48 protein-coding genes, 3 tRNA genes and 1 pseudogene (2 of these 52 running past the window's edge) are annotated in these 57,671 nt (G+C 38.2%); 23 read left to right on the forward strand and 29 right to left on the reverse strand.

Going from position 1 to position 57,671, the window contains the following annotated elements:
- A protein-coding gene (locus tag DD649_RS13050) for a PLP-dependent aminotransferase family protein (protein WP_336430833.1) crosses the window boundary here: on the reverse strand, nucleotides 1-1,207 show its 5' portion. Its footprint begins 260 nt before the window's first position; the window shows 1,207 of its 1,467 coding nt (coding positions 1-1,207); it begins with the start codon at nucleotides 1,205-1,207; its stop codon lies off the left edge, out of view.
- Between the two features lie 196 nt (nucleotides 1,208-1,403).
- On the opposite strand from DD649_RS13050, the gene DD649_RS13055 reads away from it, so the two are divergent.
- The 5 genes from DD649_RS13055 to fhuB all read left to right on the forward strand — a co-directional run bounded on the left by DD649_RS13055 (nucleotide 1,404) and on the right by fhuB (nucleotide 7,909).
- Nucleotides 1,404-1,835: a carboxymuconolactone decarboxylase family protein gene (locus DD649_RS13055; protein WP_294107563.1), complete on the forward strand. Its 432-nt coding sequence runs from the start codon at nucleotides 1,404-1,406 to the stop codon at nucleotides 1,833-1,835.
- Nucleotides 1,836-2,105: 270 nt separating this feature from the next.
- Nucleotides 2,106-4,190: a TonB-dependent siderophore receptor gene (locus DD649_RS13060; protein ID WP_294107873.1), complete on the forward strand. Its 2,085-nt coding sequence runs from the start codon at nucleotides 2,106-2,108 to the stop codon at nucleotides 4,188-4,190.
- 61 nt (nucleotides 4,191-4,251) lie between these two features.
- Nucleotides 4,252-5,028 carry an ABC transporter ATP-binding protein gene (locus tag DD649_RS13065; RefSeq protein WP_294107565.1) on the forward strand — a complete coding sequence of 259 codons (777 nt, stop codon included), beginning with the start codon at nucleotides 4,252-4,254 and terminating at the stop codon, nucleotides 5,026-5,028.
- Nucleotides 5,019-5,942, forward strand: coding sequence for an iron-siderophore ABC transporter substrate-binding protein (locus DD649_RS13070; protein ID WP_336430834.1), 924 nt, complete (start codon nucleotides 5,019-5,021; stop codon nucleotides 5,940-5,942). The genes DD649_RS13065 and DD649_RS13070 overlap by 10 nt, the downstream gene beginning before the upstream one ends.
- Nucleotides 5,939-7,909, forward strand: a complete 1,971-nt coding sequence (gene fhuB, locus DD649_RS13075) for a Fe(3+)-hydroxamate ABC transporter permease FhuB (RefSeq protein WP_294107570.1) — start codon at nucleotides 5,939-5,941, stop codon at nucleotides 7,907-7,909. The genes DD649_RS13070 and fhuB overlap by 4 nt, the downstream gene beginning before the upstream one ends.
- Nucleotides 7,910-7,973: 64 nt before the next feature.
- Here fhuB and map read toward each other — a convergent pair whose 3' ends face one another.
- Nucleotides 7,974-8,744, reverse strand: coding sequence for a type I methionyl aminopeptidase (gene map, locus DD649_RS13080; RefSeq protein ID WP_294107572.1), 771 nt, complete (start codon nucleotides 8,742-8,744; stop codon nucleotides 7,974-7,976).
- On the reverse strand, nucleotides 8,737-8,943 hold the full coding sequence (locus tag DD649_RS13085; RefSeq protein ID WP_294107574.1) for a ParD-like family protein: 207 nt from the start codon (nucleotides 8,941-8,943) through the stop codon (nucleotides 8,737-8,739). Before DD649_RS13085 ends, map begins: the two co-directional genes overlap by 8 nt.
- Nucleotides 8,944-9,270: 327 nt before the next feature.
- Between DD649_RS13085 and DD649_RS13090 the strand changes: the two genes are divergently transcribed.
- The gene (locus DD649_RS13090; RefSeq protein ID WP_294107576.1) at nucleotides 9,271-9,696 is read left to right on the forward strand and encodes a universal stress protein; all 426 of its coding nucleotides are present in this window, start codon (nucleotides 9,271-9,273) and stop codon (nucleotides 9,694-9,696) included.
- A gap of 180 nt (nucleotides 9,697-9,876) precedes the next feature.
- A complete protein-coding gene (locus tag DD649_RS13095; RefSeq protein WP_294107578.1) occupies nucleotides 9,877-10,305 on the forward strand; it encodes a hypothetical protein in 429 nt (142 codons plus the stop codon).
- Between the two features lie 43 nt (nucleotides 10,306-10,348).
- Here DD649_RS13095 and DD649_RS13100 read toward each other — a convergent pair whose 3' ends face one another.
- The 3 genes from DD649_RS13100 to malP all read right to left on the reverse strand — a co-directional run bounded on the left by DD649_RS13100 (nucleotide 10,349) and on the right by malP (nucleotide 15,407).
- Nucleotides 10,349-10,744: a GFA family protein gene (locus tag DD649_RS13100; protein ID WP_294107581.1), complete on the reverse strand. Its 396-nt coding sequence runs from the start codon at nucleotides 10,742-10,744 to the stop codon at nucleotides 10,349-10,351.
- A 143-nt stretch (nucleotides 10,745-10,887) separates the two neighbouring features.
- Nucleotides 10,888-12,990 (reverse strand): 4-alpha-glucanotransferase, encoded by a 2,103-nt coding sequence (gene malQ, locus DD649_RS13105; RefSeq protein ID WP_294107584.1) that lies wholly within the window; start codon nucleotides 12,988-12,990, stop codon nucleotides 10,888-10,890.
- 14 nt (nucleotides 12,991-13,004) lie between these two features.
- Entirely contained in the window at nucleotides 13,005-15,407 is a 2,403-nt protein-coding gene (gene malP / locus DD649_RS13110) for a maltodextrin phosphorylase (RefSeq protein WP_294107586.1), read from the reverse strand.
- Between the two features lie 581 nt (nucleotides 15,408-15,988).
- Here malP and malT point away from each other — a divergent pair.
- A complete protein-coding gene (gene malT / locus DD649_RS13115) occupies nucleotides 15,989-18,697 on the forward strand; it encodes an HTH-type transcriptional regulator MalT (protein WP_294107874.1) in 2,709 nt (902 codons plus the stop codon).
- A gap of 250 nt (nucleotides 18,698-18,947) precedes the next feature.
- On the opposite strand, the gene malM is transcribed toward malT, so the two are convergent.
- From malM to malK, 3 genes are all read right to left on the reverse strand, one after another.
- Entirely contained in the window at nucleotides 18,948-19,859 is a 912-nt protein-coding gene (malM, locus tag DD649_RS13120; protein WP_336430858.1) for a maltose operon protein MalM, read from the reverse strand.
- Between the two features lie 103 nt (nucleotides 19,860-19,962).
- Nucleotides 19,963-21,264 carry a maltoporin gene (locus tag DD649_RS13125; protein WP_294107588.1) on the reverse strand — a complete coding sequence of 434 codons (1,302 nt, stop codon included), beginning with the start codon at nucleotides 21,262-21,264 and terminating at the stop codon, nucleotides 19,963-19,965.
- Between the two features lie 43 nt (nucleotides 21,265-21,307).
- On the reverse strand, nucleotides 21,308-22,417 hold the full coding sequence (malK, locus tag DD649_RS13130) for a maltose/maltodextrin ABC transporter ATP-binding protein MalK (RefSeq protein WP_294107590.1): 1,110 nt from the start codon (nucleotides 22,415-22,417) through the stop codon (nucleotides 21,308-21,310).
- A 369-nt stretch (nucleotides 22,418-22,786) separates the two neighbouring features.
- Here malK and malE point away from each other — a divergent pair, with 369 nt between their 5' ends.
- The 3 genes from malE (at nucleotide 22,787) to malG (ending at nucleotide 26,489) form a co-directional block, all read left to right on the forward strand.
- Nucleotides 22,787-23,977 carry a maltose/maltodextrin ABC transporter substrate-binding protein MalE gene (gene malE, locus DD649_RS13135; RefSeq protein WP_294107592.1) on the forward strand — a complete coding sequence of 397 codons (1,191 nt, stop codon included), beginning with the start codon at nucleotides 22,787-22,789 and terminating at the stop codon, nucleotides 23,975-23,977.
- Between the two features lie 70 nt (nucleotides 23,978-24,047).
- On the forward strand, nucleotides 24,048-25,586 hold the full coding sequence (malF, locus tag DD649_RS13140; protein WP_294107594.1) for a maltose ABC transporter permease MalF: 1,539 nt from the start codon (nucleotides 24,048-24,050) through the stop codon (nucleotides 25,584-25,586).
- A gap of 12 nt (nucleotides 25,587-25,598) precedes the next feature.
- Entirely contained in the window at nucleotides 25,599-26,489 is an 891-nt protein-coding gene (gene malG / locus DD649_RS13145; RefSeq protein ID WP_294107596.1) for a maltose ABC transporter permease MalG, read from the forward strand.
- Between the two features lie 48 nt (nucleotides 26,490-26,537).
- Here the strand turns inward: malG and DD649_RS13150 are convergent, their stop codons facing one another.
- Complete coding sequence (locus DD649_RS13150; RefSeq protein ID WP_294107597.1) at nucleotides 26,538-27,740, reverse strand: nicotinamide mononucleotide deamidase-related protein YfaY; 1,203 nt, start codon at nucleotides 27,738-27,740, stop codon at nucleotides 26,538-26,540.
- Between the two features lie 380 nt (nucleotides 27,741-28,120).
- Here DD649_RS13150 and DD649_RS13155 point away from each other — a divergent pair, with 380 nt between their 5' ends.
- The 5 genes from DD649_RS13155 to DD649_RS13175 all read left to right on the forward strand — a co-directional run bounded on the left by DD649_RS13155 (nucleotide 28,121) and on the right by DD649_RS13175 (nucleotide 33,435).
- Nucleotides 28,121-28,834, forward strand: coding sequence for an IclR family transcriptional regulator C-terminal domain-containing protein (locus tag DD649_RS13155; protein WP_294107598.1), 714 nt, complete (start codon nucleotides 28,121-28,123; stop codon nucleotides 28,832-28,834).
- 76 nt (nucleotides 28,835-28,910) lie between these two features.
- Nucleotides 28,911-30,539: an OPT/YSL family transporter gene (locus DD649_RS13160; protein ID WP_294107600.1), complete on the forward strand. Its 1,629-nt coding sequence runs from the start codon at nucleotides 28,911-28,913 to the stop codon at nucleotides 30,537-30,539.
- Between the two features lie 24 nt (nucleotides 30,540-30,563).
- On the forward strand, nucleotides 30,564-31,763 hold the full coding sequence (locus tag DD649_RS13165; RefSeq protein WP_336430835.1) for an aminotransferase class V-fold PLP-dependent enzyme: 1,200 nt from the start codon (nucleotides 30,564-30,566) through the stop codon (nucleotides 31,761-31,763).
- A complete protein-coding gene (gene pepE / locus DD649_RS13170; RefSeq protein WP_294107604.1) occupies nucleotides 31,760-32,485 on the forward strand; it encodes a dipeptidase PepE in 726 nt (241 codons plus the stop codon). The genes DD649_RS13165 and pepE overlap by 4 nt, the downstream gene beginning before the upstream one ends.
- The gene (locus DD649_RS13175) at nucleotides 32,485-33,435 is read left to right on the forward strand and encodes a DUF1177 domain-containing protein (RefSeq protein WP_294107607.1); all 951 of its coding nucleotides are present in this window, start codon (nucleotides 32,485-32,487) and stop codon (nucleotides 33,433-33,435) included. Before pepE ends, DD649_RS13175 begins: the two co-directional genes overlap by 1 nt.
- A gap of 149 nt (nucleotides 33,436-33,584) precedes the next feature.
- On the opposite strand, the gene DD649_RS13180 is transcribed toward DD649_RS13175, so the two are convergent.
- The 5 genes from DD649_RS13180 to DD649_RS13200 form a co-directional block, all read right to left on the reverse strand.
- Entirely contained in the window at nucleotides 33,585-34,604 is a 1,020-nt protein-coding gene (locus tag DD649_RS13180) for an ABC transporter permease (protein WP_294107609.1), read from the reverse strand.
- Between the two features lie 11 nt (nucleotides 34,605-34,615).
- Nucleotides 34,616-36,172: a sugar ABC transporter ATP-binding protein gene (locus DD649_RS13185; protein ID WP_294107611.1), complete on the reverse strand. Its 1,557-nt coding sequence runs from the start codon at nucleotides 36,170-36,172 to the stop codon at nucleotides 34,616-34,618.
- Nucleotides 36,173-36,228: 56 nt separating this feature from the next.
- On the reverse strand, nucleotides 36,229-37,164 hold the full coding sequence (locus DD649_RS13190) for a substrate-binding domain-containing protein (protein WP_294107613.1): 936 nt from the start codon (nucleotides 37,162-37,164) through the stop codon (nucleotides 36,229-36,231).
- A gap of 429 nt (nucleotides 37,165-37,593) precedes the next feature.
- On the reverse strand, nucleotides 37,594-38,793 hold the full coding sequence (fabV, locus tag DD649_RS13195) for an enoyl-ACP reductase FabV (protein WP_294107616.1): 1,200 nt from the start codon (nucleotides 38,791-38,793) through the stop codon (nucleotides 37,594-37,596).
- A 126-nt stretch (nucleotides 38,794-38,919) separates the two neighbouring features.
- Nucleotides 38,920-39,252, reverse strand: coding sequence for a DUF1090 family protein (locus tag DD649_RS13200; protein ID WP_294107618.1), 333 nt, complete (start codon nucleotides 39,250-39,252; stop codon nucleotides 38,920-38,922).
- Nucleotides 39,253-39,566: 314 nt separating this feature from the next.
- Between DD649_RS13200 and aes the strand changes: the two genes are divergently transcribed.
- A complete protein-coding gene (aes, locus tag DD649_RS13205; RefSeq protein ID WP_294107620.1) occupies nucleotides 39,567-40,535 on the forward strand; it encodes an acetyl esterase in 969 nt (322 codons plus the stop codon).
- A 68-nt stretch (nucleotides 40,536-40,603) separates the two neighbouring features.
- On the opposite strand, the gene DD649_RS13210 is transcribed toward aes, so the two are convergent.
- From DD649_RS13210 to DD649_RS13225, 4 genes are all read right to left on the reverse strand, one after another.
- Complete coding sequence (locus DD649_RS13210) at nucleotides 40,604-41,701, reverse strand: alkene reductase (RefSeq protein ID WP_294107621.1); 1,098 nt, start codon at nucleotides 41,699-41,701, stop codon at nucleotides 40,604-40,606.
- Between the two features lie 53 nt (nucleotides 41,702-41,754).
- Complete coding sequence (locus tag DD649_RS13215) at nucleotides 41,755-42,354, reverse strand: TetR/AcrR family transcriptional regulator (RefSeq protein ID WP_294107623.1); 600 nt, start codon at nucleotides 42,352-42,354, stop codon at nucleotides 41,755-41,757.
- 178 nt (nucleotides 42,355-42,532) lie between these two features.
- Nucleotides 42,533-42,748 (reverse strand): YccJ family protein, encoded by a 216-nt coding sequence (locus DD649_RS13220; RefSeq protein WP_294107625.1) that lies wholly within the window; start codon nucleotides 42,746-42,748, stop codon nucleotides 42,533-42,535.
- A gap of 454 nt (nucleotides 42,749-43,202) precedes the next feature.
- On the reverse strand, nucleotides 43,203-43,355 hold the full coding sequence (locus DD649_RS13225) for a hypothetical protein (RefSeq protein ID WP_294107627.1): 153 nt from the start codon (nucleotides 43,353-43,355) through the stop codon (nucleotides 43,203-43,205).
- A gap of 721 nt (nucleotides 43,356-44,076) precedes the next feature.
- Between DD649_RS13225 and tsgA the strand changes: the two genes are divergently transcribed.
- The 6 genes and pseudogenes from tsgA to DD649_RS13255 all read left to right on the forward strand — a co-directional run.
- On the forward strand, nucleotides 44,077-45,270 hold the full coding sequence (gene tsgA / locus DD649_RS13230; protein ID WP_294107629.1) for an MFS transporter TsgA: 1,194 nt from the start codon (nucleotides 44,077-44,079) through the stop codon (nucleotides 45,268-45,270).
- Nucleotides 45,271-45,536: 266 nt separating this feature from the next.
- On the forward strand, nucleotides 45,537-45,839 hold the full coding sequence (locus tag DD649_RS13235) for a hypothetical protein (protein ID WP_294107633.1): 303 nt from the start codon (nucleotides 45,537-45,539) through the stop codon (nucleotides 45,837-45,839).
- Nucleotides 45,840-45,940: 101 nt separating this feature from the next.
- Nucleotides 45,941-46,306, forward strand: a complete 366-nt coding sequence (locus DD649_RS13240) for a GtrA family protein (RefSeq protein WP_336430836.1) — start codon at nucleotides 45,941-45,943, stop codon at nucleotides 46,304-46,306.
- Nucleotides 46,303-47,241, forward strand: coding sequence for a glycosyltransferase family 2 protein (locus tag DD649_RS13245; RefSeq protein WP_294107637.1), 939 nt, complete (start codon nucleotides 46,303-46,305; stop codon nucleotides 47,239-47,241). Before DD649_RS13240 ends, DD649_RS13245 begins: the two co-directional genes overlap by 4 nt.
- Nucleotides 47,234-48,856 carry a DUF6056 family protein gene (locus tag DD649_RS13250; RefSeq protein WP_294107639.1) on the forward strand — a complete coding sequence of 541 codons (1,623 nt, stop codon included), beginning with the start codon at nucleotides 47,234-47,236 and terminating at the stop codon, nucleotides 48,854-48,856. The genes DD649_RS13245 and DD649_RS13250 overlap by 8 nt, the downstream gene beginning before the upstream one ends.
- Nucleotides 48,857-48,947: 91 nt before the next feature.
- Nucleotides 48,948-49,013 (forward strand): annotated as a pseudogene (locus tag DD649_RS13255) (tail fiber assembly protein); the annotation flags it as partial.
- 45 nt (nucleotides 49,014-49,058) lie between these two features.
- Here DD649_RS13255 and DD649_RS13260 read toward each other — a convergent pair.
- The 10 genes from DD649_RS13260 to DD649_RS13305 form a co-directional block, all read right to left on the reverse strand.
- Nucleotides 49,059-50,567, reverse strand: coding sequence for a phosphoethanolamine transferase (locus DD649_RS13260; RefSeq protein ID WP_294107641.1), 1,509 nt, complete (start codon nucleotides 50,565-50,567; stop codon nucleotides 49,059-49,061).
- Nucleotides 50,568-50,941: 374 nt separating this feature from the next.
- Nucleotides 50,942-51,559, reverse strand: coding sequence for a hypothetical protein (locus tag DD649_RS13265; protein WP_294107643.1), 618 nt, complete (start codon nucleotides 51,557-51,559; stop codon nucleotides 50,942-50,944).
- 230 nt (nucleotides 51,560-51,789) lie between these two features.
- Nucleotides 51,790-51,876, reverse strand: a tRNA-Leu gene (locus DD649_RS13270).
- An 8-nt stretch (nucleotides 51,877-51,884) separates the two neighbouring features.
- A tRNA-Cys gene (locus DD649_RS13275) sits at nucleotides 51,885-51,958 on the reverse strand.
- 25 nt (nucleotides 51,959-51,983) lie between these two features.
- A tRNA-Gly gene (locus DD649_RS13280) sits at nucleotides 51,984-52,059 on the reverse strand.
- A 165-nt stretch (nucleotides 52,060-52,224) separates the two neighbouring features.
- Nucleotides 52,225-52,773, reverse strand: coding sequence for a CDP-diacylglycerol--glycerol-3-phosphate 3-phosphatidyltransferase (gene pgsA, locus DD649_RS13285; protein ID WP_336430837.1), 549 nt, complete (start codon nucleotides 52,771-52,773; stop codon nucleotides 52,225-52,227).
- A 57-nt stretch (nucleotides 52,774-52,830) separates the two neighbouring features.
- Complete coding sequence (gene uvrC, locus DD649_RS13290) at nucleotides 52,831-54,663, reverse strand: excinuclease ABC subunit UvrC (RefSeq protein WP_294107647.1); 1,833 nt, start codon at nucleotides 54,661-54,663, stop codon at nucleotides 52,831-52,833.
- Nucleotides 54,630-55,316 (reverse strand): LuxR C-terminal-related transcriptional regulator, encoded by a 687-nt coding sequence (locus DD649_RS13295; protein ID WP_294107649.1) that lies wholly within the window; start codon nucleotides 55,314-55,316, stop codon nucleotides 54,630-54,632. The genes uvrC and DD649_RS13295 overlap by 34 nt, the downstream gene beginning before the upstream one ends.
- A gap of 218 nt (nucleotides 55,317-55,534) precedes the next feature.
- Nucleotides 55,535-56,767 carry a peptidase T gene (gene pepT / locus DD649_RS13300; RefSeq protein ID WP_294107651.1) on the reverse strand — a complete coding sequence of 411 codons (1,233 nt, stop codon included), beginning with the start codon at nucleotides 56,765-56,767 and terminating at the stop codon, nucleotides 55,535-55,537.
- 32 nt (nucleotides 56,768-56,799) lie between these two features.
- Nucleotides 56,800-57,671 carry the 3' portion of an AbgT family transporter gene (locus DD649_RS13305; RefSeq protein WP_294107653.1) on the reverse strand. Its footprint extends 679 nt past the window's final position, so only the last 872 of its 1,551 coding nucleotides appear in the window; its start codon lies off the right edge, out of view; it ends in the stop codon at nucleotides 56,800-56,802.

A 57,671-nucleotide genomic window follows, 5' to 3' on the forward strand; every position in this document is an offset into this window, starting at 1 on the left:
CTGATAGATTATGTACTATTGCATCAATCAAATATTGTCTTCTTTGACGATATAAATTTCGCATTTTACGTAAATGCCGAGCAAAATGCCCATCATGAATAAATCGATGTGTAATTTCTTGCTGCCAAATAGAACTTTGATTACTTATAATTTTAGCAACCGAATAAAACTGAGCTATCTGTGATTTAGGAACAACAATATAAGATAATCGTAATGCAGGAAATAGCGCTTTACTCATCGTACCGCAGTAAATAACTCGCTCATGTTTATCTAAACTTTTCAATGCCGGTAATGGACGACCTTGATAACGAAATTCACCATCATAATCATCTTCGATGATCCAGCTTTGGTTACTATCAGCCCAATCAAGTAATTCTATTCTTCGAGCTAACGTTAACGAAACATTTGTCGGACTTTGATGGGTCGGTGTAACTAAAGCAAATCTTGCTTTTGGCGCTACTTTTTCGCCCTGTTTAACAACTATACCGTGACTATCAACCTCGATTGGTGTCAATTTCATGCCAATATGCTGTAAATATGAACGCGCAATATGATAGCCCGGTTCTTCAAACCAACCTATGTCCCCGATTTTAAATAAACTTTGCATAATTAGCGTTAAGCTGGCGCAATAACCCGCACTAATAAATATTTGGTCCGGTGTACAATTGATCCCCCGAGACATAACTAAATAGCGAGCTAGATCTTCACGTAAACTGAATAAGCCTTGAGGGTCTGGGTAACTTAGCTGTGTTGTACTCGCTTCTCGTAAAATACTTGCTGATAGCCTTGACCATAATTTGACAGGAAATACATCTAATGCAGGAATTCCTAATTTAAATGGAGCAATATTTTGTGGATACTCGGTTATATTATACTGTTGCTTATTCTCCTGCTTTTGATCTTTTTTTTCTGATACGACAGCATCTGCAACATGATATTTATTAGTCTGGTGGTCTTGTATATTTTTCACCGACTGAGCAATAAAGGTTCCCTTAGCACCTTTAGCCACCAGCAATCCTTCACTAATCAGCAACTGATATGCGAGTTCTATCGTTCCTCGAGCCACATTTAATTCACTCGCAAGAGCTCGTATTGAAGGAATACGCTGGAAAGCCTGTAGCTGCCCATTATTTATTCCTTCATGAAAACGTTGATAAACTTGCAAATAAAGTGGTGTATTAGCTGCTGTATCAATTTGTAGAAACATTTTTAACACATCTTGTCCTAGTAATATTTTTTATTCTTGCCCCTTTATTATAGGCCAAGATGCTTTAATATGCGCTACAGTTATTTAAATGTGCTAAAACAGATAAAACAAGAATGTGTAGTATATAAACACCCACACCAATGAAGACAATAAGCTGCATATTATCTTGATGCTTTAATTATATGAGGAATTAGTTATGAGTACGTTACGTCTAGCCTACAACATACTGTCACCAGAAGCCTACAAAGGTTTAATTGATTGCAAAAATGCACTAGAAAAAAGTGGATTAGGTAAAGAACTCATCGAGTTAGTTTATCTTAGAATTTCTCAAATTAACGGCTGTGCTTTTTGCCTTGATATGCATGCCACCTCATTGCGCGCTGCGGGTGTTAGCAATAAGAAAATTGATACCTTAGCGGGTTGGCAAGTCAGCCATCATTTTACTGAAAAAGAACGAGCTGCATTAGCCTGGACGGAATCTGTCGCAAATATTGCACAAACAGTGGCTCCTGACTCACTGTTTAATCATGTAAAACTTCACTTTAGTGACGTACAAATTTCTGATTTAACCCTTGCGATAGGCTTAATGAGTGCATTCAATCGTGTCGCAATTGCATTAAGACAGTAGCCGCCTTACGTTAAATTAACGGCAATCACTAAAAATAAAAAGGAGGTCAAATTCATGGCCTCCTTTTTGATATAGACGTTAATCAACTGATTAGTTTTAATTTTTTTACTCGTCATACCATCTGTTACTTTTCAAATTCATGATTTTATATCCTGCAAAACTCTCTATTTCTCATCATTTACATAATAATTATGTCACTTAATACAATTATTAGTAATAATAGTCATTACTATTATCATTCTCTATTCGGATTTATACACTGTGAATAACATGACGCCTTTCAAACAACACCCGCTAACACCCGTTTTATTAAGTGCCATTGCCGCATCATTTTCAATTTCCAGTGCTTTTGCAGAAACGCCGAATAGTGAGAAATCTGACACCTTAGTCGTCAGTGCTCAAGCTCTTAAAGTGAATACATCACTACAAGAAACCCCTAAATCCGTTTCAGTGATCACCCAAGAAGAGCTAGAAACACGCGCACCACAAAAGCTTGATGAGGCGTTACGTTATACTTCTGGCGTAGTTTCACAACCTTACGGCGCCGATAACGATACCGACTGGTTTAAAGTACGCGGGTTTGATGCTGCAACTTATTTAGATAACAGCCGCCTATTTCGCGATGGTTATTACACTTGGCTATTAGAGCCTTATGGCTTCGAACGTATTGAAGTGGTTAAAGGGGCTTCTGCCGTTTTATTCGGTGAATCAACACCCGGTGGCGCAGTAAACGTCGTGACTAAAAAACCGTTATTTACCCCCAAAGGCGAAGTTTTCCTTGAGACGGGAAATAATGACCAACGAGGATTCGGTTTGGATGTCGCTGGTAATGCCAATGAAGAAGGTAATGTACGCTACCGTCTCGTTGGAACAATGAAAAAAAGTGATGGTGAACTAAAAGGCACAGATAATGAACGTGTTTATATTGCGCCGAGCTTAGCTATTGATATCTCTGACGATACGATGCTGACATTAATGGGTACCTATTTACATGATGATGGTACTCCCACGAATCCATTCTTCCCTGCCGCAGGCACAACTATCAAATCACCTTTTGGTAAAATTAAGCCATCCACTAATTTAGGTGAGCCCGATTACGATAAATATAAACGTAGTCAATTATCCGCAGGCTATCTACTTGAACACAGTATTAATGATTCATGGCGCTTTTCTCAACGTTTAAATTATGGTTATAACAAATTAACCTTGCGCAGTGTTTATGCATTACCGAATGCAGAGACCTCCATCAGTAAAATAACCCGTGGCATTGTATTTCGTGATGGCACAAATCAAAGTATTACATTTGATAATAATGTTGTCGGTGAATGGGATTCTGAACGTTTCGAACATACCCTGTTGACTGGTGTTGAACTGCAATATCACCAAACCAAAGGGGATGAACAAGATAAATATGACTTTGACAAAATCAATCCTTGGAACCCTATTTATGGCAAATACACCCCAATTGACCCTGCAAATAACATTAATCGCACCATTGATAAAACACAATCGAGCCTCTACTCACAGTACCAAGTGAAATTCGATAGTCAGTGGATAGGTGTTGCCGGCCTTCGCTATGATTGGGTCAAAACTGAAAATAAAAATAAAACTAAACAAGTTAATAAATCACGTAATGATGGTGAGTTTAGCTTGAATACCGGAGTGATGTATTTAGCCGATAATGGGCTTTCTCCTTATGCAAATTACGCGCAATCCTTTGAAGTACTCAGTACCCTAAACTTAGATACAGGTGATATTTATGAGCCATTAAAAGGTGAGCAAGTTGAAGTGGGTGTGAAATATACTCCAGACTATTTTGATGGATATATCAATGTTGCGTGGTTTGATATTGAACAAAAAAATGCATTGGTGACCAACCCTAAAACTCCAGCGGCAAAGCAAGCAGGAAAAGTCACTTCAACAGGTATTGAAACTGAAGCTATGGTGCAGCTAACAGATAATTTCAACATTCAAGCCGCCTATACCTATACCAATTCAAAAACCACCGATACCGTTGATCACAGCAAAAAACAAGCAGGACTAATCCCTAAACATATGGCCTCGGCTTGGGCAAATTACACTATTCCATTGACAGATACCCAAGAAATCACATTAGGATCAGGTGTCCGATATTTAGGTCAGTCAAAAGATAATCCAGCTAATTCAGCCAGCAATATTACGGTACCGAGTGCTACACTTTGGGATGCTGCTGCGACCTATAAACTCAATAAACAATGGCAATTACAGGTGAATATCAATAATCTACTCAATAAAGAATATGTCTCTGCCTGTGATTATTACTGCTATTACGGTCAGTCTCGTTCCGTTCTTATCCAAACAAAATACAACTGGTAATCTGCTTCGCTCACGCCCTATCATTTAATAGGGCGTAGTTTTTTTATTTGAGAAAATTTTTATGTTTGAACTTCGTGATATTCACATTGTACGAGATGGACGCCCGATTTTATCGATTCCATCACTAACGCTACCGACGACTGAATTAACCGTTGTATTGGGGCACAATGGCTCAGGCAAATCGACACTCGTTAATTTACTTGCAGGTCAAGCGGTACCAGACCAAGGCACCGTTCATCTTGATGGCAAAAACCTTGCACACTACAATAAAAAAATGCTCGCAAGGCAACTGGCTTTTTTGCCACAAAAATTACCTGCATCCGCAGGTTTATCAGTACGCGAACTTGTACGCTTAGGCCGATTTCCTTGGCGTGGCGCCTTCGGTCGTTGGCATCAAGATGATAAAACTATTGTCAGCCAAGCCATGGATAAAGCCGGTGTCTCTTTTTTTGCGGATACTCTCGCCGATAATTTATCCGGCGGTGAGCGGCAACGCGCTTGGGTTGCCATGTTACTGGCCCAGCAATCTCCTGTTTTAATATTGGATGAACCTACATCAGCACTAGATATTCACCACCAATATCAATTAATGAATTTACTACGTGAACTCAATAGAACCCAAGATGTCGGTATTATCGTCATTTTGCATGACTTAAATTTAGCCTTACAGTATGCCTCGCATATTGTTGCATTGAAGAATGGTCAAATAGCATTTGAAGGTCCTGCAAACTTATTAAATGATGAACAACGCCTATCTAATTTATATGAAACGCGTGTTCGGTTAATCGAACATCCTGAAGGCCCTAAAGGCTGTAAAGTGGCGGTGATATGCGATTAGTTCCGTTGCCATTTACGCATTTAATTGTGCTGTTTTCACTACTGTTCAGTTCTCTAAGTTTTGCTGAAATCACAATTAATGACGATAGAGGTACTCAAACCTTTATCACTTCACCTGAACGTATTGTGGTACTTGATTGGGATTTATTAGAGCAAGTTTTATCTCTTGATATCATTCCGGTCGGTGCAACCGAAATTAATAGCTACAATCAATGGGTTGTTATGCCAGCAGCGCCTGAGTCTATTGATGAAGTAGGTACTCGTGCAGAGCCTAATCTTGAAAAAATCGCCTCGTTAAAACCTGACGTGATCCTTGCGACTAGCGCACAACAAGATTTAATTCCGTTATTACAACGAATTGCACCGGTGGTCTATTTAACCAATTTTTCGGCTCAAGATGATGCAGCAATTGTTGCTATCCGTCATTTTAAAACTTTGGCGACATTGTTTAATAAACAACAACAAGCAGAAAAACAATTAGCCCAGTTAGATAAACAGTTTGAGTTATTACGCGCAAAACTAGCACAAGTCTATCCTAATAATACTGAAGTCACCGTCATCCGATTTTCAACGCTGACCTCGGTATTTCTGCCAACGGAAAATGCGAGTATCAATTATGTTTTACAACGCTTAGGACTGAAACCTGCCGTAAAATTACCAGCACGACCTTGGGGGATCACTCAGCGCCGTATTAATGAACTTAGTCGTATTGATGATGGCTATGTTTTATTTCTACGTCCTTTTCCTGATGAAAAAAAACTTGCCGATGCTCGTTTATGGCAAGCGATGCCGTTTGTACAAAAAAATCAGGTAAATGGGGTCATTCCTGTGTGGAATTATGGCGGTGTCTATTCGCTACAACGTATGGCGCAAGCGATCACCGATAGCTTATTGGAGATTGCACCAGCACCATGAAAATAACCTCCTTATTCGGTTTTATTTTATTGCTCTTGGTATTAACCATTGGCAATCTTCAATTAGAACCTGGGCTCTCTATTAGCCAGCAAATTAGTCTTATTTTTTCGCCACAATCAGCACAAAATTTTTCAGAAATTTTTTATCTTTATGGGCAACTACCTCGCTTAGTGATGGCGTTATTAGTGGGTGCGACATTGGGTTTAGTTGGCAGCTTAATGCAGCAACTAACACAAAATAATCTCACCTCTCCACTGACTTTAGGAACATCTTCTGGTGCTTGGCTTGGGCTGGTTATCCTATCGATCAGTTTCACTGATTTAAGTGCGGATTTTGCACCACTAGTCGCAATGGGTGGTGGATTATTAGCGTTTGTACTTGTTGTGACGATCACCGGACTACGTAACATGACAGGCCTACCTCTCATTGTTTCCGGCATGGTTGTTAATATTCTTCTCGGCGCTATCGCAACGGCGCTTATTACGCTAAACAGCCAATTTGCTCAAAATATTTTTATGTGGGGTGCCGGTGATTTAACACAAGATGGTTGGTCGGCAGTCATTCGATTGCTGCCACAATTATTACCTGCGTTATTTATTATTGCAGCCCCTCGAATTTTAACTGTCTTACGCCTTGGACATGACGGCGCACAGGCAAGAGGATTATCAGTTTTACCCATTTTTATTTTATTTATGGTTGTTGCTACATGGCTAGTTGCTGCCGTAATAAGCACTATTGGTGTGATTGGCTTTATTGGTTTATTAGCACCAAACATTGTCAGAGCTTTTGGTGCAAGAACAGCGCTGAGTGAATTGTTAGCAAGTGCCTTATTGGGTGCATTACTTCTGTTATTCGCTGACACTTTAGCCATTGCCATAAGCCAATGGTTACATTCCGTAATCCCAACAGGCGTCATGGCCGCTGCAATCGGAGCACCAGCACTGATTGCTTTTAGTCGCAGAACCTTTAAAGCCCAAGATAGCCTCACCCTACTATTAAAACCCATTATTCGCCCCCAATGGTTGTACCGTGCAGGCGGCTGTATCATATTTTTACTTGCAGTAGGAATGACGCTCTCTGTTTTTTTACAAAACTCAGAACATGCCTTAGTTTGGCAATTACCAGAAGCATTTCAATGGGCACTTCGGTGGCCACGATTACTAACAGCACTAATAGCGGGTATCGCTCTTTCTGTCGCGGGTACATTATTACAGCGCTTAATCTACAACCCTCTTGCAAGTCCAGATATTCTTGGCGTCTCTTCGGGAGCTACTGTAAGTTTGATTCTGATAAGTATGATTCTAGGGACAACCATACAAACTTCATTATGGGGAGTAGCTTTATTAGGCAGTTTACTGGTGTTAGCGTTGTTACTTTTATTAGGCCGACGACATCAATTCGCACCTGCGAGTCTGATATTGATCGGAATTTCGCTAACCGCCTGCCTTGAGGCCTTTGTCCAATTTTTCCTCGCTCAAGGAACGCTCAGCAATTATCGTATTCTATTGTGGCTTTCTGGTTCAACCTATCGAGTCAATGATCAACAAGCCATTCTATTCTCAATCATTGTTGTATTACTTGTTATTGTCACATTATCGCTAAGTCGCTGGTTAACATTGTTGAGTATTGGTCGTGCATTTTCCCAAGCTCGTGGATTACATGCGGGAAAAGCGACAATGTTACTGCTAGGATTAGTTGCTCTACTATGTGCTTTAGTAACTGCAACTGTAGGGCCTTTGGCTTTTATTGGGTTAGTCGCGCCTCATATGGCCGCACTGTTGGGGGCTCAGAAAGTGAAATCACAACTGATTTTGGGTAGCCTACTTGGTGCAACCTTAATGGTTTGGGCAGATTGGTTAGGACAACTCATTATTTATCCGTCCCAAATTGCAGCAGGGACTTTAGTTGCCATTCTTGGGGGTAGCTATTTTCTAGCCTTAATGGTGATCAATCGGTTCCGTACTTAATACTCATATTCATGCCTTCAGCTTGCATATAGAAGGCATGAATATTATTTCGCTTTAAGCTGAATTACTTTTCTTCATCACGTAAAGTCAACACATCATAACCATCTTTAGTCACTAAAATGGTATGTTCCGATTGTGCCGACAGCTTTTTATCACGAGTAACAACGGTCCAGCCATCTTTTTTAGTTTTGATTTTCATGGCACCTTGGTTAATCATCGGCTCAATCGTAAAGGTCATGCCCTCTTTAAGTACCACCCCTTTACCACGAATTCCATAATGTAATACTTGCGGGTCTTCATGCATTTCACGACCAATACCATGACCGCAATATTCACGGACAATACTGTAGCCATTGGATTCAGCATGATGCTGTATCGCAGAGCCAATATCCCCTAATGTAGCACCCGGCTTGACCTGCTTAATCCCTTCCCACATAGCGGCATAAGTATCTTTAACCAGTTTTTTTGCTAATGGGGATGCTTCAGGCATCGCATACATTTTGCTTGAGTCTGCAATAAAACCATTTTTTTCGAGTGTAATATCGACATTAATAATATCTTTGGCTTTCAAGTACTCATCATCTTTGGGCACACCATGACAAACCACTTCATTAACGGACGTATTTAATACATAAGGATAGTCATATTGCCCTTTACTTGCCGGACGCGCTTGCAACTCATTGACGATATAACTTTCAACTTTATCGTTAATTTCCATGGTCGAGATACCCGGCACCATAATAGAATCTAACATGTTGAAAACACGTGCTAATAATCGGCCTGACTCACGCATCAGCTCAATCTCATCAGCTGTTTTGATGGTAATATTATTCATGCGTTTTTCCTTTTTGTTCAATAACTTCTTTTTCAAGCATTTCATTAATTAACATGGTAAATGTTTTATTTGGATTCAATTCAGCCTGCATACCTATTTTGATCCAAAACTCCGCTTGTGAATTGATTGAGCGCGACATGACCTGACTCGCATATCGCAAATAATCATGCAGTTCATCTGAAATTTTAACTATTCCCAAAATCGCACCCTTGAATATACAAAATATAGTTGTTTCATATATAGATCATATACCAACGAGGTTATTGATAAAAGTCACCAAGTAACTGATAGCACAAATCAGTCATCTAATTCGTCAATTTAGCCCTTATATCTTTCCTAAGATGAATACACCGTCAAAGTATTTTTTATTTGAATCCGTTATCCTAAATGTCGGGACGATATCGCCTCCCGTGATTTAGAGATATTTATTAATATTATGGATATCTCTTATTTTATATACCCTATATCGCTAAAAACTTATAATTCAATACAGCATGGACTCAATAAATGAGAGCTGGAGAAAAACATGTATAACAAAATTTTAGTCCCTATTGATATTACAGAGAAAAGCTTGGCACATTTAGTTCTATCTCATATTCAATATCTTGCAGAATATGAAAACGCTCATATTCATTTTTTAGCCGTGATCCCAACAATCCCGTTCTATACCACAATGGGATTTGGTTTCGCAGAAAAAGCGGATAGCGAGCAAGAAAATGTCACTAAAAAATTAGCTGAAATAATTAATGAATTTAAAATCCCGGCAAGCAAATATAGTGCTCAAGTTGTAATGGGAACGCCAAGAGATGAAATATTGCGTGTCTCAGAAGAAATTTCTGCGGATTTAATTGTGATTGGTTCAAGACGTCCAGGTATGTCAACCTACTTCCTAGGCTCAACTGCATCCATGATCATCCAAAACTCAAAAATATCGGTATTAACCGTTCGCTAATTCTCCCTTTAAATCAAATAACAAGAAATCTACCTCAGTGGATTTTTTGTTATTATTTTATTTTTTCACTAATAATTGCCTATCCTCCAAAATATTAGATTGTATTTATACCTAAATCCATGCACATTATCCTTATTTGATAATTAACCTAACATCCACACTTTTCCCTCTAGGAATCTAATGAAAAAATATTTACTTGGTATCAGCATCGCAGTAAGCGTGGTATTAGTAGCACTTCTGATTGTTGCCGCTATCATGTTTTACAATATGAAAGACAAAGCGATTGAGATCTTAGAACAAGTAAAATCAGGTGATTATGCTGAATTAGTAAAACAAAATACTCAAGATTTAGTACCTGAATCATTGAAAAATTTACAGGCAATAACTGTTGAAGGCGATCAATGTGAATATTTTTATCAAAAAGTGGATTCTGTAATTACTTACTTAAATGATAACCCTGAGATTACGGGCTCAGAAATATATTCAAACCAACTTTCAACGCTTAAAAGTACGATTGAAAAAACACCATCCACATTCAAAAATGCAGCCTGTGAAAAAGGGATATCTAGTTTGAATTACATTATTAATACAGTATCCCCCAGCCAATAAAGCTCAACGGGACTAACCTATAATAAATTGATGACCTTCATTGCTATAACTCCACATTGTCATAGCACAATAATTTACACCACCATTTGGGTGCTAAATCTGTAAATGAATGGTATTCGAGTTCTAAATCGTGACTAGATAAATTATCCATCACGCCAGTTAATAATGCGACTGTAGGTGCGTCATCAATAGCACCTATAGAGCTACCGCACTGTGGACAAAAAGCACGGCTTGAATATTCTGATGAGCGATAAACAGCTGGCTTCCCACCTTTACCTATCCATTCAACACGGTTTGCCGGAAATTCAATCCATACCGCCATTTGTGCGCCTGTATGTTTTTGGCAAATATCACATGAACAAGAATGCACATTCGATGGCTCAAATGCACGAAACTGAATATGACCACATAAACACCCACCAGCAATAACCTTATACATTGCAAATACCTCAAAATAAAAAAATAACGCTACCACAAGCCAATATAAATACGATTAATTTAAGCTTAAATATGTGGCTTTTTAAATATAAAAATAAAGCTCTCCAAAATAGAGAGCCTTAATGATTAATAGACACACTTATACTATTGAATACTTTTACCCTGAATGTTTTTTCGCTGCTGATTAACATCTTCAAGTAGTGCATTCACTTGTTCTGAGGTAAACATTTCTTCAAGTGTTTGAGTTAATTTACGACGCCAATTCGCATATTCAGTGCTAGTACCGGGAATATTGACAGGCTCTAACATATCTAGCCAATCCTCCGGCTGTAAACCTAACAATGCACTATTTGAACCTGCAATGAAATGGTGTATTTTTTGATTTAAAGCTAATGACATGGTGCCAAAAGCAGCATTGCTTGCCGTCTGTTCCTTAGAAACATTGTCAGTTTGTAATGCATTCAATAAATGCTGCTTGGCGATTTCACGTTCCTTGCGTAATTCTTCTAGCATTACGAGATCAGGGTATAACCCTAACTGCTCACCTAATTTGAAATCATAACTTTCCCAATAGCCTCTCATTGTCGGCAGATCATGAGTGGTGATCACCGCCATCGCTTGAGCAGCCCATTGTTTAGGTGCACGAACCTTTTTTTCATCATCATGTTCAAACCATAGAACCTTATATGAAAAAACCCCATAATCGCGTAACTTACTGATAATTTCCGCAGGTACAATACCTAAATCTTCACCAATAACCATACAATGCATACGCTGGCTTTCTAACGCCAGTATGGCCAGCAAGTCATCAACCGGATAACTTACATAAGCCCCATTCGCAGCGCTTTCCCCTTGTGGAACCCACCATAAACGTAATAGTGACATCACATGGTCGATCCGCAATGCGCCACAATTTTCCATATTGGCACGCAGTAAATCGATAAAAGGCGTATACCCACGTTCCACTAAAACATGCGGGTTGATAGGCGCAACACCCCAATTTTGCCCCAAAGGACCTAAAATATCTGGAGGTGCACCAATTGAAGCTTGAATACTATAGAGCTCGCGGTCGCTCCAAGTTTCTACGCCCCCTTGAGTTACCCCTACCGCCATATCACGATATAAGCCAATTGGCATATTGAGTTCGCTACTATGCTGCCAGCAATTCGCAAATTGGCACCAGGCTAACCATTGTAACCAACACCAAAATTGCACTTCATCTGCATGAGTTTGACAAAACTTCATCACTGCTGACGATTGGGCTTCACGATATTCTTCTGGCCATACCGGCCAGCCCCAGAAACTAGGATTTTGAGCCATCAATTCCATATGCAATGCATCAAATGCCGCTTGCCAGTGAAGGCTTTCACCACGTTGTTGTATAAATGATTCAAATTCCACACGCTGTTTATCGTGTTTATTTCGCAATAAAAAAGATTGCCACGCAAGTTTTAATGCAGTGAGTTTTAACTGAGTGACACCAGTGTAATCAACGTATTGAGTTTCGCGTACCCCAGCTAAATTCGATTGGGTTGCATGAGAATGCCACCATAATTGCGCTCCTTTACTGTGCTTAAAATCTTCAACAGCCGTAACATCGATATAAATGATATTAAACCAACATCTTGATGACGGGCTGTATGGACTCGCACTTTCAGGATTTGCCGGAAAAAGAGAATGAATAGGATTTAAGCCAACAAAACTGCCGCCTCTTCGCCCAACTTCATTAATCATTTGCTTTAAATCACCAAAATCGCCAATCCCCCAGTTATTATCTGAACGTAAGCTATAAAGCTGGACACTCGCCCCCCAAAGTTTTTGTTCCTCTAATAAAGCCTTAGGCAAATAACAGCGTTTTGGAGCCACTATAATTCGACAAAACGACGTTTTCTCTTTTTGAATGACATGTAAATTGTGATATCCCAAGGGCAAACCCGCGGGTAAAATCAACGCTTGTTCCGCCAGTAAATGGCCTTTACGCCACAATTTGCCGTCTTCCGTCGTCAGTTGCCAATCAAATTCTTCATTACCCTGTATTGGCAACGATATTGGCTCACCTTGAGAAACTACTTTTACAGCAGGAACAATTCGCTGTATTTGTTTTTGGTGGGGGATATCTCCCCCCATCGCTTGATATAACTGTTGTTGTATATCAAGCGGAATTTCCTGTAACTGACCTCGCGCATTGATATAGCTTTCTGATATATCAGGTGAAATTCTTTTTTTCACTATTTTATCGCACGCCATGGCATCTCCTTCGACTAGCGCTTAGCTTGCCAAATGCGGGTTTGATAGTCAGCAATAGTACGGTCTGAACTAAACATGCCACACCGCGCCGTGTTCAAAATTGCGGTACGCGTCCATGCATCTTGGTTTCGATAAAGATCTTCTGCTTGTTGATGTGCTACAACATAGCTTTCGAAATCAGCCATTAGCATATAGGGATCGCCCCCTTTCTTACTTATACTGTGCAAAATATCTGTAAAAGCGGTTTTATCACCATAACTATAGGTTCCGTCTTCTAACTCTTTTAAAATGGCGTCCAACACTGCATTCTTTTTACGCCATTCTTCTGGGTTGTACCCCTGTGCTTTTAGCTGTTTAACTTCATCAACGGTTAAACCAAATATAAAGATATTTTCTTCACCCACTTGTTCGGCAATTTCAACGGTTGCGCCATCTAAAGTTCCCACCGTGAGCGCACCATTTAAGGCTAATTTCATATTACCGGTACCTGATGCCTCTTTACCCGCGGTCGAAATTTGCTCAGAGATATCCGCCGCAGGGATCAATTTTTCTGCCGCTGAAACACAGTAATCAGGAAGGAATACCACTTTTAATAGCTCCCCTACCCGCGGGTCATTATTTATTGCCTGTGCGACTTGATTAATTGCATAAATAATATTTTTTGCAAGGTAATAACCGGGCGCCGCTTTTGCACCAAATAAAAACACACGAGGAACCCGCGATTTAGTTGGGTTTTCACGAATATCTTTATATAACGCTAAAATATGCAGTAAGTTAAGGTGCTGACGTTTGTATTCGTGAAGTCGTTTAATTTGAATATCAAACATCGCTAGCGGATTAATCACAATACCCGTACGAGCCTTAATAAAAGCCGCTAATTTCACTTTATTATTGAGTTTAATCGCTCGATATTGCTGACAAAATTGTTCATCATCAACATAATCTTCAAGTACATTAATCGCCTCTAGATCATTCGCCCATTCATGACTCAATGTGTTATCCAATAATGTGGCTAATTCTGGATTACATTGTTTTATCCAGCGGCGCGGTGTAACCCCATTAGTGACATTAAAGAATTTTTCTGGCCACAATTGATTATATTCAGGAAATAAATCTGTCACGATAAGCTTTGAATGCAGTGCCGCGACGCCATTTATGGCAAAACAGCTCACCACACATAAATTCGCCATACGCACTTCCCCGTCAAACACCACGGCAACCTTTTGCCAAATCGTTTTATCTTTAGGCCATTTTTGTTCAACGATTTTTTTAAAGTTTTGATTAATTGTATTGATAATCTGCATATGGCGTGGCAGTAACTGCTGAACGATTTCTTCATCCCAACGCTCTAAGCCCTCCTGCAATAAAGTATGGTTGGTATAGGCGAAGGTCTGACTCGTAATATGCCATGCACTATCCCAATCGAGCTGATGTTCATCAATCAGCACTCGCATCATTTCAGGAATAGCAATAGTGGGGTGAGTATCATTTAATTGAATAACTTCGTAATCAGCCAATACGCTCAATGGGCGCTCAGCCAGGTGATGACGACGTAAAATATCCGCTATAGAACAAGCACATTGGAAATATTGCTGCATTAGGCGTAACTGTTTTCCGGATAAATGATGATCGTTCGGATACAGCACTTTAGTTAATTTTTCCGCATCGACTCCAATTTGTTCGGCCTTTAAGAATTCGCCTTCATTAAACAAAGAGAAATCAAATGGATTATCATGTTGTGCCTGCCACAAACGTAACGGTTGCGTGACATTATTTTGGTAGCCCAAAACAGGTAAATCCCAAGCTTCTCCTCTGATGAAAAATTCAGGTTCCCAACGTTGCTGGTTACTTTCTTTAACTAGCTTACCACCAAGACCAACTCGAACATCTAACGCGCTATTATGTGTAAACCAAGGATAGCTTTCACGATGCCAATTATCAGGGCTCTCTACCTGATGTCCCTCTGCAAATGACTGTCTGAATAAGCCATATTGGTAATTTAAACCATAACCCATCGCAGGTTGCTCTACGGTTGCCATTGAATCAAGAAAACACGCCGCTAAACGCCCTAACCCACCATTGCCTAATGCCGGATCAATCTCTTCTTCGAGTAAGTCGCTTAATTCAAGGTCATATTCTTTCAGTAAATCGGCAACGCCTTGATACCAACCTAGATTCAATAAGTTATTACCGGTTAAACGACCAATTAAAAATTCCATAGAGATATAATTAACATGGCGCAATGTGGGTGATAATACTTTTTTAGGATGCGCAGCCAATAATTCCGCCATCGCGCCACTAACGGCCTGCCACCATTGGTGAGACGTCATTTCTTGTGCCGCAGCTAAACCAAAATGCTGCCATTGCCTATTCAACGCCGCCTGAAACTGTTTTTTATCAAAAGTAAAATGTGACATAGAAAAGAGAGCTCCACTGGTTGTGTAATCATATTTGATTAGTATGCAGAGCCAATAGATAAGCTTCCTCATCCCCAAGAAAATTAAGCAAGGAGGAGAACGGAGGCGGAGAAATATCGAGAGGTATCTTGATTTTAAATTTATAAAAAACAGTGAGTTAAAAATAAAGTTTCAAATAATAATATTATCGATTTATCTATTTTCAATTAACGATTCATTTTAATCTTTTAGCAAAAAGTAATAACATAAAAACCAGACTAAATACGAGCAAGCCAATATCAATAAATTAAAACCATCACCGGTAGATTAAACGAAATCCATCAATATTTAATATGTAATTAAACCTATTTACTTAATATAAAAATAAAATTTTAAGCCAACAATTTGTTTATTAAGTGTTTCTTTAAGTGCCCTTCCTTACTCAAACTCAGCATTCGTATTAAAACTGTGATAAAGCGCAACTTTGTTAGGACTAAAAACATGACATGCTTGCATAAATTGATAATCTAATAGAAGTTATGTAACAATTTATTTCTAAATATCGTTTAGGAGTGCCTTTTTGTATGGTTACTTCATTGAATATGCTAATACCTTCGAAGTTAAGTCGGCCTATTCGTCATAAAAATACAGTAATTCGCGATCGCTTACTCGACACACTCGGTACAGCGACAAACTACCGCCTTGTCTTAGTGACTAGCCCTGCCGGTTACGGCAAAACAACACTCCTTTCTCAATGGGCTGCCGACAAAGATCACATAGGTTGGTATACCCTTGATGAAGGGGATAATTTATCTGAACGTTTTGCCAATTATTTAATTACCGCGATTCAACAAGCCACTCAAGGCAGCTGTGCAAAAAGTGAGACGATGGCGCAAAAACGCCAGTATGCCAACTTGAGCTCTCTTTTTTCGCTGTTATTTATCGAATTAGCGCAATGGCAACAGCCTTTATGGTTATTTATTGATGATTATCATCTGATCTCTAACCCTGAAATTCATGATGCTATGCGCTTTTTCTTAAAGCATCACCCTGATAACCTAACACTGGTCATTTCTTCTCGCAATATTCCACAATTAGGTATCGCCAGCTTACGCGTCCAAGAACAACTATTAGAAATTGATAGCCAGCAATTAGCTTTTACCCATGGAGAAACCAAACAGTTTTTTGAAAACCGCTTAGATACTCCTCTTGATATCATAGAGTGTCAAAAATTATGTGATGATGTCGCAGGTTGGGTAACCGCATTGCAATTAATTGCACTTTCAGCCAAGCAAAATACCCATGCCGCTAAACAATCTGCTCGACGGCTTTCAGGGATAAATCTAAGTCATTTAAGTGATTATCTGGTGGAAGAAGTGCTGAATAATGTCGATAGCAGTACACGACGCCTTCTATTAACCAGCTCGTTATTACGCTCAATGAACGACCTGCTGATTGTCCGTGTATCTGGCGTCGATAACGGACAAATGCGACTCGAAGAAATTGAACGCCAAGGGTTATTTTTACAGCGCATGGACGACAGTGGTGAATGGTTTAGTTATCACCCTCTTTTTGCCAGTTTTCTACGTCAAAGATGTCAGTGGGAATTAGCTATCGAACTTCCACATTTGCATCATGCCGCGGCACAGGAATGGATGGCTCAAGGATTTCCAAGTGAAGCCATACATCATGCGCTAGCCGCAGAAAACCCATTAATGTTGCGTGATATTTTGCTACAGCATGCATGGGAACTGTTTCATCAAAGTGAGTTATTACTTCTTGAAGACTCACTAAAAGCCTTACCTTGGGATATGCTACTTGAAAACCCAAAACTAATACTCTTACAGGCTTGGCTGATGCAAAGTCAGCATCGCTATAGAGAGGTCAATACACTGTTAGACCGTGCAGAACAAGAGATGACGCAGCAATTAGACGGTGCTTTGCGTGGTGAATTTGATGCCTTACGAGCCCAAGTTGCCATCAATAATGGCAATCCTTTAGAAGCAGAACAGTTAGCCAATTCAGCCATCAAAAACCTGCCTATTGCGAATTATTATGGGCATATTATTGCGACATCTGTTTTAGGTGAAGTTCACCATTGCTCCGGTAACTTACAGAAATCGCTCAGTATAATGCAAGAAATAGAAACCATGGCATATCGCCATAGCGCTTGGCATTACGCGCTCTGGAGTATGATCCAGCAAAGCGAAATACTATTTGCTCGTGGTTTTTTACAAGCCGCAAATGACATTCAAGAAAAAGCCATAACCTTAATCCATGAACAGCATTTGGAACAATTGCCAATGCATGAGTTTCTACTGCGTATTCGAGCGCAACTTATGTGGGCTTGGGGACGACTTGATGAATCAGAAAGCGCCGCACGCCAAGGTATTCAAGTGCTTTCAAGCTACCAACCACAACAACAACTGCAATGTTTAGTGCTCGTGGTTCTTAACGCCCTTGTGCGAGGTGATATTGATAATGCGCGCAGCTATTTACATCAAGTAGAAAATTTATTGAGTAATGGCAGTTATCATGACGATTGGGTTTCAAATGCAGATGAAGTACGTGCTATCTATTGGCAATTAACCAACGATAAAGCATCAGCGCAAAGTTGGCTGCAACAAACGCCAGAACCGGTTCTTGCTAGCAACCATTTTTTACAGCGTCAATGGCGTAATATTGCGCGCGCTCAAATATTGCTAGGTGAATATCAGCAAGCACACCGCATTCTTATAGACCTCAATAATAACGCACGCAAGTTAGAATTAATCAGTGATTTAAATCGTAATCTCTTGTTGCTGAACCAACTTTACTGGCAACAAGATAATAAAATTGAAGCGCAAAATGCATTAATAGAAGCCTTAAATTTAGCGGGAAGAACTGGATTTCTCAGTTATTTTGTCATTGAAGGCGAGCCAATGGCTCAACAACTGCGTTTAATTTTGCAACTCAACGTACTTTCGGAATTAGAAAAACATCGGGCGCAGCATATTTTACGTGAGATTAATCAGCATCATCGTCACAAATTTGCTCATTTCGATGAGAGTTTTGTAAACAAGCTGCTCAATCACCCTCAAGTTCCTGAACTTATTAGGATTAGTCCTCTGACACAGCGTGAATGGCAAGTTTTAGGACTGATTTACTCGGGTTATAGCAATGTGCAAATCGCGAGTGAATTTAACGTCGCTTCAACCACAATAAAAACACATATCCGCAATTTATATCAAAAACTCGGCGTACTACATCGTCAAGAAGCGGTCACGCTCGCGCGCCAATTACTACAGACAATGGGCTATAATGCGATTTAGCCAGTAAATAGAACCTATCATATAAACCAAACGATAAACCTGTCTCATAATTTAATGTTAATACAGGTTTATCGGGAAGCCATTTGATTACCTTTCTATAGCAAGCAATAAAAAAATCCGATATTGAAAATTCAATACCGGATTTCGCAACATTTTAAACGAAGATCAAATGATCTAAAAAATGCTTAACTAACATAATATAAAATGTGCAAATTAATGACATAGAACATAATAACGAGATATCACTCAATCAAGGTTGGTTGCCTTTCACTTTTTGAACAAAGGTACTGCGCGCAGTTGTTGAACCTAGCCGTTCTGCTTCATCTAACAATTTTAATGCCCCGTCAATATCACCTTTACCGATTGCCTGTGTAATGGCTTGATTAAAGTAATCTTCAGTACCCGCCAAAATAGGTTTTGGTTTACTTTGAGCAATAGGTGCATTATTCACTGATACCGTATCACCCACGGTGATAGGTGAAACCGTTGGTGAGCCGAACAATGCCCCCACAAGCACACTTGAGCTTGAATTTGAAGCTACCTCCAAGGTGACTTTACCATCAGTAACATGTTTCGCTATCGGGTCTGGAATATCTGGAATGGCATTACCTGCACCTTTCGCATAAGCCTTTGCAGGATCTAACTGAGTCGTTGTTTTAGCCAAATCACTTGTTTTGGTAAAAACCAATAAATACAGTTGTTTTTGCCCTAACGCAGGCGTTAACTTAATGGTTCCCCTCAAACTATCCGCCACCATTATACCTGGGGCTTGATACTCAAAATACTGACTCGGAAAATAGGCAAACGGCGTCATATCTTGATCAAAAACCAATACATTGGGTGAATAGACCCTATTTTTCGTTATTTCACTAGTTAAATTTATGGTCAACTCGCCAATATTGGCAGGTACACTAAAAGCAGCAATAGGACCTTGAATATCACCAAAATTCACTATTTGACTATTTTTATCTAATACAACTGTTTGTTTTTCTGTCGAATTAACGGGTAACCATGAAATCTGCTTGAGCTGTGAGGCTGCAATATTCGGTGCTGAAGAAAGGTCTTGAGGTACGATGTTAACATCAGCCAGACTCACAGCCGGAATACTCGCCAATAACCCCACACTTAAACACAATGCCAATAGTTTCTTTTTCATATATATGCTTATTATGTTAGTTGAGCCTTGTGGTGAACAGGTGATGATGCAAAACCTGTAACCTCATCAATATAATAACTTGGGAAGAGTCACCTCTCCCCTACAGCCATTACCACCAAATTTCCATTTGTGCACCATAGCTAAACTCATCGTTATCACCACGGCTATTGGTTAAGACTCCCTTACCGCTACTATCTTTAAAGGCATTATTCATCAGGTCACCATTACTATTTTTGCCATAGCCCCAACTTTCATCCCATTTAGCATAAGTAACAAAGAAACGAATAGCAGGACGTGACCAAATACTGTCTCCCGCTTGCCACTGCTGCGCTAACGTTATTTTATATTGATTGTTAGTGGCGCTCACTTCTTGTGATTTAACATTATCGTAGCCAAGCTCAAATACGGTGCTCATAATCGGTGTCCACTTGTACATAGGCCGAATACCCACCGTCCACCAGTCAGTGCCCTTGTTATTATCAAGATCTAATTTTTGATACATTCCCACGTACATTAGATCCCATTTATCACCTAATGAAATTCCACCATGGTCAATAAACCGCCATAATTTTCCGTCATTATTAATGCTACTTCCCTGAGCAACCCCTTTGCCTTGAGAAGTCATCGCATCCGTTGCATATTGCACCGCAAATTTATTAAAACCATTTAAAACACTCTGCGTATGCTCTGCCGTCATCATCCAACCATTTTTAGACGCATCATTTTCTAAATGATAACCATCTGATGGATTTGCTCGACCGTAATCGAGTCCTAGCTCTAGCACGCCCCCCGGATTCACTTCTAAATTAGATAACCGCACATCGTAAGTATCATTTGCGGTACGATCCGCATATTTACGTTGTTGATTACTAATGAAGTTATAAGAACCACCAGTTTCTGAAGCGCGAGTTGCAGCAAGCGATAATTTACCAAATCCAAGATCGATATCATCAATCCCAGTACCCGGCCCTGAAATATCCCAATAATAGAAGTCAATCATATGGATATCATGACGTTTATAAAACCGTTTACCTGCCCAAATATCGGCGCCTGGCAAACTATCTATCAAGTTATTTCCTTGAGCAAAAACTTCACGAAATGCAGGATTTGTGCTTTCCCAGTCATTTTGTTGAGAAACTGAATAAGCCACATTCGTATCAAAGTAAAAGCTTTTATCCCCTTCTTTCCACACTTCTTGACCTAGTTTTAACTCCGCGTAAGTTTCACATTCGTTACCTAAACGGTACTTACTCTGTGCCCCTGTTAGTTGAAAACATTTTTGTTCTCCACCACTTCCCGTCCAACCAATACCTGAACGTGCATAGCCATGAAAATCTACCGCCAACACCTGCATTGGCGCGACTGCTGCCATAATAGCTATCGCTAACGAATGCTTACGCAAAGTTCTCATCGTTAATTCTCCTAAAGTCGTTTTTTATTATCTATTGATATGATTAAACGCCTTGTTCTTTATGCAACCGACGACATGCGGTGCCATCTTCTCTAAACAGATGACAACGCTCCGGTGGTAGCCCAATGGCGAATGTGGCTCCCTCCTCAATCAAAACGATATCGTTTTGCCGATAAACTAAATTTTGAGAAATAGCAGGGATTTGAATATAGATTTGAGTTTCATTGCCGAGTTGTTCAACAACTTGCACAATGCCCTCTAAAACAATGCTAGCAATATGGCTAGGTAACAAATGTTCAGGACGAATACCTAAAGACATTCGCGTACCAACCTGTACGTCAGTGCTGTCTACTGGTAACCAAATTTTTTGATTATTAGGTAATTCGACTTGTACTTGCTCTACCGCAACAGCGGTCACTTTAACGGGCAGAAAATTCATTTTAGGCGAGCCAATAAACCCAGCGACAAACCTATCTGCGGGATAATGATAGAGCTCTAATGGCTTACCGACTTGCGCAACCCTTCCTGCATCTAACACCACAATTTTATTGGCAAGAGTCATGGCTTCAACTTGATCATGAGTCACATAAATCATGGTGCGCTTAAGTCGTTTATGTAGGCGCGAAATTTCTATCCGCATCTGTACTCGCAAGCCTGCATCTAAGTTAGAAAGCGGTTCATCCAACAGAAAAACTTCAGGTTCCGCCACCAGCGTTCGACCAATAGCAACTCTTTGACGCTGTCCCCCCGACAAAGCTTTAGGACGGCGTTCAAGTAAATGTGCCAGTTGTAAAACTTCAGCCACCTGATTAACCCGCTGATCTCGAATCGTTTTTTTAACCCCAGCGAGTTTCAAACCAAATGACATATTTTCAGCAACACTCAGATGTGGGTAAAGTGCATATGATTGAAACACCATGCCCACACCACGTTCGGCAGGCGGTACTTCATTCATTTTTCTATCACCAATGAATAATTCACCATTCGTGATATCTTCAAGCCCCGCAATCATGCGTAGTAGGGTCGATTTACCACAACCCGACGGCCCAACAAAGACCACAAATTCACCTTCATGGATGTCAAGATTGATATTTTTCAATACCACCACATCACCCCAAGCTTTTGTTACGTTCCGTAACTGCACATTCGCCATACTGCTATTCCTTATTACATCGTACTGTTTGCAAACAAGTATTTTTCATTGGACAGGACTATAACGGATTGTTAAAAGCGATAAATCATCCATGACACTTTTTTTACGGTGGGAGAAGAGAGAAGGATAAAATTAGCGGTAAAATAATGAATAGTTAATCAAGGTCACATTTTTCAATCGGCCGATAGCGATAATCAATCCCTTTGGGCGTGATCTCGATTACATAAATAAAAATAATGTAATCGGGATCACAATGATAATCGTGGAGGCGTAGAGCTGAGGATGATGAGAATTTAGCGTTTACCACGCAAACTTGGGACTGTATTTTTCTTTATCTCAATTTCTCTATCTCAACGACAGGACGGGAATATGAAAATAACAATTAGCACTCGCCTACTTGTGCTTTCCACATTAATAACAGCCATGTTTTCCACAGCAGCATTGGCAAAGATTGAAGAAGGTAAACTGGTTATCTGGGTTAATGGCGATAAAGGCTATAACGGTTTAGCAGAAATTGGTCAGAAATTTGAAGAAAGCACTGGCATTAAAGTTAGCGTTGAACATCCTGATAAATTAGAAGAAAAATTTCCTATGGTTGCGGCAACAGGAGATGGTCCAGATATTATTCTTTGGGCACATGACCGTTTTGGCGGTTATGCACAATCAGGTTTGCTCGCCGAGATAACCCCAGACCAAGTTTTTAAAGATAAAGTATTCGATTTTGCGTGGGATGCCACGGTTTTTGACGGTAAATTAATCGCTTATCCTATCGCCATTGAGTCTTTATCTCTGATTTATAATAAAGATTTACTACCTAATCCACCTAAAACATGGGAAGAAATACCGGCTTTAGATAAGGAGTTACGCAGTAAAGGTAAAAGCGCATTAATGTTTAATTTGCAAGAGCCTTATTTTACTTGGCCATTAATTGCAGCAGATGGTGGATATGCGTTTAAATCCACTAATGGAAAATATGACATCAAAGATGTGGGAGTCAATAATGCAGGATCAATTGCGGGACTCACATTCCTCGTAGATATGATAAAAAATAAACATATCAATCCAGATACTGACTATTCAATCTCCGAAGCCGCTTTTAATAAAGGCGATACCGCGATGACCATTAATGGCCCATGGGCATGGGGAAACATCGATAAAAGTAAGGTAAATTATGGTGTTACTACGCTTCCGACATTTAATGGTAAACCATCAAAACCCTTTGTCGGTGTGCTAAGTGCGGGGATTAATGCAGCAAGCCCAAATAAAGAGTTAGCCAAAGAGTTTATTGAGAATTATTTAATTACCGATGAAGGCTTAGATACCGTCAATAAAGATAAACCACTGGGCGCCGTCGCACTAAAATCTTATCAAGAAAAACTAGAAACAGACCCGCGTATTGCTGCAACCATGCAAAATGCACGTAATGGTGAAATTATGCCAAACGTCCCGCAAATGTCTGCTTTTTGGTATGCCGTGCGCACCGCAACACTTAACGCGACTTCTGAGCGTCAAAGTGTCAGCGATGCACTAAATGATGCACATAAACGGATTGTTAAATAATTTGCCTCAAAAAAGCCCTACTTAAAGAAGTGGGGCGATGCGATGCATTCCATTGTCGAGGACAAACTTCATGGATGTAGTAAAACAGCCCCGTTGGTGGCGCAGCAATATATTGAAATGGCCTGTTATGACTGCATTAGGCCTGCTAACCTGCTACCTCGTGGTTTTAATGTATGCTCAAGGGGAATACCTGTTTGCCATATTAACCCTGACATTAAGCTCTTTGGGTTTATATATTTTTGCTAATCGCCGCACCTATGCCTGGCGATATGTTTACCCGGGCCTTGCGGGAATGGGTTTATTTGTTTTATTTCCATTAATCGCCACCATCGCCATCGCTTTTACCAACTACAGTAGCACCAATCAATTAACCTTTGAACGCGTACAGGAAGTGTTACTTGACCGTACTTTTCAAACAGGAAACGCGCTTAATTTTAATCTCTACCAGCAACAGGATAAATGGCAACTCACACTAAAAGATGGCGAGCAGCTTTTTGTCTCCCCTGCCTTTTCATTGGGTGGTGAACAGCAATTACCTATGGAGTTAACCAAGATAATCCCCCACGGTGAACTCGCTAACCTGAAAGCTATCACGCAAAATCGCCAAAAATTGGGCGGGATCACCGCAGTTTTACCTGATGGCAATAAACTCATTATCAGTTCATTACGTCAATTTTCTCGCACTCAGCCACTTTATACCTTAGCCAGTAATGGCACGTTAACCAATAATAAAACAGGCATTCATTATCAAGCCAATAATCAAATTGGTTTTTATGAGTCCATTGATAATCAAGGTGAATGGAGCGGCGAAAAACTAAGTCCAGGTTATACCGTTACGGTTAATTGGGATAACTTTACCCGTGTTTTTACCGATGAAGGCATTCAAAAACCGTTTATTGCCATTTTCATCTGGACCGTCATTTTTTCGGTCTTAACTGTCATATTAACCGTTGCCGTTGGCATGATATTGGCTTGCGTTGTTCAATGGGAGCAATTGAAGGGCAAAGCCGCATACCGACTATTATTAATTCTACCGTATGCAGTCCCAGCCTTTATTTCCATCTTAATATTCAAAGGATTGTTTAACCAAAGTTTCGGTGAAATAAACATGGTTTTGAGCACCCTATTTGGTATTAAACCTGCATGGTTTAGCGATCCCAATACGGCAAAACTAATGATTATTATTGTCAATACATGGCTAGGCTACCCCTATATGATGATCCTCTGCATGGGATTATTAAAAGCTATACCTGAAGATTTATATGAGGCTTCGGCTATGGATGGGTCTGGTCCCTTCCAAAATTTCTTTTACATCACATTACCTTTGTTAATCAAACCATTAACACCATTAATGATAGCCAGCTTCGCATTCAATTTTAATAATTTTGTTTTAATTCAATTATTAACTAATGGCGGACCTGACCGAATAGGCACCACCACCCCTGCGGGCTATACAGACTTACTCGTCAGCTACACTTATCGCATCGCATTTGAAGGCGGCGGTGGACAAGAATTTGGTTTAGCAGCCGCGATTGCAACGTTGATTTTCTTGTTAGTCGGCGTCCTTGCAATTGTAAATCTCAAAGCAACACGCATGAAATTTGACTAACGGAGAACCCTTATGTCGATGGTTCAATCAAAATCACAGAAATGGCGCATCATTCTTACACACTTGCTACTTTTAAGTTTTATTGCCGCTATTATGTTTCCATTGCTGATGGTCATTACCATTTCACTGCGTCCCGGCAATTTCGCAACGGGTAGCCTAATTCCAGAGCATATCTCATGGGATCACTGGCGGCTTGCCTTGGGCCTGAGTGTTGAACACGCTGATGGTCGAGTTACCCCACCACCTTTCCCTGTTTTATTGTGGTTATGGAATTCAATCAAAGTGGCTGGAATGACAGCCTTAGGTATTGTTGTGCTTTCAACAACTTGCGCCTATGCTTTTGCGCGGATGAAATTCAAAGGAAAAACGACTTTATTGAAAGGAATGTTAATTTTTCAAATGTTCCCTGCCGTCCTTTCACTAGTTGCCCTTTATGCCTTATTTGATAGGTTAGGCCAATATATACCGATGATCGGGTTGAATACCCACGGCGGTGTCATTTTCGCTTATTTAGGCGGGATTGCACTCCATGTATGGACGATTAAAGGTTATTTCGAAACGATTGATGGCTCACTAGAAGAAGCCGCAGCATTAGATGGTGCTACACCTTGGCAGGCATTCAGACTGGTTTTACTACCGCTATCAGTCCCTATTTTAGCCGTGGTTTTTATTCTGTCTTTTATTGCCGCTATTACTGAAGTACCCGTTGCGTCATTACTACTGCGTGATGTCGAAAGCTATACCTTAGCGGTGGGTATGCAGCAATATCTTAATCCACAAAATTACCTATGGGGTGATTTTGCTGCCGCAGCAGTGTTATCCGCAATTCCAATTACTATTGTATTTTTACTAGCACAACGCTGGCTGGTTAATGGATTAACCGCAGGTGGCGTAAAAGGCTAAAACTGGCAATGATTGCTCCCCTTATCAACCAAAGGGGAGCAACAAAAATTACTCACTTACCCAAGTTTCTGATTGTACCAACCACTCATATTGTCCTATCACATCCCGTTGATTTAGCCAACGTGACAGCATATCTAACATCAACATTACACTGACGTCTTGTTTCTCTTTTAGGCTATGATTAGTTGGTAAATACTGCACTCGCTGGGCGTAACTTTTATTTGGCGTATGCAGCGCTAAAGCCAATTGTCCATCGTCAAAACACCCTATTGCTAATCCAATAGCGACATTTTGCTGAGCTGATATCTGCTTTGCCTGTTCGGCAAGCTGTTGCAGCGTTTGTTGAGCGTCTCGCTCAACCACTTCGCTTGGCGTAAATAGTCCATCAACTGAACGTAATATCCAACTCAATAAGCCTGCACTAAATTGTTCACTCACTGCCACTTGTAGCTGTTTTTCACGCAATTTTCGGCTAATCGCACTCGGTAAACCTTCGGTTCCTTCAAAAACAAGATTATCGCCAACCCCTTGTTTAATCACTTGCCAATGGGCTTCCATCTCATCACGCATTGACGCAGGACCTGTAAGTTTTAACTCTATAATCGGCATTGAAGAGCGATACCCCAAAACACAATTTTGAGGATGAGTTAGGCTATCAAACTGCTTTGCTAAACTGCTTTCGCTGCGACCAAAACTGGTTAATCGTAAGCAAATTGGAGGCTCAGGTAATGTAAAACGTTGTTGTAAACGAGGTAGGATCTGTTGGTTAATCATTACTTTGAATTCAGAAGGTACGCCCGGAGTAAAAAATAGCAAACAGCCATTGATCTCGACAGAAAACCCGCAAGCAGTACCCACAGGATTATCGATGAGCTCTGCATTTTCAGGTAATAGCGCCTGCTTTCTATTCGTTTCAGGCATTACCCGCCCGCGAGCAACGAAGTAGCGCTCCATAACGTCAATCCACTCAGAATGCTCGACTAGTGGCACACCTGCCGCTTTTGCGGCAGCTAATGCACTTAAATCATCACTCGTCGGCCCAAGCCCACCATTTACAATTAAAATATCTGCGTGGAGACTACGCTCAAGAAATATTTCAACTAAATGGGCTAGTTCATCACCAACGGTTGTTCGGCAACTTAAAGGAAGACCTTGCTGGAAAAAGCAATCTGCAAGCCATGCAGCATTTGTATCTATAATCTGCCCATGTAGCACTTCATCACCGGTACTTAGCATCTCAACAACTAACATTACGCATCCTTGGCTTATCCATTCACTATTTAACTAAACTACCCCATTATCACCATCACTAAAATCAATATTTAAACATAATAAATAATCGCCAAATAAGTAAAACGCAGTTACTGAGCAACTGTTTCGCTAGTAGGAACAGACGAAAAAACAAATAAAAGCTTAAAAATCAATATCTTAATATTTAATTAATATCTATCCCTAAAATTTTAAAATCAATTCAGTGACCAGTTTAACAAAAATGCAATAACTCATTTACTTTATCAATCAATTCATCTAAATATAGTCATATTACGAAATGGAACACTGTTCCTTATAAGGGAACAGTGAATATAACAATAATCCCATTTTACTTATTACCTTTGCATTCAGGGGGCATCATGAATAATCGACTACAATCAGCAGGATTTGTTTTATTACTACTTAATTATTTTTCATTAAAAAAACCCGTTTGGGGTGTGCGTGAATTAGCTCGATACATAGATAAGAGCCCTTCTGTTGTTCAGCGCGGCTTTAATATTTTAGAAGAACAAGGCTTTTTACAAAAAAATAAAAATAAAGAATATCTACTAGGTTTACGTTGTATTGAATTAGGTCACCTAGCTAATAATACGCGCCAATTTTCACAATTAGCTACTGACTATCTACGCCCTTTATCAGAAAAAACGCATGAAACTGTATTTATATATCGGCGATATGATGATATCGCTATTTGTAATTTTATTTTAGAAAGTGACCATTTTATTCGTTTTACATCAACTGAAGGTGAAGCATTATCACTTCATGAAGCACCTTTTACTCAAGTAATTCTTGGTTCTATGAATACATTATATATTCAAGACTATTTGATAAGACATAATTTACAGGATGACTTAATTTTAAAAACTAAATTACAACATTATGCAAATGAAGGTTATGCCTATTCGAAAGAAGCTTACCTTGCAGGAACTCAAGGTTTGTCTGTTCCTATTTTCTCATTTGAGAAAGGGGTATTAGGTTCGTTATGTATTGCAGCATCAAGCCAAAGTAAAGATTTAACTGAATATTATCCATTATTAAAATCTACAGCATCCCAGCTATCCGCCATATTTTAATTGTTGTTTATGGCTAAATAAACCATCGAAAATATACGATGGATATATATTAAAATATAAAAAATAGGTAATCTCTATGAATGTATCTCAACATAAAAATGATACAGAGGTACGTGTATCTATATTTTCACCACCATTATTTATCGCAATAATTATATTATCTTTTGTGGGTGCCATTATCGGTATCCAAATTATCGTCACACTCGGGATATCAGCTAATACCTCAATTATTGGTGCCGTATTAGCCATTTTATTATCTCGTATTCCCATCTCTATATTTTCATCATTTCGATTTATAGACGCACAAAATTTAATTCAAACCAGTATTTCAGCCGCTACTTTTGCAGCCGCCAATGGGTTAATGATTGCGATTGGAGTGCCTTGGGTGCTTGGAATGCCTGATTTAATTTGGCCAATGATGGCTGGCGCATTTATGGCAATCATTATTGACGGTACTATTTTGTATGGCTTGTTTAATACCAAAGCGTACCCTGCCAGCGCATCATGGCCCGCAGGCGTTGCAACAGCCGAAACCTTATGGGCAGGTAATAAAGGTGGAAAACGACTAGGTGCATTGCTTGCCGGCTTCACCTTTGGCGCCGTTGGTGCCGGATTCGGAATTCCAATGGCATCCGCAGGTATTGCCTTAATTGGCAGTATTTTCGCTTTATTCATGTTTGCAATAGGTCTACTTATTCGTGGTTTTTCTGAGTCTGGCTTAATTCCCTATAACTTATATGAACACTATGTACCTCACGGTGTCATGATTGGTGCGGGCATCGTGGCATTAATACAAATTGGTTTTATTGTTTTTCGTAAAAAGAAAGATGATAACCAACAAATTGAAGAAAGTGATGAATTAGCTCAAAGCAGTAGCCGAATTAAAAAAACACTCCTTAAAGGCGCTTTCTTTTATTTTCTCACTGCGCTCACGCTAACTTTTATTAGCCAGATATTTGTCACGATGACATTACCGCAATTAATTGGTTTCTTGATTTTTGCGACTTTAACGGCATTAGTTCAAGAAATGATAGTTGGTATGGCTGCGATGCATTCCGGCTGGTTCCCTGCCACAGCGGCTGCTTTAATTTCCCTCATGATTGGTGTGTTATTAGGTTTTCCACCTGAAGCACTTGCTGTTTTAGTTGGATTTTGTGTCGCAACTGGACCTGCGTTTGCAGATATGGGCTTTGACCTTAAAACCGGATTTATGATCCGAGGCTATGGTAAAAATCCAAGTGCTGAAATTTATGGGCGAAAACAACAATATTTTGCTGCTATCGTCGGTTTTTTCTGTGCCTTAGTGGTCGTTGCATTAACTTACGATTTCTATTTTGAACAAGATAAAATTGTACCTGCCTCACGTTTATACGCGGCAACAATCCAAGCAGGTAGCTCATCAGAAGTTGCCATGATGCTACTTCTATGGGCTGTTCCTGGGGCAATCATTCAACTTATTGGCGGCGCCAAACATCAAATTGGAGTGCTGTTCTCTACAGGCCTAATGATTAACTACCCGATTGCAGGCTGGACCGTATTAGTTGCTTTAGCTATACGCATCATTGTGGCCCGTTTCTTTAATGTCAGTTCAGACAAAATTTCGACTTTTGCGGGCGGACTCATTGCCGGTGATGCCCTTTACTCTACAGCAAAAGCCTTTCTACCGACAATCAAAGCAAAATTGCTTTCACTGTTAGCTCGCTAGTTTTGCACTAGGAAAACAATAATCATGAATATATGGCAACAAGTCTACCAAGATACATTAGTTTCCCAGCATTATGCTTATTTTGATACAGGTGCTGCGGCACCACCACCAAAACCAGTTATTGATGCGGTTAAAACATATTTGAATAAAACTGCCGAACGAGGAATTTATTTACCTAGTTTTCGCAAAGAAACCTATCAACGTGTAGAAAACTGTCGTCGTAAACTGGCTCAGTTTATCGGTGCCGATGAAACTGAAATCGCATTTACAAAAAATGGTACTGAATCCATTTGTTTAGTTGCCCGAGGAATTTCTTGGCACTCCGGTGATGAAGTGATTCTGCCTGATACCGAAATGCTCAGTAACATAGCGATCTGGCAGCTTTTAGCCAAAGAAAAAGGCATAAAAATAGTAACAGTTAAAGCAGATAACCAAGGTGTCATCTCACCTAAAACTATTGAACAAGCCATAACTTCAAAAACAAAATTAGTGAGCTTTGTTGCCCTATCAAATATTACAGGTGTCGTACAACCCGTTCAGTCAATTTGTGAGATAGCAAAACAACATGGTGTTCTCACCCACGTTAGCGCATCTCAAGCCCTTGGCATGTATAGCATTAACGTACAAGAGTGGCAGTGTGATTTTTTATCGTCTTGTGGTCGTAAAGGATTAAGAACAATTGAGGGAATTGGTATTCTTTATGTACGCAACGCATTAATACCCACTCTTACACCGATGTTAGCTGGCTGGTGGAATTGTAATGTTGATGCAAACTCTGGAGATATCACATTACCCATCACCGCCAAACGATTCGAAGCAGGTTGCCCTAACATCCCAGCCATTATCAGCCTCGATGCAGCATTAGATTATGCACTCAATATTGGGATGACGCAGATTGAAATACGTAACCGCCAATTAACTGAATATGCGATGAGCAAATTATCGTCAATACCTAATATCGCAATATATGGCCCAACAAATAGCCATCAACGTCTTGGTATTATCCCATTTAATATTAAAGGAATATCTTCTGACATCTTAATGCAAACACTAGAAGCTAAAAATATCATTATTGAATCAGGTCATTTTATGGCAACTGCTATTTTACAATTTTATCAAATTGAAAAAATGGCACGACTTTCGCTACATTATTTTAATCAAGAGTCAGAAATTGACCAATTAGTTAATTGTATTCATGAAATCATTATGGAGTATAAAAAATGACAAATGCATTATTAATGAGTAGCTCACGTATGGGCCAACAAGGTTATTTATCCCATGCTCATGAACAAATTCATCGTTTATTACAGCATAAACACCAAGAAATATTATTTATTCCTTATGCTGCTGTTTCATTTAGTTTTGATGAGTTCGAAAAAATTGTTCAACCGGTTTTTGAATCTCTTGGCTATACGCTTAAATCTATTCATCATTTCAGCGATCCTATTGCCGCGGTTAATCAAGCTCAAGCTATTGCTGTCGGTGGTGGTAATACCTTTGCACTGTTAAAACGCCTTTATGATGCACAATTAATTGATTTAATATCACAGCGCGTCAAACACGATAATTTACCCTATATAGGTTGGAGTGCAGGCAGTAACATTGCAACGCCAAGCATACGAACAACTAATGACATGCCAATTGTACAACCACCATCATTTCGTGCACTAAATCTTACTCCATTCCAAATTAATCCACATTTTATTTCAGGAAAACCAGTAGGCCATAATGGAGAAAGTCGTGAGGAGCGCTTAAATGAATTTTTGACATTAAATCCGAATGAAGAATTGCTCGCTTTATATGAAGGCACTGCATTGTTAATTGAAAATAATCAGGCAACTGTTTTAGGTGATAAAAATGCCTTATGGTTTAAAGCACCAAATCAGATAGATGAAATAAAAACCAATCAGCAATTTCCATTAAATATGATAAAAGGAGTTGAATAATGTCATTAAAATATGTCAGTCAATTCTATGAACTACTCGATAATCCACATATTAATGGGCAAAAAATTGTTAATATATTAAAATCAGTCAGCCCACCGAATGCTGAAATCATCCTCAATTCTGTTCATTATGAAGAGCCTGAAGATACCAGCCAACTTTGTGACTTTATTAAAGTTATTATTCCTGGCACTGATGGAAAATCACAAGGCGGTCACTATCCCACATTAGGTATTATTGGTCGTTTAGGTGCACAACAAGCTCAACCAAACCGTATTGGTTTAGTGTCAGACGCCGATGGCTCCATAGTGGCTTTCGCAAGTGCGATGAAGTTATTAGAAATGGCCTCAACCGGAAGTCGACTAAAGGGTGATGTTATTATCACCACGCATATTGCCACCCATGTTTCAATTACCCCTCACGAGCCGGTAGATTTTATGGGCATGCCTGTATCATCAACCACCATGAATCAATATGAAGTCGATGCCCAAATGGATGCTATTTTATCTATCGATACCTCTAAAGGTAACAGCATAATCAAGCACAGAGGAATTGCCATTTCCCCCACCGCAAAGCAAGGCTATATTTTGCGCGTTGCCCCTGATTTAGTGCGTTTATTAGAGTATGCAACAGGAAACATGGCTAAAACCTTCCCAATTACCACACAAGATATTTCACCCTACGATAACGGTGTCTATCACTTTAACTCCATCATGCAGCCTCATGTTGCAACGGATGCTCCGGTCGTGGGACTCGCAATCACGGCGAATACCATTGTTCCCGGCTCTGAAACTGGGGCAAGTTATGAAAATGAACTTATTGATGCAACTCGTTTTGCCGTTGAAGTTGCTAAACAATTTTGTTGGAATAAAATCAAGTTTTATCAACAAGATGAATATGATGCCCTGTATAACCTCTATGGCTCTTTAGCTCAAATTCAGGGAACAAAATAAATAATAGTTTAATTCATTGTTATTCCTGAAATTTTTTGTGATTAAACCGTTTTAGAAAAAAAGTATAATTTAAAAATAATATCCAATAAAAAACGCCTCGCTATAACCAATAATAGAAAGGCGTTTTATTTTATCTTTGAAATAATAAACTAATTTGCGCCACGACGATTCTTAGCATAAGTATCAAAAGCGACAGCTAGAATAATAATTAAGCCTGTAATAATTTGTTGATAGTAGGCTGAGACATTCATTAACACTAGCCCATTAATGAGTAGCCCCATAATAATCGAACCAATAACAGTACCACCGATTCGTCCATAACCGCCCATCAATGATGTTCCACCAATAACAACCGATGCAATGACTCGAAGCTCAAAGGTAAAACCTGCTACTGCTTCTGCGCTGCCTAAGCGAGCACTTAAAATAAAGCCGGCAAGACCCGCCAAGCAACCAATAACCACATACACACTTACTAAAACTCGATTAACATTCACACCAGCAAGTCGAGCAGGTTCGCGGTTACTGCCGACAGCATAAACAAAACGCCCCCAACGACTTTTATGCAATGCAAAGAAGCCAATCACAGCAACAATAGCAAAAATCCAGATAGGAATAGAAACACCAAGTAGCTCACCTCTACCCCACCAGCGATATCCTGCGTCGAAACCTGAAATAGGTGCGCCATCATTGATCACTAAAGTCACACCACGCCAAATTGTCATACCGCCAAGTGTGACAATAAAAGGAGGAATATTTAAACGCGTCACACCGAGACCATGTAGAAAACCGATAAAGGTACCGACCGCTAAGCAAATCACAAGTCCCACTAGCCAACTCATGCCGCCCCATGCTGCTGGGTCAATACCGACAAGATTATCGCCTTTAATCACAAAAGCGGCGGTCATTGCACAGACGGCAAGTATTGAGCCTACGGATAAATCAATTCCAGCGGTTAAAATAACTAATGTCATGCCCACCGCCATAATGCCGTAAATAGACACTTCGGTCAGAATATTGGTGACATTTCGCTCACTAATAAAATTACTGTTTTGCGTTTGAAAAAATAAAATCAATAACACCATGAAAATCAATACGCCAAAACGCTCAAAAAAGGCGATAAAATCAATTTTTTTACGGCCAACTGCCGCAGCTGATTGTTGTTGTGACATAAAAGCCTCTCTTATACGGCAGCGCTTGCTTGCAAACTGTGATGGCAAATTGCCATCATGGTCATTAATTTCTCTTCCGTTGCATCATCTCCTTGAATTTCACCCGTTAAACGACCTTCGCTAATAGTGATGATACGATCAGAAATCGCCATTACTTCAGGTAAATCAGATGAAATGACAATCACTGCAACGCCTTTTTTTGCCATCTCAAAAATAACTTGATGTACTTCAGACTTAGTCCCCACATCAATTCCTCGAGTTGGCTCATCAACAATTAATATTTTAGGGTTCATCGCCATACAACGTGCCAATATCACTTTTTGTTGATTACCACCTGAAAGTTTGCGTACTTCTTGTTCACTATTAACCATTTTAATTTGCAGTGCTTGCCGATAGCTCTCAATCAAATCATTTTCTTTACGAATATCAACCATCCACCCCATTTTCATTAGGTTTCCGAGCCCTGATAACGACAGGTTGTAACGAATTGACAACCCAAGCGCTGCGCCTTCTTTTTTTCTATCCTCTGGCACTAAAGCAATCCCTTTCTCAAGGGCATCCATCGGATTAATCGGCTGATAAGACTGTCCATCAAGGGTAAACTCACCTTTAGCATATTTATCTGCACCAAATATGCACCGAGCGATTTCAGTTCTGCCCGCCCCCATTAAGCCGGCAATTCCTAAAATCTCACCTTCATGGACTTCAAAATGAATATCGTGAAGCGCAATGCCGTGCGGATCGAGAGGTGGTTTCTCTTTACACAGTCCATTCACCGAAAAACGAACAGGTTTATCACGATGATAAGTTTCGCTATAAGGTCTTCTTTCAAAAATCACATTGCGTCCCACCATCATGCGAATAATGTCTTGAACTGTGGTTTTTTCGACTTCCCCTGAACCGGTATAGCGCCCATCTTGAAATACCGTAAATTTGTCACAAATTTGAAAAACTTCATGTAATCGATGTGTCACATAAATCACACTCACACCCCGATTTTTTAATTCGCGAACAACTCTATGCAAACTTTCTACTTCAATATCACTCAGTGCCGCAGAAGGCTCATCCATCACAATTAATTTGGCATTGAGCGTTAATGCACGAGCAATTTCAATCATTTGCTGCTGAGCAACACTCAACCTTGCAACTTGCGTGGTCGGTGAGATAGATAATTGTAGATAATCCAATACGGCTTTAGCTTCTTGATTTACTACGCGTTCATTGACCATCCACTTCATATTAAGCGCTTCGCGACCGAGAAACATATTTTCCGCAACAGTCATATTCGGCAGTAAATTAAACTCTTGATAAATAGTGATAATGCCTTTTTGTTGACGAAATACAGGCGAATCATTCCCACCAAGCATTTCACCATTAAACCAAATGTCACCACTTGTTTGCGGTTGAGCGCCCGCTAACGCTTTTAGAAATGTGGATTTACCCGCGCCATTTTCCCCTAATAAGGCATGAACTTCTCCTTGCATCACGGTCATTTGTGCATCACTCAGTGCCCATATACCGGAAAAACTTTTGGTCAGATTGGTAATTTTAAGTAGCGGCTCAGACATAAAAACTCCTTTTCAGGAAAACAGGGCTCAAAGAGCCCCGAATAAAAGGCACTGTTTTATTTTAATTCGCCAATACGTTCAGCTTGGTCAATATTGGCTTTGCTAATTACTGCCGGAGGGTAGTCTGCACCTGTAATGGCTTTTTTATCTCGAATATTATCAACCAATTGTCCCATTGCTGTTTTCACTGCATAACCGGCACGCTGATCTGCCGTAACGGACAACCAACCATCTTGAATGCGACTTAATGCTTCAGGACTTGCATCAAAACCCGTCACCATAATTTCACCGGGTTTCAAACCTTGTGCTTTTAATGCCTCGATAGCACCCAGCGCCATATCATCATTTGCAGATAAAATAACATCTGGCTTTTTCGGCAATGATGGCAGCAAACTTTCAACGATCCGCATTCCTTCTGCACGCATCCAGTTACCATTTTGATCGGCAACTAAACGATATTTACTACCGCCTTCTTTCAAACTATCGCGAATACCTTTCGTGCGTTCAATATTCGAAGAAGAACCCGGTTGCCCTGTAATTAAAATCAAATCAGCACCATCTGGAAATTGCTGTTTCACATATTCCGCAATGGCATAGCCACCTTTATAGTTATTGGCACCAAAATGTGGAACCGCTTTTTCTGCATTAATCGTGCGATCAAGGGTTACAACAGGCAGGCCTGCATTTTGAATTTCTATCACGGCATCAGCGATGGCATTAACATCATTTGGCGAAACAATAAAACCTTGAGCACCCCGTGTAATGGCGTTTTCAATATCGGCAACTTGTTTAGGAGAACTTCCCTGACCATCTAACACTTGAATATTAACATTCTGCTCTTTTGCTGTTTTTACCGCTGATTTTTGCATGTGAACTTCAAATGGCGTAGATAGCGTTGGTAAACTAAATACAATTTGCTCTTCTTTTGCCATCATTGGGTTAGAAAAACCCAATACAGCAACCAGCGCGGTCAATCTCATTATCTTTTTCATTTCACTTTTCCCACTGATTATGAATGCATGTTGTGTTTTCATTCCATCAACATAAATAACATGTCGATAACATAGATATACATTAATGAAATATATATTCCATAATTTTTTATATGAAAATTTTATTTTTGTTGTGTGGTTAACGAAATTTAACTGTAGAGCAATGATTAGCGTAATAGAGATCACACTCCATCTTTATATTTTGCTATATCTCACTGGCCTATGAGGAAAAATGTAATGAAATGATTAATTATAAATATCGATTAAAGTTCCTTTATCTAATGATTAAGAAATATTTATTTCATTAGCTTAATAAGATAGATAAAGAAAAATGCCCTATTGAAACTGACTTATTGATTTTATTTAGACACAAAAAAACCCGCACTTTAGGCGGGTTTCTCATCAAACTAACTCATCGTATTTTGGCGTTTAAACTAATTCAATCACTTCAAACTTAGCTTCACCGCTTAAATCGGCATCATAATCAACACCCTGTAGACCAAAGCCAAACAGGCGCAGGAACTCAGCCTTATAACCTTGATAATCAGTTAATTCGTTAATGTTGTTATCATTAATTTGTTTCCAAATTTCGCGACATGTCTCTTGGACATCATCACGCAATTCCCAATCATCTAAACGTAGACGATGTTGCTCGTCAGTATCCGGCATAGCGCCACTATATAGCTTAGTCGAGAACAAGCGCTGGATTTGCTCAATACAACCCTCGTGAATGCCTTGCTCTTTCATGATTTTAAACACAATAGAGATATACAAAGGCATAACTGGAATAGCAGAAGATGCTTGAGTGACTACAGATTTCAGCACGGCAACATAAGCTGAGCCACCTTTTGCTTTCATTTTCTCATTGATAGCATGAGCGGCGCGATCCAAATCTTCTTTCGCCTTACCTAAAGTTCCGTGCCAATAAATTGGCCAAGTCAAATCGGTTCCAATATAAGAATAGGCAACAGACTGTGCGTTATCTGCCAGAACGCCTGCTTCATCTAAAGCATTCATCCACAGTTCCCAGTCTTGACCACCCATAACTTTAATTGTATCAGCGATTTCTTGTTCGTTAGCAGGTTCAACAACCGCTTCCACTAATACGTCTTTATTCGTATCGAGGGCAACCGATTTGTAGGGTTCGCCAATCGGTTTCAACGCAGAGCGTACCAATTCACCCGTTTCTGGCATTTTACGTACTGGAGAGGCAAGAGAATAAATAACTAAATCAATTTGACCTAGGTCTTGTTTAATCAGATCAATAACGGTTTTACGGCATTCATCAGAGAATGCATCGCCGTTAATACTTTTTGCGTACAAACCTTCTTCTTTAGCCGCTTTATCAAAACCAGCAGAGTTATACCAACCCGCAGATCCTGTTTTATTTTCACTGCCAGGTTTTTCAAAAAACACACCGATAGTTGCCGCACCGCTGCCAAAAGCAGCATTGATACGAGAGGCTAAACCGTAACCAGTAGATGCCCCAATAACCAAGACCTTTTTAGGACCATTTTTTAATTCGCCACGAGATTTAACATAAGCGATTTGTTCACGAACGTTGGCTTCGCAACCGGCCGGATGAGCTGTAGTGCAGATAAAGCCACGAATTTTAGGTTTAATAATCATAGTTATTCTTTCTTGGTAGTTAACAATTACATCTAATATACCTGATAATCTCCGTATACTTAAGACAGAGCGGAAATAAACCTACAAAACAGACCAGTTATTTACCGTACCTGTTCTATTTTTGCCCTATTTTAAGTCGTTTAGTGCATCAATCACTCGCCTTAAAGACTCTAACTCTCTTTCCAACTCACTTGATTTTTGTTGAGGATAATAACCACGTATTTTAGTTGCCCCTGAGCGACTGTCATAGCGATTATATCGGTCATAACAATCAAACCGTGTTTCGTGTATTTTTTTCTTTAATTTAGCAACTTTATGTCTATTTCCATGATGGATAGCGCTGTAGAGCTGGCTTTCAAGCTTATCTACTTTCTTTTCACAACCATGATTTTTTGAACCCGCCTGTGAAGATAATGGAATCAACATCACCGCCAGTACCAGCAATACTGCCTTATTCATAAAACTCTCCGAATACACCTCAATATAATTTAATGCCTATATTCCACTATCTATGAATACGCCTTCTAGTGGATTTATCTTAGTTAAAAGCACATCGCAATTTATGTATAAAACAGCAAGGGCATAGACTATGTATTAGTCAAACTGGCTATAACTCTCTATTTATCTATCTTATTTTTAACTACGTTATCTAAATTGTGGATCATCTTTAATCTAATAAGACATTATCTTACTTTGTTTAATATTGGCTAGCAGGGTCACAGCTAAATTATGACCTCTTTTTACAATGATGTTTATTGAATAGGGAGTATGAAATGAAAACCGAAAATAAAATAAAAGTACTTGATCTTATTTCCCCTGAAATGGGTGAAGTCATGAATTTTTACGCAAGTTTAACACCAGCAGAGCCATCAGATGGGAGCTATCAAGCCATTCGAAAAGCGTATAATGAAGATAGAAAATATTGGAATGAGCATGCTCCAAATATGCATAGAATAGAAGATGTTTTCATTCCAACGACCCATGGTGAGATTCTAACGCGAATCTTGCAACCTACGAAAAAAAGTCCAGCAACATTATTTTATCTACATGGTGGTGGGTTTATTGTCGGAAACTTAGATACCCATGAGCGTATTATGCGTTTATTGGCGTTATATACTGATTGCACAGTGATTGGTATTGATTACTCTTTATCTCCTGAAGCCCCCTATCCACAAGCCATTCAAGAAATATCCGAGGTTTGTCAGTATTTTTATCAAAATGCAAAGCAGCATGATGTCAATATGAATCAAATTGGCTTTGCTGGGGACTCTGCCGGTGCAATGCTATCACTCGCGACAACACTTTGGTTACGGGATAATCAGATACATTGTGGCAAGATTAGCGCTTTATTACTTTGGTATGGGCTTTATGGATTACAAGATTCGGTAAGTCGCCAGCTATATGGCGGAGATTGGGATGGGCTCAGTCAACAAGACCTTATCGATTATGACAATGCTTATTTAACAGAGTCAGGTAGTCGGGAAGCACCTTATTACTGCCTCTTTAATAATGACCTAACTCAAAATATCCCCCCTTGCTTTATTGCCAGTGCTGAATATGACCCTCTACTGGATGATAGTATTGCACTATACCGCACATTCGAGGCACACAATATTTCCCATGAATATAAAATGTACTCCGGCACATTACACGCCTTTTTACATTATTCGAGAATGATGAAAACAGCAGATAATGCCATTCGCGATGGAGCTAATTATTTTATTAAATATTTAACCCAGTAAGAAATCAGAGAATAATCTGCATTAATAAATATCAGGCGGTGATCTTCCACCGCCAAATATTCAAATAATTATAATGAAGGGTAATCCGTATAACCTTCTGCGCCACCACCATAGAAGGTCTCTGGGCGTTGAGGATTAAGTGCAGCCTTTTGGCGTAAACGCGCCACTAAATCAGGATTAGCAATATAATCCCGACCAAAAGCCACTGCATCAATCAAACCTCTACTAATTAAATCTTCCGCTTTTTCTATTGAATAAGCGCCTGCACCGATAATCACACCCGGAAAACGCGCGCGGACTTTCTGACGAAAATCATCACTATAGGGCTGACCACCTGCCCAGTCGGGTTCAGACATATGCAGATAACCAATGCCTCGTTTCGCTAATTGTTCAATTAGATACAATGCATCAGCTTCTTCATTTGGTCCATTATCCATATTTTGGAATGAACCAATCGGAGAGACACGAATACCGATTCTTTCTGGCGCCCATTCTGCGCTCACTGCATCAATCACTTCTAATACTAAACGTGCACGGTTTTCAACACTACCACCATAACTGTCAGTACGATGATTAGCTGATGGCGATAAGAATTGATGCAATAAATAACCATGTGCGGAATGAAGCTCAACCATATCAAACCCTGCTTCACGTGAATTAGCGACGGCTTGACGGAAATCATCAACAATCCCAGGAATTTCATCTAATTCCAAAGCTCTCGGCATTGAAGTGTCAACACGTGTTGCATGACCATTTTCATCTCTCAGTGACGTCCGAGTGCCCGCGCTAATCGCAGAAGGCGCAACAGGTGCTTGTCCATTAGGTTGCAAACTCGCGTGAGAAATTCGACCTGTGTGCCAAAGCTGAACCGCGATGCGGCCATTTTCAGCATGAACACCCTCAGTTATTTTCTTCCATGCAGCGATTTGTTCTGGGCTGTGTATGCCCGGTGCGCCCGCATATCCTTTAGCTTGAGCTGAAATTTGAGTGGCTTCAGAAATAATCAGACCTGAACTTGCTCGTTGACGATAATATTCACCCATTAATGGCGTAGGAATATCGCCCGGTTCAATACTACGCATACGCGTTAAAGGCGCCATAAATATACGATTTGGTGCTGTGATTGCCCCTACTTTTAAAGGCGTAAAAATTTTTTCTTCTGACATATCGGTTCCTTAATAGACCGGTCGATTAGTAACTATCGAAATAAAAACGCCAGCTAACAGTTTGGCGTATAAATTATTGTTTTTACATGTAACATAGCGCTTTCTAATGGTGCCAGACTACGGGTAATTTTAGCTTGTAAGTTAGCCCCTAGCCATAAAGAATAGAGTACTTGCGCATTGGTTATCGTATCACCAACAAACGTTAGTGTTTTTTCTTCACGACCTTTATCTAGTGTCTGTACCAACAGAGCAATAATCTGTTTAACACCCTTATCCATTGCAATATTCATATCTTCAGAAAGATCGCACACTTCGGCAGAAAGCTTGACCGTTAAACAACCATTAATATGCCCATTGAAATTAGATTGCTCTAACATTCCACCATAATAGGCTAAAATGCGATCACGATAATTACCCTCACCATGTTCGAAATAAGCAGCTAGCTGCTGATGGTATCGAGCATAATAACGCTCTAGCATTGCGACACCAAATGCCTCTTTCGAACGAAAGTAATGATAGAACGAACCTTTTGGCACTTCTGCGGTTTTAAGCAGCTCATTGAGCCCCATTCCGGTAAAACCACGATGCAAACAAAGACGTTCGCCAGTGATTAAAAGGTGTTCTTGTGTATCATGTTCTGTATTTCTGTTCATATTCTCACTGTAATAGACCAATCGGTCTAATGCAAGCATTTCTCTTGTCTATATGTGCTATTAAACACTTTAAAAGACACCGCATACTTTGTTAAGTATATTTATTATTTTGATTTATAACAATAAAAATGAATAATAGATTGCCCTATATTATTTAATACAGGGCATTACATGTTATTTAAACATTTTTTCTTTCAATTGTTTCTTCACCCCAAAACAATCTGTCTGCTTTAGTTTTAGAAAAAGCTAAAGGAAGAACCTCATCAGATCCTTCTTCCCAAATTTGTTCAGCGAGCACTTCATCATTATTTGCTAATTCAAATATAGCCTGAGCAATTTCAATCGACGTTTCTCTCACTTTTGCCCACTCAGTAATATCGTGCAGATCTTTCATTTTAGCTCCTTAATTATAATGGCAATAACTCAATAACTAATCGTGATGACCAAATAATAGCATGAGAAAATAATCCGAGTGTTAGGGTACAATGTCAATGGTTATTATGACTTGAGATGTCAATTCCCTCAGACCCCATCATTAATCTTTCGATATCTACGCGAAAAGAGTATAGCAAGTATTCTACCCATCACTTGCTTCATTAGATGACTACCAATCAAAAGGCTATCAGAAGATAAATTCAACATATTGTAAAATAAAAATATAACCAAAATTACTACAATAATTTATCATAATAATAGTCATTCTGATTTTTTGATGTGAATAAAAATGGGGCATTTAAATGCCACCGTTTTTATTGACGAAATGCTATTTGAACTGTTCAGATTCGTGCTTTTATACTTGAATGTTAAGTGTTCACATTCATACTTCAAATTTATACTAAAGCTACCCGTTAAGTGTCTTTATTTTCCTGCGATTTTATTTCGGCTAAAACCATCTCTTTCATCCAATCAGCAAGTAGCGGTTTAGTTTTCACTGAATCAAGTAAGGCACGTTCTTTTTTGGTCAAACGAATGACCACAACCTCTGTTTTCATCGTAGACATATCTGTATCCTTCTAATAAAGATAGAATACTGACATAAAATTCTGATAGAACGGTCTGAATTACATATTTTTACATAAAAACATACGCAATAACAAAACAATAATCTACTTTAAAAAAATAACTTTCCATATATCTTACTTCTATTAAGTTTCTTAAATACAACTAAGGCCAAGAGGTTAATAGTAACTCAGATAAAAATAATATTTTAATTGACTACATAACAACCACAATCTTAATGATAGCGAGTCTCACTTGTTTAACATCTAATGATAAGATCTGAATTTCTCACATAAATTGATTGAATTTTAATCTAATTATAACAACATATTCCATAATCTAAACAATAATGAGTCATACAACAACCACATCATATAATTCCAATTTATTGGTAATAAATATAATAATTAGTATCAATCTATAACTATTAAATGCTTATCGTAAACGATTGCTTTATTAATTATTAATAGTAATCGATTGCATATTCAATAAACTAAAAACATAAGATAAATTTTCATTATAATTTCAGCATATACTGCGACTAATAATATTAATAACACTTAGAGACAAAACTCAAATTAAAACCCATTATCAATAAATTCTAGAATAAAAATAAATTTATTTTAATAACAAGCAATTTATATTATAGATTTAGTATATCAATTACTGTTACTATGCTCATTTGCAGTAGTAGTAATCAATTCAAGTTTTTCTGAGGGAAATATGAGCAACAAAAACATTCAGCGGCTATTTGCTATTAGCTGCCTATCTTATTCATTTACTGGTGCTTTAATTATCGTAACCGGTATGGTAATGGGCGATATAGCTCAATACTTTAACGTTCCAATAACAAGCATGAGTAATACTTTTACATTTCTTAATACTGGTATATTGATTGCCATATTTTTAAATGTTTGGTTGATGGAAATATTTTCAATTAAAAAACAATTAACATTTGGCTTTATTTTAATTATATTAGCTGTGGCAGGTTTATTTTTAGGTAAATCATTAGTTATTTTTTCTGCCTGTATGTTTGTGCTAGGTACAGTCAGTGGAATAACTATGTCAATTGGTACATTTTTAATCACTCAGCTGTATGAAGGCAGACAACGTGGTGCCCGTTTATTATTCACAGACTCATTTTTTAGTATGGCAGGAACCATTTTTCCCGTCATTACAGCAGCAATATTAACTCGACATATGGGCTGGTATTGGGTCTATGGTTGTATTGCTTTAATCTATTTAGGCATTATAACCCTGACGCTACTTTCAGATTTTCCTACCATCGGTAAAAAAGTCTCTACAACTGAAACTCATATAGCACCCGAAAAATGGGGCATAAACATTGTGTTATTATCAGCTGCGGCACTTTGTTATATTCTTGGTCAACTTGCTTTTATTCAATGGGTCCCAGAATATACCACTAAATCTTTAGGAATGGATATCGGTGAAGCGGGTGTGCTTGTTAGCTATTTCTGGACATCATATATGGTCGGAATGTGGGTCTTTAGCTTTGTTATTAAGTTCTTTGACTTACAAAAAATTGTCGTCTTTCTTGCTTGCTTAGCAACTGTCGCTATGTACAGTTTTGTGAATACTGACCAAACCCATTTATTAAAATATTTCATATTTGGCTTAGGCTTTGTTTCAAGTGCAATTTACCCAACCATTATCACTTTAGGTTCCCAGCAAACCAAAATATCTTCACCAAAATTGGTCAATCTTATTCTAACCTGCGGTACTGTTGGTACTATGCTAACTTTCGTTGTCACAGGCCCCATTGTTGAACATTATGGTGTACATGCCGCATTAGTTACAGCCAATGGGCTTTACTTAGCCGTTTTTGCTTTTTGTTTTATTCTTGGTTTCTTTAGTAAACACAAGCAACACAATTTAAAAACTGCAAAATCATCTTAAAATAGATTTAATCTGTGGTTCTACTCATTAATTCAATTTAAATAAGAGTAGTGCCACAGATGTAATTAATAAAATGTAATTTAAAATCGATAAATAGAATTAGGTTTAACGTCGCAAGAAATATAGTTAATGTTATATTTCACTACACCAGCATATTAAAATAATCAATAAATACAATGCAGTGTCTTATTGTTTCATTCTATTATAGTAAACAAATCTTACCTCATGACACAAGTTACTTATAATCCTTTAATTAGAAAAATACATTGCAAATACTTTCTGTGCTGTATATAAAAACAGCATTGGAGATTGCAATATGCCACGTATTGAAATTCTTTTTGATAAATAGTCAGGTAACAAGCTCTCAGAAAAAAACTCGTAATGCACTGAGAGAACAAATCATCAAACAGAGCGGTGATAAATATGGTCCGCTTAATGTTCGCGTTGCAATGAGCACGTCACAGTCATTAGTCATCAGTGGTGCAAAAACGGATGATGCTACGACCGAGATAAACCAAATTATTATGGTTGTTTTTATGTACCTTATACCTTTGAGGAGGAGAAAATAGGACTAACACAACATTTTACATAAACTATCCTTATAGGTTTACTGCATCAATAAGTATATTCAGTTATACTAACGTACTTATTTTCGCTACGAATAATTAAAATGTTTAAGTTATTTACTAAATACTTTTCGGTTGGAATTTTAAACACTCTTATTCATTGGTCTATTTTTGGGCTATTGACAATGTTTCTTTCAACCTCTCAAGCTATAGCTAACTTAATAGGCTTTATCGCTGCTGTCAGTTTTTCCTTCTTCGCTAATGCAAAATTCACCTTTAAGGCCAAAGCTACGGCAGCACGATATTTATCATTTACCATTTTTATGGGGGCCCTAAGTTACTTAACTGGCTATATAGCAGATCAGTTACTACTGCCTCCATTAGCTACATTAATTATCTTCTCTGGCATTAGTTTGGTGCTAGGCTTTATCTATTCGAAAGTCTTTGTTTTTAAGGATACTCAACAATGAAGATATCATTAGTAGTACCGGTTTATAACGAAGAAGAAGCTATTCCTATATTTTATAGGTCAGTAAGAGAGCATCCAATTCTTAATCAATATGATATCGAAATAATCTTTATAAATGATGGAAGCAAAGACAACACTGAAAATATCATCAATGCGTTAGCTATTGCTGACCCTTTAGTTATCCCTTTGAACTTCAACCGAAATTTTGGAAAAGAGCCAGCTTTATTTGCAGGGCTCGAACATGCTAACGGTGATGCTGTGATTCCAATCGATGTTGACCTTCAAGATCCTATTGATGTTATTCCGTTATTAATTAAAAAATGGAAACAAGGTGCAGATATTGTTCTAGCTAAAAGATCCAATCGGTCTAGTGATACATGGTTAAAACGTAAAACAGCAGAGTGGTTTTACAAACTTCATAATAAAATTAGCTCTCCTGAGATTGAAGAAAATGTCGGTGACTTTCGTTTAATATCTCGTCAAAGCGTTGAATATATAAAACTATTACCTGAACGTAATTTGTTCATGAAAGGGATTCTTTCATGGGTAGGCGGAAAAATTGATATAGTTGAATATAACCGAGCTGAAAGATCCGCTGGTGAAAGTAAATTTAATGGCTGGAAATTATGGAACTTAGCCTTAGAAGGTATTACAAGTTTTTCTACTTTCCCATTGCGTGTTTGGACTTATATTGGTTTATTTGTCGCACTTGTATCTTTTATCTATGGCGGTTGGATGATGATAGATAAATTAATTTGGGGCAATCCTGTTCCTGGCTACCCTTCTTTACTTGTTTCGATTTTATTTTTAGGTGGAATACAGCTTATAGGCATAGGTGTGTTAGGTGAGTACATAGGTCGTATCTATACCGAAAGTAAGCAAAGGCCTAGATATTTGCTAAAAAAGACAGACAATATTGAGAACAAAAATGACTAATTACTTAAATCGTTTTAATTTAGGTTACATAAGTATCCTAATTGTCTTTTCACTAATTTTTTTAATCGAATATTACACACCTATGCATTCAGATGATTATGTGTATTATATTAAAGGAAATTCATTATCTGCTCATGTATCCCATTATCTTTCCTGGAGTGGAAGATTTGTATCAGATTATTTCAGTACATTAGTTCTTACATCGAACTCCAATCTATTAAAAAATAGTATAATTTCTTTTGTATTAACGACAATGTTGTTTTTAATTACTAAAATGAGTGTTAATTCCGACACGAGTAAAAAATCATTTTTCCTGCAATTTATTTTCTTATTTTCAATTTATTGGGTCACAAACCCAGCCCTTGGTCAAATTGTTTTTTGGGTTGTTGGTGCAGCAAACTATCTTGTAACAAATTTTTTTATTGTTATTTATCTTTATCTTTTATTCCAATACCTTGAAACTAAAAAAAATATAACTCTACTAATCATAAGTTCTTTTTTCGCTGGATGTAGTAATGAAAATACGAGTTGGATTATAGTTGCTATATCAGTAATCACCTCTTGTTATATTTTTTTTAAACATAACAATAAACTTATTATTTTTTCATCCGTATTTGTTATCCTTGGTTTTATAACCTTGATTTCAAGCCCCGGTAATTTTCATCGCGCTGCCCTTTTTACTGATTTTTATTCCCTTAGTACGATAGAAAAAATTACATATTTCCTATCTGATAAAGTTGCTCACTCATTTACTAAGACATGGGGAGTGCTACTTGCTTCATTGCTTCTGCTAACTACCTATATTGGCGAAAAAAAATCAAAAAGCTTTTACCTTTCATTATTATTCATTGCCTTAGGGATTTTAAGTATATTTTCCATGGTTGCCTCCCCAACTTTTCCGACTAGATCTTTGAGTGGTGCACACCTTTTTTATATTATTTCATGCTCTTTTTCTATTGGATATGCATTTAATATGAGAAATAAAAAGGGAATTACAACTACATTTTTTATCGGAACTTTAACCCTTTGTGGTTTTATTTTTTCGTATATACAAATGATATATTCATATAATACAATAACTAACCAAGAAAAAATAAGAATTTATGAAATAAATAAAGAACTAATTGGCGGTTCTGAAACTAAGCAAATACCTGAATACTATTATCCGCGCTCTTTCAGGAGCGGTGATGAAATGGATTTATACCATAATCCAGATGCAATAGCTGAGTATTTTAAAGTTAGCCACCCTATTGTGGCCTATAAAATAAACTATAACTATGCTGTTATTTTAAGTGGAAAAAAACTACCTCTACCGAATACAGAAACAACTGGAGTTTTAAACCTCTTTTTAGGTAAAGACAGATTTTTAAAAGGAACAACCATTGCATTACAAATTAATGATGACGAAACGTTAATACCAAATAAAAACTATAAAATAATAATAATGGATAATGAAAATAAAATACATATAGAGGAAAGCAACAAAATAGACTCTATTTATGGAATGAATTTAGTTGGCTTCACTGTTCCTATCTCACCTCAGAGTATTAAGTCTATTAATTATATAGTAGACATTGATAATAAAAAAATTATCGAACAAAAAATAAATTTGTAATCTGTGTTCGTAGTGTGCATGGTTAAATGCACACTATTTTCTTATAGCAATAGGTGATGAACTCTTAAAACTAAAAACATAGAAGAAATATCGTGTACTGCTAAGTCGAATTGATACTTCAACAGCGTCTGATGTTGAGTGGCCAATAAAACCCTAATAATAACTGGATGCTTAAATATAAAAGCATCCAGTTACCTTATAACTAAGAGTGATCATTAGGTAAACTATCAAAATCACGATGATTTTTGTTAAAATCGATTACTGTACTTTGATCATTACATTCATTACTAGATAACATATCACATTCATTTTTTATGCTATTTTCTTGTATCCCCGTCCATTGGGAAAATAAAGACATAAAATGTAATCCACTACGACGTGCATTAATAAATTCCTGTTGAATAGAATCATATGATGTAATAAAGAAAGGAACTTCATAGTTTTGTTTATGTCCGTCACTATGCGCCAACTCATTTTTATCATATGTCATAGATAATGCATGATCGGAAAAATACATCATTGACCATTTTGATTTTGATTCATTTAAGCCTGTATAAATTTCAGACAATAATTTGTCTGTATTTTTTATACTTTGGACATAGCATGAGAATTTTTTATTATGATAAAAAGTATTATATTGCTCTTCTGTTCTCGTACAAAATGGCGTATGACTCCCCATCAAATGCACTACAATAAGTTTTTTATTACCTAACGATTTCAACACTGAATTAAATTCCGGCAATAATGCAGTATCAGAGGATACGCGTTTATCATCTGAACTCCCTCTTTTGATAAAAAAGCTATGATTAGCTCTTCGCCCAATTGCAGCAACGGAACCATCATACTCTCCAACAAAACCTTGGTTAGATAGCCAGTACGTATCGAATCCCGCCTTACTAGCTAGTGTCATGATATTGTTTCCTATTTTAGGATACAAAGCCAAACTATGAGTCAAAGATGATTGAGTTGAACTGGCAGCAGATATGTAGTTAGTAAAGAAAGTACCATTACTTGAACTCATAAAGGGCGTGTTGCTTACTTTAAAACCATATGAATGCATAAAATCTTTTCGGACACTTTCACCAATAACGATGACATAAATGTCATATTTGTTATTAACTTTTGTAATTTCAAATGAATCATTACTTGTATATAATTTAACCTCATCAATTAATGAATAAATAGAATAAATTAACTCGGTGAAAAATCGGGTTTCAGGTGCACCAGAGTTAGCGGCTCTTTCATATTTACCACCTAAGGCATATTTTGCAGGAGTAAAAAAGAAAATTATTGCCATTAAAATAACGACGACTTTTTTGTGATAGTTCACCGCATTTACTTTAATTGAACTAACTAGAGCCCCTAAGATAAGTATAAAAATTGAGTATAAGTAATATTTAATATCGATATTAGCTATAAATTCTCGTGATTCTTGAATATCTGTATAATAAAAAGAAGCGACAGTGTTGTATGTTGGAGGGCCATAAATTAAGCCAATAGGTAAATAAAGAGCGGCAAGTGTGGTAAAAAATAAAACAAAGAAGCGGTATGAACCATTTTTCACATAAAGCAATACAATACTTATTGTTAGTATATATATTAATTTAAATGGATATCCCATTATTGTATGTAATAAGGAAAAGAGAAGAAAAATTGAAATAAATTTGAGCATTAACTTGCTCATAATTACATCTTTTAATTTTTTATTCATAGGTGATTTTTAACAATTTGTGCTATAAAAATTTGGGGCTAAGGTTAACATAGACAAATTAAACGAAACATAACAATGGTAAGTTTTTTTAATATTATTATTGATTTTCATCATTAAATTCCGCTTTCACACTATAGCGCAATAAATATCATTTATAGACATAACCAATAAAGCTTTGTCCCATCCCCCATACAACCCTCACCTCGTGCAATTGTCTTAGCCACACCACAAAATCCATGACTAAATAGCGCGATTTATTAGTAACCCGGGGGAAGTAAAGCCGGTTAATCCACATCCAAATAAATTCCAGCAAGAGGCGTTAGCGCTTTAGGTAAAATGCCCTATTACGGGGCATTTTACACACTATTATCACATTAATTATTATCTAAAATACCTGTACTAGCATCAATAATTCCTTTTTCTTGCTCATTATTTATATAGTACCTAGCGCTTAACTCAGGAAATAAGGAGCGCCTTTTACCTGTATTGAATAAATAAAAATTGCATCTTTCCAAAGCGTTAACATTTCGAATAGAAGCGCAATTTATAGAGGGCTTATGTGCATAAATTAAAAGAGCTTCTATTTCTGCAATAGTTGGAAAATTATCCTTGTCCAAAGGTGTTGTATAATATTTATTATTTTCAGGATCATTCCAATGATTCCAATCTACGAACCGTCCATAAGACCCAATATAAATTTTTATTTCTGAACGTAATCCCCCTGTCCAATTCTTTTGATGATTTTCTAATCTATTAACAACTCCATTTCCACCATTTTTTTGTTTATCTACATCACTCATTCCAATGTATAACAAGGTATCAGCATCATTATTTAAATGCTGACCATAAATTTGATAGAAAAAATAATCTGTCCGCTGCCCTCTTTTATTATTTTCTGTTGTGGGGGCATTTTTATCTACGTAATTTTTAACATCTTTCGCACTAGAAAATGGACTTTCCCAATAGATATCAACTACAGGAACTTCTGACATAGTGAGCCTCTTTTACATTTCAATTATTTTTAGTAAAAAAACACGAGCAACTACTGTGCGATAACCTCAAAAAAGGCAAAAGAAAAATACTGCAAAAACCTACGCCGCCACCCTGCCGCCATTTTGTCGCCACTTGACGTTTTTGATGACAAATTTCAAATGCAAAAAAGCCACCTAAAAGGTGGCTTCTTTGTTACTCTAACTTGTTGATTACTCAGTCAAGTTTTATTTGGTGCCCAGGGCGGGACTTGAACCCGCACAGCCTAAAGGCCGAGGGATTTTAAATCCCTTGTGTCTACCGATTTCACCACCTGGGCTAAATTTTTGGAGGCGCGTCCCGGAGTCGAACCGAGCTACACGGATTTGCAATCCGGTGCATAACCGCTTTGCTAACGCGCCTTTTCCACTAATCTCTTAGAGAGATTGGAGCGGGAAACGAGACTCGAACTCGCGACCCCGACCTTGGCAAGGTCGTGCTCTACCAACTGAGCTATTCCCGCATGAAGTTTTCACTTCTAATTTAGCTTTTCAAACTGGCTGATTTACTTATTTTTTTTCGTAAACCTAGTTGCCGTCCGATGCGATGCATTCTACTGATTTCACATTTCGAGTCAACACAATTATTGAAATAATTGAATCGTTCGCTGTTTTTTCAATCATTTCGATCAAGCTTCGCTCAAATCACTCCATGCAGCCATCAAATATTGGAACATTGACCAGAAAGTTAAGATTGCAGCAACATACATTAATGCGATAGAAAGATTCTCAATCAATGGATTTGGACGCCATAACAAACCAACAAGTGACATCATTTGCGCTGTTGTTTTAAATTTCCCGATCCAAGAGACCGCCACACTACTACGCTTACCTATCTCTGCCATCCACTCTCTTAGAGAGGAAATGATAATCTCACGAGCAATCATCGTTGCAGCAGGCAATGTGATATACCAAACATCATAACTCTCAGTGACAAGAACCAAAGCAGTCGCCACCATCACTTTATCTGCGACTGGATCTAAAAACGCCCCAAACTTTGTGGTTTGCTTCCAAAGACGGGCTAAAAACCCATCAAACCAATCAGTCACCGCCGCAATAACAAAGATTAATGCACAGGCAAAAGGCCCCCAGCTCACTTGCAGGTAGAAAGCCAATACAAAAAACGGTATCAGGATGACTCGAAATAAGGTCAACCACGTAGGTATATTTAATTTCATCGCGCTCACTAACTTTTTGACCAAGTTGGATATTATAAGTATGTTGCCCTAAGACACTTACTGTTTCAATGCATTATAAATCTTTTCTGCCAGTGCGTATGAGATCGAGGGCACTTTTGCGATCTCTTCTATACTCGCATTGCGTAAAGGCTGTAATCCCCCCATGTATTTCAAGAGCATTTGGCGGCGCTTAGGCCCAATTCCTTCTATTGATTCTAATGCACTGGTATTTTTAACTTTTGCTCGGCGTTGTCTATGTCCTGTAATAGCATGATTGTGAGACTCATCTCGAATATGCTGAATAACATGCAACGCAGGCGAATCTGGTGGTAATGAGAAACCTTCACCTTCTGGTTTTAAAAATAGCGTTTCAAGCCCTGCACGGCGATCACTCCCTTTTGCCACACCAATTAATAAAGGATGGTCTTTATTCCAGTCCACTTCTAAAGAGTCAAAAACGTCTCTAGCTTGACCAAGTTGCCCTTTTCCCCCATCGATGAAAATAATGTCAGGAATTTTATTTTCATCGATATGCTTACCATAACGACGAGTCAGCACTTGATGCATGGCAGCATAGTCATCGCCTGGGGTGATCCCTGTAATATTATAGCGCCTATATTCAGATTTAACCGGACCGGTTTTATCAAACACAACGCAAGAAGCAACAGTTTGCTCCCCCATGGTATGGGATATATCAAAACATTCCATGCGAGAAATCGAATCGAGTTTAACAACTTCTGCCAATGACTTTATTCGTTGAATTATCGTTGACTGTTGCGCAATTTTTGTTGATAACGCAATCAATGCATTAGTACGTGCTAATTTTAAGTAACGTGCTCTTACACCGCGAGGTTGACTTTGAATATTAATTTTTCGCCCAGCAAGTTCAGAAAGTGAGCTTGCAAGTAACTCTTTTTCAGCTAAAGCAAAATCAATCAGTATCTCACCAGGTAACGTTCTATTCTCACTACCTTGCAGATAGAACTGCCCTAAAAAAGTTTGAACAACTTCATCTAATAAAGTTCCCGACGGTATCTTAGGATAATAGCTACGACTTCCTAATACTTTCCCTTGACGAATAAATAAGACATGGACACAAGCTAGTCCTGATTCAAATGCCACGCCGATAACATCCAGATCGTCGCTTCCGCCTGAAACATATTGCTCTTCAGTTACCGCTCGTACTGCTTGTATCTGATCACGAAATCGTGCCGCATCTTCGAAACGGAGATCTTGGCTCGCCTTTTCCATGCGTTCAATTAAACCGGTCAGAACTTGCTTATCTTTCCCAGTCAAAAATAGACGAACATAGTTGACTTGCTGGTCATATTCTTCATCAGTCACTAAACCTTTAACACAAGGCCCCAAACAGCGCCCTATTTGGTATTGTAAACAAGGTCTAGAACGATTCTTATAAACGCTATCTTCACACTGACGGATAGGAAACAATTTTTGCATCAAAGCCAGTGTTTCTCTCACAGCATAAGAATTTGGGAATGGCCCAAAATATTCACCCTTTGCATGTTTAGCGCCGCGATGTATCGACAAACGAGGATGAGTTTCTTTGCTTAAAAAGATATAAGGATAAGATTTATCGTCTCGCAACAATACGTTATAGCGTGGTTGATACAATTTGATGTAATTGTGTTCAAGCAATAAGGCTTCAGTTTCGGTGTGAGTCACCGTGACATCTATTGAAGCGATATGCTTGACGAGTTGTTCTGTCTTACGACTACCAACATTTTCTCGAAAATAACTCGATAATCGTTTTTTAAGATCTTTTGCTTTTCCAACATAAATAACAGTTCCGCCAGCGTCATACATTCGATAGACGCCAGGCTGGTTAGTCACTGTTTTTAAGAAAGCTTTTGGTTCGAACTGTTCTGCCACCCTGATAAACCCTGTTTTGCCGTAATTAAACCATAACTGATTGCTATGTGTGTTAATTCTACATCACTACAGATATTAAGTTTACCAAACATTCTATATCGATAGGTATTTACTGTTTTTGGGCTCAACGTAAGCGACTGCGCAACTTTTTTAATTGGAATTCCCTGTGTTATCATCAACATAATTTCAAGTTCTCTAGCAGATAACAACTCATATAAGTCATGTTCATGACTATGAAGCAGCCTCTGTAGGGCAATATCTTGAGCTATATCGGGTGAAATAATTCGACGACGAGCGTTAACCACTTGAATAGCTTCAATTAAATCGTCTTCATTAATATTAATACTTAAAATACCAAAAATACCAATATCAAGTGCTTTAAGCACAAATGAATAATTACTACGGATATTATATATAATAATACCAACTTCAGGTTGAGTTCGTCGAAGTATTTGGATTGTTCTTAGCGACTCAAATTGGCAATTATCACTACTAATTAAAATAATATTCGCTCTTTGTTGTCGATTCCAAGCAATAGCGTGTTCTAGCAACGGAAATGATGCGACAATTTTACAACGTGATATTCGACTAAATATAGTTTCAAACCCACGAATAGTAATATTATTATCGTCAATAATTATAATATTAATCAATTACCCTTCCTATCCTTTATATAAACTAATAGACAGGATAATAAATGAAAGCTCAATAAAATTATATGTAATTTTTTAGCTTTCATTTCACAAAAAAAATCAATCACAATTTATAATAACTCTAAACTTAATAATCATTCTAATTATATAATTATTGACCTATTTCTTATAATAAATAGCCGTCATAATAACGGCTATTTTTATATTTAAATAAATAATTATTTTTGCCCTACTAATCGACAAATAGTTTCTGAAACTAAATAGCTTTTCTCAAATGAGCTAATAGGTAAAAACTCAAAACGAGAATGAAAGTTAAGTGCCCCTGTAAAATAGTTAGGCGTCAAAACTCCACGAGCAGACAATGCTGAACCATCAGTACCCCCACGCATAGGAATAACGTTTGCTTCAACACCTTGAACGTCTAGAGCTTCAAATATTAAGTTGATTGCCGTTCTATCATCGCCAATTGAGTCACTGATATTGCTATACACATCATCAATTTTAAATTCAATTGTTGCTCGAGGATGACGAGATCTAATTAATTCAACACTTTCATTTATAAAGCGTTTACGTGCCTCGAAACTATTTCGATCAAAATCTCGTATCGCCATTTTAATTTTTGCATTATCCGGATTTGCAATCAAATCGGTAAAATAAAAATATCCTTCCCGATGCTCCGTATGCTCTGGGGTATCAAAACGGTCAAAACATCCAATAAAATCATGAGCCACACGAATAGGATTTAACAATACATTCTTAGCAGACATGGGATGAGCTGTAATACCTTTAATCGAAACTTCAATAGAAGCAGCGTTAAATGTTTCGAATACCACCTCTCCTAATGCACAGCAATCAATAGTATAGGCAAAATCGACCTTGAAACGAGATAAATCCATTATTTTTGACCCACGAAGTCCAATTTCTTCATCAGGAACAAAAGCCACATATATATCACCACAATCAAAATCTGCATGTTGTAGTTTATTCATTAACTCCATTACTACTGTCACTGCGGCTTTATTATCCGCACCTAGTACACTAGTTCCATCGCTAAAAATAATCTCTTCACCAATGTAAGGCGATGCTTCAGGATGTTCTACAGATCTAAACCATATATTTTCTTGTGTATTCAAACATAAATCTTCGCCTTCATACTTTAATGTTTGAGGCTTAATTACAGGAGATAACCCAACATCTACCGTATCCAAATGGGTGACAAACCCAATTTTTGGTGCTAACGGATTACTACCCGGGCGTACCGCATATAAAATCGCATGATCATCAATATAAATATCTTTTAAACCATAACTTTCTAACTCTTGTGCCAATAATTTAGCTAACTCACGCTGCCCTTCAGTACTTGGCACAACTGTTGCTGAAGCATCACTTTGACTTTCTATTGTTAAATAGCGGTAGAAACGTTGTTCAAGCTGTTTACCTAACTCATTCATTACATATTCCTTCTACTCAATTTTTTTGTTTATTATGCTGGCTGCCACGTATAACCACTATCAAAACCAATAGGAATATCAAAGGCCCAAAATAGATATAGTGTCGCAGTTAAGGTAATCAATAATCCTATTGTGAATGGGATCATCATTGAACAAAGTGTACCAATCCCTGCATTCTTATAATATTTTTGGCAATACATTAAGATTAATGGATAAAACGGGAACATTGGCGTACTGACGTTCATTGCCGAATCACTCACACGGAACGCTGCTTGCGTTAATTCTGGTGAAATACCAACCGCCATTAACATTGGAACCAAGACCGGAGCCATAATAGCCCACTTAGAAGTGGCAGAAGTGATCATAATATTCAAAACAGCTGTCAATAAAATAACGCCAAATACGGTCATACCGGATGGCATATCTAATGTACGCAATAATTCAGCACCAGATAATGCAAGTAATGTACCTAAGTTTGAATGTTGAAATGAATACAAAAATTGTGCAGCAAAGAATGCAAAAACAATAAAAGGAATTAATGACTTTGTAATATTTTCCATCGCCTTAACCACATCTTTGGTTGAGGTAAAAGATTTAGTCATATAGCCATAAACAACACCTGGAAGAGCAAAGAAAATAAATAAAAGAGGTACCACAATTTGCATAATTGGTGCTTTCGGGCTAGTTAAACTACCATCGGGACCTCGTAATGGCGAATTTTCAGGCCATAATAGTGCAAATAAACCTACCCCTAGTGCAATAAGAACTAAACCTGCAATACGAAAAGCCCGGTGCTCTATTGGCTTAATTTCACCCAATTTTTGCTCTGAGTCCGTATCTACGTCAGCTATTGTGATAGGACAATTTTTATTTAACCACGGTTCAACAATTTTTTCTGTAATAA

This window comes from Providencia sp. (genome assembly GCF_003533305.1).
Taxonomy (GTDB): domain Bacteria; phylum Pseudomonadota; class Gammaproteobacteria; order Enterobacterales; family Enterobacteriaceae; genus Providencia.

What these genes read in the sequence shown, in the direction of transcription:
- DD649_RS13265 (WP_294107643.1), bottom strand. Translation starts at nt 51,559, where the DNA reads ATGTCAGAAGTTCCTGTAGTTGATATCTATTGGGAAAGTCCATTTTCT.
- malQ (WP_294107584.1), bottom strand. Translation starts at nt 12,990, where the DNA reads ATGGCGTGCGATAAAATAGTGAAAAAAAGAATTTCACCTGATATATCA.
- DD649_RS13210 (WP_294107621.1), bottom strand. Translation starts at nt 41,701, where the DNA reads ATGTCAGAAGAAAAAATTTTTACGCCTTTAAAAGTAGGGGCAATCACA.
- DD649_RS13090 (WP_294107576.1), top strand. Translation starts at nt 9,271, where the DNA reads ATGTATAACAAAATTTTAGTCCCTATTGATATTACAGAGAAAAGCTTG.
- map (WP_294107572.1), bottom strand. Translation starts at nt 8,744, where the DNA reads ATGAATAATATTACCATCAAAACAGCTGATGAGATTGAGCTGATGCGT.
- DD649_RS13215 (WP_294107623.1), bottom strand. Translation starts at nt 42,354, where the DNA reads ATGAACAGAAATACAGAACATGATACACAAGAACACCTTTTAATCACT.
- malT (WP_294107874.1), top strand. Translation starts at nt 15,989, where the DNA reads ATGCTAATACCTTCGAAGTTAAGTCGGCCTATTCGTCATAAAAATACA.
- malK (WP_294107590.1), bottom strand. Translation starts at nt 22,417, where the DNA reads ATGGCGAATGTGCAGTTACGGAACGTAACAAAAGCTTGGGGTGATGTG.
- pgsA (WP_336430837.1), bottom strand. Translation starts at nt 52,773, where the DNA reads ATGAAATTAAATATACCTACGTGGTTGACCTTATTTCGAGTCATCCTG.
- DD649_RS13060 (WP_294107873.1), top strand. Translation starts at nt 2,106, where the DNA reads ATGACGCCTTTCAAACAACACCCGCTAACACCCGTTTTATTAAGTGCC.
- malF (WP_294107594.1), top strand. Translation starts at nt 24,048, where the DNA reads ATGGATGTAGTAAAACAGCCCCGTTGGTGGCGCAGCAATATATTGAAA.
- DD649_RS13055 (WP_294107563.1), top strand. Translation starts at nt 1,404, where the DNA reads ATGAGTACGTTACGTCTAGCCTACAACATACTGTCACCAGAAGCCTAC.
- DD649_RS13240 (WP_336430836.1), top strand. Translation starts at nt 45,941, where the DNA reads ATGTTTAAGTTATTTACTAAATACTTTTCGGTTGGAATTTTAAACACT.
- DD649_RS13165 (WP_336430835.1), top strand. Translation starts at nt 30,564, where the DNA reads ATGAATATATGGCAACAAGTCTACCAAGATACATTAGTTTCCCAGCAT.
- fabV (WP_294107616.1), bottom strand. Translation starts at nt 38,793, where the DNA reads ATGATTATTAAACCTAAAATTCGTGGCTTTATCTGCACTACAGCTCAT.
- pepT (WP_294107651.1), bottom strand. Translation starts at nt 56,767, where the DNA reads ATGAATGAGTTAGGTAAACAGCTTGAACAACGTTTCTACCGCTATTTA.
- DD649_RS13260 (WP_294107641.1), bottom strand. Translation starts at nt 50,567, where the DNA reads ATGAATAAAAAATTAAAAGATGTAATTATGAGCAAGTTAATGCTCAAA.
- DD649_RS13100 (WP_294107581.1), bottom strand. Translation starts at nt 10,744, where the DNA reads ATGTATAAGGTTATTGCTGGTGGGTGTTTATGTGGTCATATTCAGTTT.
- DD649_RS13160 (WP_294107600.1), top strand. Translation starts at nt 28,911, where the DNA reads ATGAATGTATCTCAACATAAAAATGATACAGAGGTACGTGTATCTATA.
- pepE (WP_294107604.1), top strand. Translation starts at nt 31,760, where the DNA reads ATGACAAATGCATTATTAATGAGTAGCTCACGTATGGGCCAACAAGGT.
- aes (WP_294107620.1), top strand. Translation starts at nt 39,567, where the DNA reads ATGAAAACCGAAAATAAAATAAAAGTACTTGATCTTATTTCCCCTGAA.
- malG (WP_294107596.1), top strand. Translation starts at nt 25,599, where the DNA reads ATGTCGATGGTTCAATCAAAATCACAGAAATGGCGCATCATTCTTACA.
- DD649_RS13065 (WP_294107565.1), top strand. Translation starts at nt 4,252, where the DNA reads ATGTTTGAACTTCGTGATATTCACATTGTACGAGATGGACGCCCGATT.
- malP (WP_294107586.1), bottom strand. Translation starts at nt 15,407, where the DNA reads ATGTCACATTTTACTTTTGATAAAAAACAGTTTCAGGCGGCGTTGAAT.
- DD649_RS13095 (WP_294107578.1), top strand. Translation starts at nt 9,877, where the DNA reads ATGAAAAAATATTTACTTGGTATCAGCATCGCAGTAAGCGTGGTATTA.
- DD649_RS13185 (WP_294107611.1), bottom strand. Translation starts at nt 36,172, where the DNA reads ATGTCTGAGCCGCTACTTAAAATTACCAATCTGACCAAAAGTTTTTCC.
- tsgA (WP_294107629.1), top strand. Translation starts at nt 44,077, where the DNA reads ATGAGCAACAAAAACATTCAGCGGCTATTTGCTATTAGCTGCCTATCT.
- DD649_RS13180 (WP_294107609.1), bottom strand. Translation starts at nt 34,604, where the DNA reads ATGTCACAACAACAATCAGCTGCGGCAGTTGGCCGTAAAAAAATTGAT.
- DD649_RS13220 (WP_294107625.1), bottom strand. Translation starts at nt 42,748, where the DNA reads ATGAAAGATCTGCACGATATTACTGAGTGGGCAAAAGTGAGAGAAACG.
- DD649_RS13150 (WP_294107597.1), bottom strand. Translation starts at nt 27,740, where the DNA reads ATGTTAGTTGTTGAGATGCTAAGTACCGGTGATGAAGTGCTACATGGG.
- DD649_RS13200 (WP_294107618.1), bottom strand. Translation starts at nt 39,252, where the DNA reads ATGAATAAGGCAGTATTGCTGGTACTGGCGGTGATGTTGATTCCATTA.
- fhuB (WP_294107570.1), top strand. Translation starts at nt 5,939, where the DNA reads ATGAAAATAACCTCCTTATTCGGTTTTATTTTATTGCTCTTGGTATTA.
- DD649_RS13070 (WP_336430834.1), top strand. Translation starts at nt 5,019, where the DNA reads ATGCGATTAGTTCCGTTGCCATTTACGCATTTAATTGTGCTGTTTTCA.
- DD649_RS13245 (WP_294107637.1), top strand. Translation starts at nt 46,303, where the DNA reads ATGAAGATATCATTAGTAGTACCGGTTTATAACGAAGAAGAAGCTATT.
- DD649_RS13250 (WP_294107639.1), top strand. Translation starts at nt 47,234, where the DNA reads ATGACTAATTACTTAAATCGTTTTAATTTAGGTTACATAAGTATCCTA.
- DD649_RS13175 (WP_294107607.1), top strand. Translation starts at nt 32,485, where the DNA reads ATGTCATTAAAATATGTCAGTCAATTCTATGAACTACTCGATAATCCA.
- DD649_RS13125 (WP_294107588.1), bottom strand. Translation starts at nt 21,264, where the DNA reads ATGAGAACTTTGCGTAAGCATTCGTTAGCGATAGCTATTATGGCAGCA.
- malE (WP_294107592.1), top strand. Translation starts at nt 22,787, where the DNA reads ATGAAAATAACAATTAGCACTCGCCTACTTGTGCTTTCCACATTAATA.
- DD649_RS13190 (WP_294107613.1), bottom strand. Translation starts at nt 37,164, where the DNA reads ATGAAAAAGATAATGAGATTGACCGCGCTGGTTGCTGTATTGGGTTTT.
- DD649_RS13155 (WP_294107598.1), top strand. Translation starts at nt 28,121, where the DNA reads ATGAATAATCGACTACAATCAGCAGGATTTGTTTTATTACTACTTAAT.
- DD649_RS13225 (WP_294107627.1), bottom strand. Translation starts at nt 43,355, where the DNA reads ATGTCTACGATGAAAACAGAGGTTGTGGTCATTCGTTTGACCAAAAAA.